This is a genomic window from Roseofilum reptotaenium CS-1145, from assembly GCF_028330985.1.
GTDB lineage: Bacteria > Cyanobacteriota > Cyanobacteriia > Cyanobacteriales > Desertifilaceae > Roseofilum > Roseofilum reptotaenium.
Genome location: NZ_JAQMUE010000082.1, coordinates 115343 through 156463 on the forward strand (window position 1 = coordinate 115343; position 41121 = coordinate 156463).

Annotated in this window: 39 protein-coding genes, 1 tRNA gene and 2 pseudogenes; 15 read left to right on the forward strand and 27 right to left on the reverse strand. The window is 44.2% G+C overall.

Annotated features, from left to right (window positions below):
* Nucleotides 1-40: 40 nt before the first annotated feature.
* The 4 genes from tsf to PN466_RS17700 form a co-directional block, all read right to left on the reverse strand.
* The gene (gene tsf, locus PN466_RS17685; RefSeq protein WP_271941732.1) at nucleotides 41-700 is read right to left on the reverse strand and encodes a translation elongation factor Ts; all 660 of its coding nucleotides are present in this window, start codon (nucleotides 698-700) and stop codon (nucleotides 41-43) included.
* Between the two features lie 516 nt (nucleotides 701-1216).
* Nucleotides 1217-2014, reverse strand: coding sequence for a 30S ribosomal protein S2 (gene rpsB / locus PN466_RS17690; protein ID WP_271941735.1), 798 nt, complete (start codon nucleotides 2012-2014; stop codon nucleotides 1217-1219).
* 116 nt (nucleotides 2015-2130) lie between these two features.
* A complete protein-coding gene (locus tag PN466_RS17695; protein WP_271941738.1) occupies nucleotides 2131-2730 on the reverse strand; it encodes an NUDIX hydrolase in 600 nt (199 codons plus the stop codon).
* A gap of 192 nt (nucleotides 2731-2922) precedes the next feature.
* Nucleotides 2923-3240 (reverse strand): P-II family nitrogen regulator, encoded by a 318-nt coding sequence (locus PN466_RS17700; RefSeq protein ID WP_271941739.1) that lies wholly within the window; start codon nucleotides 3238-3240, stop codon nucleotides 2923-2925.
* A 499-nt stretch (nucleotides 3241-3739) separates the two neighbouring features.
* Here PN466_RS17700 and PN466_RS17705 point away from each other — a divergent pair, with 499 nt between their 5' ends.
* From PN466_RS17705 to bicA, 3 genes are all read left to right on the forward strand, one after another.
* On the forward strand, nucleotides 3740-4864 hold the full coding sequence (locus PN466_RS17705; protein ID WP_271941742.1) for a sodium-dependent bicarbonate transport family permease: 1125 nt from the start codon (nucleotides 3740-3742) through the stop codon (nucleotides 4862-4864).
* A 115-nt stretch (nucleotides 4865-4979) separates the two neighbouring features.
* Complete coding sequence (locus PN466_RS17710; protein WP_278003134.1) at nucleotides 4980-5519, forward strand: phosphate-starvation-inducible PsiE family protein; 540 nt, start codon at nucleotides 4980-4982, stop codon at nucleotides 5517-5519.
* Between the two features lie 360 nt (nucleotides 5520-5879).
* Entirely contained in the window at nucleotides 5880-7607 is a 1728-nt protein-coding gene (gene bicA, locus PN466_RS17715) for a bicarbonate transporter BicA (protein ID WP_271941747.1), read from the forward strand.
* 211 nt (nucleotides 7608-7818) lie between these two features.
* Here bicA and trxB read toward each other — a convergent pair whose 3' ends face one another.
* On the reverse strand, nucleotides 7819-9198 hold the full coding sequence (gene trxB, locus PN466_RS17720; RefSeq protein WP_271941749.1) for a thioredoxin-disulfide reductase: 1380 nt from the start codon (nucleotides 9196-9198) through the stop codon (nucleotides 7819-7821).
* A gap of 98 nt (nucleotides 9199-9296) precedes the next feature.
* On the opposite strand from trxB, the gene PN466_RS17725 reads away from it, so the two are divergent.
* The 3 genes from PN466_RS17725 to PN466_RS17735 all read left to right on the forward strand — a co-directional run bounded on the left by PN466_RS17725 (nucleotide 9297) and on the right by PN466_RS17735 (nucleotide 13766).
* Nucleotides 9297-10640: a class I SAM-dependent methyltransferase gene (locus PN466_RS17725; protein WP_271941752.1), complete on the forward strand. Its 1344-nt coding sequence runs from the start codon at nucleotides 9297-9299 to the stop codon at nucleotides 10638-10640.
* Between the two features lie 113 nt (nucleotides 10641-10753).
* Entirely contained in the window at nucleotides 10754-11338 is a 585-nt protein-coding gene (locus PN466_RS17730) for a type IV pilin-like G/H family protein (RefSeq protein ID WP_271941754.1), read from the forward strand.
* Between the two features lie 202 nt (nucleotides 11339-11540).
* Nucleotides 11541-13766 (forward strand): O-linked N-acetylglucosamine transferase, SPINDLY family protein, encoded by a 2226-nt coding sequence (locus tag PN466_RS17735; RefSeq protein WP_271941756.1) that lies wholly within the window; start codon nucleotides 11541-11543, stop codon nucleotides 13764-13766.
* A 7-nt stretch (nucleotides 13767-13773) separates the two neighbouring features.
* On the opposite strand, the gene PN466_RS17740 is transcribed toward PN466_RS17735, so the two are convergent.
* From PN466_RS17740 to PN466_RS17785, 10 genes are all read right to left on the reverse strand, one after another.
* Entirely contained in the window at nucleotides 13774-15321 is a 1548-nt protein-coding gene (locus PN466_RS17740) for a glycosyltransferase (protein ID WP_271941758.1), read from the reverse strand.
* Nucleotides 15322-15408: 87 nt separating this feature from the next.
* On the reverse strand, nucleotides 15409-15825 hold the full coding sequence (locus tag PN466_RS17745; protein ID WP_271941760.1) for a tetratricopeptide repeat protein: 417 nt from the start codon (nucleotides 15823-15825) through the stop codon (nucleotides 15409-15411).
* A gap of 56 nt (nucleotides 15826-15881) precedes the next feature.
* On the reverse strand, nucleotides 15882-16682 hold the full coding sequence (locus tag PN466_RS17750) for a hypothetical protein (RefSeq protein ID WP_271941762.1): 801 nt from the start codon (nucleotides 16680-16682) through the stop codon (nucleotides 15882-15884).
* Nucleotides 16663-18093 (reverse strand): FkbM family methyltransferase, encoded by a 1431-nt coding sequence (locus PN466_RS17755; RefSeq protein WP_271941764.1) that lies wholly within the window; start codon nucleotides 18091-18093, stop codon nucleotides 16663-16665. The genes PN466_RS17750 and PN466_RS17755 overlap by 20 nt, the downstream gene beginning before the upstream one ends.
* 35 nt (nucleotides 18094-18128) lie before the next feature.
* The gene (locus PN466_RS17760) at nucleotides 18129-21911 is read right to left on the reverse strand and encodes an FkbM family methyltransferase (RefSeq protein ID WP_271941767.1); all 3783 of its coding nucleotides are present in this window, start codon (nucleotides 21909-21911) and stop codon (nucleotides 18129-18131) included.
* A 125-nt stretch (nucleotides 21912-22036) separates the two neighbouring features.
* The gene (locus PN466_RS17765) at nucleotides 22037-22606 is read right to left on the reverse strand and encodes a Uma2 family endonuclease (RefSeq protein WP_271941768.1); all 570 of its coding nucleotides are present in this window, start codon (nucleotides 22604-22606) and stop codon (nucleotides 22037-22039) included.
* Between the two features lie 25 nt (nucleotides 22607-22631).
* A complete protein-coding gene (locus PN466_RS17770) occupies nucleotides 22632-23102 on the reverse strand; it encodes a tetratricopeptide repeat protein (protein ID WP_271941848.1) in 471 nt (156 codons plus the stop codon).
* A gap of 85 nt (nucleotides 23103-23187) precedes the next feature.
* Nucleotides 23188-24372, reverse strand: coding sequence for a hypothetical protein (locus PN466_RS17775; RefSeq protein ID WP_271941770.1), 1185 nt, complete (start codon nucleotides 24370-24372; stop codon nucleotides 23188-23190).
* Nucleotides 24373-24514: 142 nt separating this feature from the next.
* A complete protein-coding gene (locus PN466_RS17780) occupies nucleotides 24515-24823 on the reverse strand; it encodes a hypothetical protein (protein WP_271941772.1) in 309 nt (102 codons plus the stop codon).
* Between the two features lie 31 nt (nucleotides 24824-24854).
* Nucleotides 24855-25694 (reverse strand): aldo/keto reductase, encoded by an 840-nt coding sequence (locus PN466_RS17785; RefSeq protein WP_271941775.1) that lies wholly within the window; start codon nucleotides 25692-25694, stop codon nucleotides 24855-24857.
* A gap of 266 nt (nucleotides 25695-25960) precedes the next feature.
* Between PN466_RS17785 and PN466_RS17790 the strand changes: the two genes are divergently transcribed.
* Both PN466_RS17790 and PN466_RS26420 read left to right on the forward strand, forming a co-directional pair.
* Nucleotides 25961-26572 (forward strand): 4Fe-4S single cluster domain-containing protein, encoded by a 612-nt coding sequence (locus PN466_RS17790; protein ID WP_271941777.1) that lies wholly within the window; start codon nucleotides 25961-25963, stop codon nucleotides 26570-26572.
* A 94-nt stretch (nucleotides 26573-26666) separates the two neighbouring features.
* A pseudogene (locus PN466_RS26420) lies at nucleotides 26667-26846 on the forward strand (hypothetical protein); the annotation flags it as partial.
* 310 nt (nucleotides 26847-27156) lie between these two features.
* Here the strand turns inward: PN466_RS26420 and tnpA are convergent.
* Entirely contained in the window at nucleotides 27157-27567 is a 411-nt protein-coding gene (tnpA, locus tag PN466_RS17795) for an IS200/IS605 family transposase (protein WP_271941778.1), read from the reverse strand.
* Nucleotides 27568-27596: 29 nt separating this feature from the next.
* Here tnpA and PN466_RS26425 point away from each other — a divergent pair.
* The 3 genes and pseudogenes from PN466_RS26425 to PN466_RS17810 form a co-directional block, all read left to right on the forward strand.
* Nucleotides 27597-27674 (forward strand): annotated as a pseudogene (locus PN466_RS26425) (RNA-guided endonuclease InsQ/TnpB family protein); the annotation flags it as partial.
* 386 nt (nucleotides 27675-28060) lie between these two features.
* Nucleotides 28061-28303 (forward strand): zinc ribbon domain-containing protein, encoded by a 243-nt coding sequence (locus PN466_RS26430; protein WP_271941781.1) that lies wholly within the window; start codon nucleotides 28061-28063, stop codon nucleotides 28301-28303.
* A 108-nt stretch (nucleotides 28304-28411) separates the two neighbouring features.
* On the forward strand, nucleotides 28412-29407 hold the full coding sequence (locus tag PN466_RS17810) for a methyltransferase domain-containing protein (protein ID WP_271941852.1): 996 nt from the start codon (nucleotides 28412-28414) through the stop codon (nucleotides 29405-29407).
* Nucleotides 29408-29556: 149 nt separating this feature from the next.
* Here the strand turns inward: PN466_RS17810 and PN466_RS17815 are convergent, their stop codons facing one another.
* A complete protein-coding gene (locus PN466_RS17815) occupies nucleotides 29557-30675 on the reverse strand; it encodes a geranylgeranyl reductase family protein (RefSeq protein WP_271941783.1) in 1119 nt (372 codons plus the stop codon).
* Nucleotides 30676-30947: 272 nt separating this feature from the next.
* On the opposite strand from PN466_RS17815, the gene PN466_RS17820 reads away from it, so the two are divergent.
* On the forward strand, nucleotides 30948-31136 hold the full coding sequence (locus tag PN466_RS17820) for a family 2 glycosyl transferase (protein ID WP_271941786.1): 189 nt from the start codon (nucleotides 30948-30950) through the stop codon (nucleotides 31134-31136).
* Nucleotides 31137-31171: 35 nt separating this feature from the next.
* On the opposite strand, the gene frr is transcribed toward PN466_RS17820, so the two are convergent.
* The 4 genes from frr to PN466_RS17840 form a co-directional block, all read right to left on the reverse strand.
* Nucleotides 31172-31693, reverse strand: a complete 522-nt coding sequence (gene frr, locus PN466_RS17825; RefSeq protein WP_278003136.1) for a ribosome recycling factor — start codon at nucleotides 31691-31693, stop codon at nucleotides 31172-31174.
* Between the two features lie 13 nt (nucleotides 31694-31706).
* Nucleotides 31707-32435 (reverse strand): UMP kinase, encoded by a 729-nt coding sequence (gene pyrH / locus PN466_RS17830; RefSeq protein ID WP_271941792.1) that lies wholly within the window; start codon nucleotides 32433-32435, stop codon nucleotides 31707-31709.
* A 110-nt stretch (nucleotides 32436-32545) separates the two neighbouring features.
* Entirely contained in the window at nucleotides 32546-33100 is a 555-nt protein-coding gene (locus PN466_RS17835) for a redoxin domain-containing protein (RefSeq protein WP_271941794.1), read from the reverse strand.
* Nucleotides 33101-33372: 272 nt separating this feature from the next.
* Nucleotides 33373-34452, reverse strand: a complete 1080-nt coding sequence (locus PN466_RS17840; RefSeq protein ID WP_271941796.1) for an alginate O-acetyltransferase AlgX-related protein — start codon at nucleotides 34450-34452, stop codon at nucleotides 33373-33375.
* 362 nt (nucleotides 34453-34814) lie between these two features.
* On the opposite strand from PN466_RS17840, the gene PN466_RS17845 reads away from it, so the two are divergent.
* Together PN466_RS17845 and ispF are read left to right on the forward strand one after the other, a co-directional pair.
* The gene (locus PN466_RS17845) at nucleotides 34815-35018 is read left to right on the forward strand and encodes a hypothetical protein (protein WP_271941799.1); all 204 of its coding nucleotides are present in this window, start codon (nucleotides 34815-34817) and stop codon (nucleotides 35016-35018) included.
* A gap of 63 nt (nucleotides 35019-35081) precedes the next feature.
* Nucleotides 35082-35561 carry a 2-C-methyl-D-erythritol 2,4-cyclodiphosphate synthase gene (gene ispF / locus PN466_RS17850; RefSeq protein ID WP_271941802.1) on the forward strand — a complete coding sequence of 160 codons (480 nt, stop codon included), beginning with the start codon at nucleotides 35082-35084 and terminating at the stop codon, nucleotides 35559-35561.
* Nucleotides 35562-35572: 11 nt separating this feature from the next.
* On the opposite strand, the gene PN466_RS17855 is transcribed toward ispF, so the two are convergent.
* The 6 genes from PN466_RS17855 to lipA form a co-directional block, all read right to left on the reverse strand.
* Nucleotides 35573-36415, reverse strand: coding sequence for a PEP-CTERM sorting domain-containing protein (locus tag PN466_RS17855; RefSeq protein WP_271941805.1), 843 nt, complete (start codon nucleotides 36413-36415; stop codon nucleotides 35573-35575).
* Between the two features lie 132 nt (nucleotides 36416-36547).
* A complete protein-coding gene (locus tag PN466_RS17860; RefSeq protein WP_313898642.1) occupies nucleotides 36548-36808 on the reverse strand; it encodes a hypothetical protein in 261 nt (86 codons plus the stop codon).
* 183 nt (nucleotides 36809-36991) lie between these two features.
* The gene (locus PN466_RS17865) at nucleotides 36992-37792 is read right to left on the reverse strand and encodes an ABC transporter permease (protein ID WP_271941808.1); all 801 of its coding nucleotides are present in this window, start codon (nucleotides 37790-37792) and stop codon (nucleotides 36992-36994) included.
* Nucleotides 37793-37795: 3 nt separating this feature from the next.
* A complete protein-coding gene (locus tag PN466_RS17870) occupies nucleotides 37796-38557 on the reverse strand; it encodes an ABC transporter ATP-binding protein (RefSeq protein WP_271941810.1) in 762 nt (253 codons plus the stop codon).
* A gap of 14 nt (nucleotides 38558-38571) precedes the next feature.
* The gene (locus tag PN466_RS17875) at nucleotides 38572-39609 is read right to left on the reverse strand and encodes an ABC transporter substrate-binding protein (RefSeq protein WP_271941812.1); all 1038 of its coding nucleotides are present in this window, start codon (nucleotides 39607-39609) and stop codon (nucleotides 38572-38574) included.
* A gap of 243 nt (nucleotides 39610-39852) precedes the next feature.
* The gene (gene lipA / locus PN466_RS17880; RefSeq protein ID WP_271941816.1) at nucleotides 39853-40722 is read right to left on the reverse strand and encodes a lipoyl synthase; all 870 of its coding nucleotides are present in this window, start codon (nucleotides 40720-40722) and stop codon (nucleotides 39853-39855) included.
* A gap of 112 nt (nucleotides 40723-40834) precedes the next feature.
* On the opposite strand from lipA, the gene PN466_RS17885 reads away from it, so the two are divergent.
* Nucleotides 40835-40908: transfer RNA gene (locus PN466_RS17885), tRNA-Pro, on the forward strand.
* The last annotated feature ends 213 nt before the right edge of the window (nucleotides 40909-41121 follow it).

Consider the following 41121-nt stretch of genomic DNA (forward strand, 5'->3'; position numbering starts at 1 on the left):
GCTCACGGGGTAGGGAGGCCGTTTGCCCCCCTAGCATCCCTTATTTACCACTGGCTTGAGCAGCTACTTCTTCAGCAAAGTTGCTCTCTTCCTTCTCAATGCCTTCACCCAAAACAAAGCGAGCGAAGCGACGCACCTGAATATTTTCACCTAACTGGGCGATCGTCTCAGTCACCAATTCACCAACCGTCTTGGCTTGGTCTTTAACATAAGCTTGATCCAGTAAGGTTAACTCTTTCAGGCGTTTTTCAATCCGTCCAGCAACGATTTTTTCCTTGATGTTATCGGGTTTCTTGGCTAAATCATCCCGTTCCATCTCAATCGCTTTTTCTTTCTCGACGATCTGCGCCGGAATTTGGTCTATGCTGACATACTCAACATTCGGACACGCGGCGATTTGCATCGCAATATTTCGCACCAGGGTTTGGAAAGCTTCCCCACGAGCCACAAAATCGGTTTCGCAGTTGACTTCTACCAAAACTCCAATTCGACCACCCGTATGGATGTAGCTATCCACTAAACCCTCTGCTGCAACACGAGAGGACTTTTTCCCAGCCGAAGCAATCCCTTTTTTCCGCAGCCATTCTGAGGCTTTTTCCAGGTCGCCATCGTTTTCTGTGAGCGCTTTTTTGCAATCCATCATGCCAGCGCCCGTTTTTTCCCGTAGCTCTTTAACCAGTTTTGCTGAAATTTCTGCCATGTTAATTCAGATTTTTGATTACACCAAAGTGCTTACGCACGGCTGCTTACTCTTTCTTGACATCCTCACCGGGTTGAAGACCCGGTGATTCCTTCTTTATGTCTGCGAAGCGGAAACCTCACCTGAGTGAGAACTACCCTCCGCAGGAGGCTTTAGGTTTCTGCGAAGAGTGCAACTGCCTCCACCCACTGACGAGTTTATGGTCTTACAGAAAGCTCCACAGACTATCCCCGCAAGTTTTGCGGTTTTTATGGGTCATTCTTCAACAAAAAAACTTTGTTGTTAGTTGATTCAAGGGTTGGATTGCCCATTACCCCATCCTCTTTTCCCGATTTACCGCAGCTCTGTGCGCCACTGGTTAAAACCAGATGTCGTCACGTAAAGGCTGTCTGTTACGTCTGCATCGCGGGTGGGTCATTGACCACTTCATATTATATTGTAAAGCCGTGCTAGAAGGACGGGCTTTCCCACCCAAACTTTTGAAGATTCGGCCATGATAGGCTATCAAGGCGATCTCTAGCTTTCGTTACTCTCCTCCTCCTCTTCTTCTCCATCCTCATCAAAGTCTTCATCATCGAAGTCTTCTTCAGCATCTGGATAATCCGTATCCTCTTGGTCATCTACATAAACTTCGCCATGATGACCTTCATAAATGGCATCTGCCAGTTTACCCACAATTAGCTTAATCGAGCGAATCGCATCATCGTTGGCGGGAATCGGATAATCAACTGGATCGGGATTGCAGTTCGTATCTAGAAGGGCTACAATCGGGATATTGAGTTTAATGCACTCCTGAACAGCGTTATACTCGCGCCGTTGGTCAATCACTACTACGATATCGGGCACTTTACGCATCGTTTTAATGCCGCCGAGATATTTTTGTAGTTTACCCATTTCCCGACGTAATACGGACGCTTCTTTTTTCGGGCGCAAATCCAACGCACCACTATTTTCGAGGCGTTCGAGTTCTTTTAAGCGTTCTACCCGGTTTTTAATGGTTGCCCAGTTGGTGAGCATTCCACCTAACCAGCGCTGATTAATATAGTATGCACCACAGCGAGAGGCTTCTTGGGCAATAATTCCGGCTGCTTGCCGTTTGGTTCCCACAAACAAAACTTTTCTGCCTTGTTCAGACATGGTACGCATGTACCGATAGGCTTCTTCGATTTTCTGGGCGGTTTGTACCAGATCGATGATGTGTACCCCGTTGCGCGAAGTGTAGATGTACTGGGACATCTTGGGATTCCAGCGACGGGTTTGGTGTCCGAAATGAACTCCAGATTCTAATAACTGAGCGAGTGAAACAACGGGCATAGGGTTTAATTCTCCTTTCGGGTTTATCCTCCATCTAGGTGGATTGATTTCCATATAGGAAACACCCGAACCTCCTAGATGTGCGTGTTTAGACAACCTTACTATTAAACCACAGTTTAGGGGAATTCGCCACCCATTTCCGAAGTCGGACGGTTGCCTTTCGAGCTACTGCTGCTATATTGCCATTCCTGAAGTACCGCGCGACATTGAAGACAGGTCAAATCTTGGTAAAGCTGATGGAGACCTTCGGAAGTATGGGGATAGACAGCGCCGAGGCGATCGCGCTCTACTGTAATCTTGGGATCGATCTGAGCCACACATCCATACAATTTCTGATTAGAAAAGGAACTATTAATCAGCCATCCTTGTTCATTGAGTAACTGAATCTGCAAAATATCCCCTTCTCCAATCCCCAATTCACGATCGAGAATATGGGGAACAACCTCCAAGGGCTTTCCTTCGTTTGGCACCCGTCCCCCAGGAAAATCCAACGTGATGCCCTGCACGCCGGGACGATACTGGGGCACAGGCAAGATGACGCGATCGCCTTGAATTGTCACAATCACCACGGAATCAGCTTTTTCGACTCGCCAATAGTCCAACACTTGACCCTGATGATCCTCAAGCTGCTCTCCAATCAAGGTCATCCACTGAGAAGAAATTCTGACTAATGGTTTAAGGAGTTTCCAGGTTTGATCCGATTGAAGTTGCTGCATCAAGTCTATTAGATTTAATGATTCATCGATATAACTTAGAGCCAAGATATAACTTAGAACAAAATGAGCTTAGTGGTGCAGAAAACTCCTGAAAAACCAATATGCTCAACTGGAATTCTCCAAGGTACATTTCCACGGTCAAACCATTGACCGTGGACAACACCGTTCTCTGCACTCCTAAGGGGTTTTGAATCAGAACTTGTGTGCGTGCAGTACCTCCATCACATCACAGAGGTAGGCAATGCCCGAATAATCGTCGAAAAACTTTGCTGCGACCTCATCGGAAATCTTCACAGCCATATCCCGATTAGGAGTGAGTACCTCAAACTTGATATTCGTGAAGTCGTCGCCAACGCTAGGTTTTCCCGGCGAGCGCACACCGCGACTGCCTTTACCGCCAGCTTCCACTACTGTATAACCGGTAGCTCCGGCTTCATCAATGATCTTGGCGATCTTTTTGAGCAGCAATTTTTCCGTGACGATGACGAGCTTACTAGCTTGCTGAGTCATATTTATTACCTCTTGATATATGTGGTCAATTAAATACAGAGAAACTCAGGAAAACGGAAGCACAACAAGCTATTGCACTGATTAGAGCCAACAAAAAGAATGTCATTGGGTTCCTATCAGATTGCGTAATAGTGCGCTTGCCATAGTAAGCACGGTAACATTATGCTAATCGATCAGTCAAGAGGAAGCGCACCCCAGAAAAACTTATGATTTGAATTAGACATTGCGTTTCAAATTCATGGTGGAGAATGCACAAATTTGTACAGTTTTAGGATAGACTAATAATACATAAAATTCAAATCTTGATAGATTAGAATCTATGGAAGCAGGTGGAAAATCGCTATCATCTTCCAATCGTGTTCAGAGAGGATCCTTCTCTGAATACCCCGTCAACAGGTTCTTCTATAACACCTGTGCTGTAGGGGTGAAGCTCCCCTACTTTATTAAGCTCACTTATCATAATTATCACCTCTCGTAGAGGAGGTGGAAGGAGGTATTCATGGATTTCTTATCCAATTTCTTTACGCTCTTCCTGGGGAAATTGCAGTCCCCGACACTCGGCTTTCTGATTGGTGGTATGGTCGTTGCGGCCGTCAATAGCCGATTGCAAATTCCAGATGCAATCTATAAGTTCATTGTATTTATGCTGCTCATCAAAGTGGGTCTGAGTGGCGGTATTGCTATCCGTAATGCCAATCTGTTGGAGATGCTGTTACCCGCATTTTTCGCCGTGATCCTAGGGATTCTTATCGTGTTTATCGGGCGCTATACCTTGGCCAACCTGCCAAACGTCAAAGTTGTGGATGGTATTGCGACTGCGGGCCTGTTCGGTGCGGTAAGTGGCTCTACCCTCGCAGCCGGCCTGACAATCATGGAATCGGAAGGCATGACATACGAACCCTGGGCCGCTGCTCTCTATCCTTTTATGGACATCCCAGCGCTCGTAACGGCGATTGTCTTGGCGAGCATTTATGTTAGTAAGCAAAAGCAGCGTCGTGAAGCACAGGAGCAGCTCAGTAAGCAGCCGGTTGCCGCAGGGGAGTATTCCAGTAGCGAAGGCGGATATACCAGTGACCAAGGCATTATTGCAAGTGGATATCCTAAACAGGATGCCGGAAGCGATCGCGTCAAGATCTGGCCCATTGTTCAGGAAAGTCTTCAGGGTTCTGCCCTATCCGCACTGCTGCTTGGCCTCGCTCTAGGTTTGTTCACCCGGCCGGAAAGGGTCTATGAGAGCTTCTTCGATCCCGGCTTTCGCGGCCTGCTTTCGATACTAATGCTGGTCATGGGGATGGAAGCCACGGCAAGGATCGGTGAACTACGCAAGGTGGGCCAATGGTACGCCCTATATGCCTTTATCGCACCGCTCCTCCATGGATTTATCGCCTTCGGTCTCGGCATGATTGCCCATGCCATCACAGGATTCAGCCTTGGCGGCGTTGTTCTACTGGCTGTCATTGCTGCCTCTAGTTCAGATATCTCAGGGCCGCCCACGTTACGAGCTGGTATCCCGTCAGCTAATCCCTCCGCCTACATCGGTTCCTCCACAGCCGTTGGTACGCCAGTTGCCCTTGCTTTGGGAATACCGCTCTTCATCGGGCTAGCTCAAGCGCTGGGTGGCTGAATCCCAGACGGGTCGGGTCTGCCGGCGCTCCTGTCCGGCGACCAACATGCTGGCTATGGCGATGATTCGGAATCTAGACCGCTTCCCCGCCCTTTACCCTTTACCTTTGAGTACTATGGAACCCTTATCATCAAACCCTTCTCCTCGCTGGTGCAGTTGGTTTAATGGAGACCGCATCGTTCGTTTTCTAGAACTCGTGCAGGACTTAATTGTGATTTCGGTGTGCATTGGTTTGTTTAGCTTCATGGTGATGCAGTTACGAGAGATGTTTCTGTCGCTGTTGCCACCTTTGAACTTTCCTCGGGTTACTGCCGATATTTTGTTCTTGCTCATTCTGGTGGAATTGTTTCGATTGCTGATTATTTATTTAAAGGAGCATCGAATTTCGATTGGAGTCGCAGTGGAGGTCTCGATTGTATCGGTACTGCGGGAAATCATTGTTCGAGGCATTTTGGAAACTCCGTGGGTGCAGGTTATGGCGGCCTGTTCTTTTCTCATCGTGCTGGGAGGTTTATTAGTGGTCCGTGCTTGGATTCCACCTACTTTTGATGGCATTGACCCAGAGCAGAATGTGTCCCGCCGTCACCGGATACGCTTTGGTCAAACATTGACAGAAAGAGACAGCAAAATAGATGCTCAATCGTTTCAACCCTAAAATAGGGCAGTCCTGATGCTACTTGCATCTATCCTGTGGTACTGCCATCAAGAGTTAAGAGTTCGTTCTTACTTGATTCACCTCATCGATCGCAAACTACAACCATTATGTCCGGGTCAATGACTTCTTCGCTGGTGTCAATGTCCCTCTGGCACAAAATACGGCTACCTAAAAAGCCGGGGTAATACCCCGGCTTTTTAGTTCGATCTATTGGATTTTTTAGGGTACTATGTACAAAGTCTTAATAAATTATTATTAAATACATAGATTCCAATAATATGTATTGTGATAGATAAGTTTAAGACTTTTTAGCTGTATATTGATATACAGTTTTTACCCCTAATCAAAACTCGTTCAACAATGAAAGTCTTTAACAGGATCAATTTTAATAACCTACAGGGGGATATCTTTGGGGGGCTAACCGCCACGGTCATTGCCCTCCCGATGGCTCTCGCCTTCGGGGTCGCCTCTGGTGCAGGGGCCCAAGCTGGACTCTATGGTGCAGTTTTGGTCGGCTTGTTTGCGGCCATATTTGGGGGAACGCCTACCCTCATTTCTGAACCCACCGGGCCGATGACGGTAATTATGACCGCTGTGATTGCCAGCTTGGTTGGTGAATATGGTCCAGAACAAGGTCTGGGCATGGCCTTTACTGTGGTGATGATGGCTGGGGTATTTCAGATTCTCTTTGGAGTCCTGAAGTTGGGTAAGTATGTGACTCTGATGCCTTACACGGTAATTTCTGGGTTCATGTCTGGGATTGGTTTAATCATGATCATCCTGCAACTGGGGCCCTTCTTAGGTCAGGCAAGTCCCAAAGGCGGTGTGGTTGGAACCATAACCTCCCTACCTGATTTATTAGCTAATATTCAACCCACAGAATTAGGTTTAGCTGCACTCACTGTAGCGATTCTCTTCTTAACACCTTCAAAAATTAAGCGCAAAGTCCCCCCCCAATTGATTGCTTTAGTTGTGGGAACGATTGTCTCGGTTACTCTCTTCGGAGGCACAGACTTAAGGCGGATTGGTGAAATTCCGAGCGGTTTACCTAGCTTGCAATTCCCTGTTGTCACGTTTGAAGCTCTGAGAACGATGGTGGTTGATGCTCTGGTTTTAGGGATGCTCGGATGTATTGATGCCCTGTTAACTTCTGTGGTGGCTGATAGTTTAACCCGTACCCAACATGATTCTAATAAGGAATTAATTGGTCAAGGTTTGGGGAATATCATGTCCGGTTTATTCGGAGGAATTGCCGGTGCTGGGGCAACCATGGGAACGGTGATCAATATTCAAACTGGAGGACGTACTGCTCTCTCTGGCATAGTTCGTGCAGTTGCTTTACTCTGTGTTGTTCTGTTTGCTGGCGGATTAACCCAAAATATTCCCTTGGCAGTGTTGGCAGGGATTGCCTTGAAAGTGGGGATTGATATTATTGACTGGGGCTTCCTGAAACAAGCTCATAAGGTTTCGATGAAAGCAGCCCTGATTATGTATGGGGTGATCGGATTAACGGTATTTGTAGATTTGATTACAGCCGTTGGTGTTGGGGTCTTTATTGCTAATATCTTGACGATTGACCGGTTAAGCGAACTTCAATCGAATGATGTGAAGACGATTACGGATGCTGATGATGCCATTTTGCTCAATGATGAAGAGAAAGAATTGCTCGATCGCGGAAACAACCGGGTACTGCTGTTCCATTTAAGTGGGCCCATGATTTTCGGGGTGGCTAAGGCGATTTCCCGCGAGCATACGGCGATGGAAGACCATGATATCCTGATTGTTGATTTGACGGATGTGCCGGTAATGGGAGTTACATCTTCTTTGGCGATTCAAAATGCGATTCAAGATGCTCTGGATGAAGGCCGTCAAGTGATGATTGTTGGTGCTTCGGGTAAGGTGAAACGGCGGTTAGAAAAGTTGGGTGTATTAGCTGCATTGCCTCCCAATCACTTGTTTGTAGACCGTACAGAAGCTTTACGTCAGGCGATCGCCCTGCTGGAGTATCAACAATATGAGCCTGAAAGCAATGGTGCTGCTAGTGTTCCCTCTTCTACTGATTTATCTCACTCTTCAATGAATAATTGAATTCAATTTCTCTGTTGGTCGATTAACCTGGCATTTACTTCGGTAATGCCAGGTTTTTCTATGGGCGATCGAGCTTCACGGCGGTTGAAGGAAAGGGAAAACTGGTTTTCCCTATTGCCTATTGCCGTATTTATAGCGCTATGTTTTATGGTTAGGACATTTCTAAATCCTATAAGTCTTTCACAGTCTACTGTTGCCTGCTGCCTGTTGCCTAGCGCGTAGCGCTATAAAGGCTACTTTCAATGACCTGGCGATATTGGCTTTTTTGTTTCACTCCTTTGAGTTCTTGTAATAACTCCTTATCCTTAAACACTTGTACGGTGGGAGTCCCAGTAATACCAGCATTTTCAGCAATGTCTTGATCGGCTTCAATGTCAATTTGCACATAATGAATTTTGGAGTCAAATTCATCTATAACTTTGCTGAGAATCGGTTTTAGGGTATGGCAGGGGCCGCAGGTGGGAGAGGTGTACATTACCAGTAAGGGGCGATCGCTTTCATGGAATAATTTCCGTAGGGCATAGCCTCCCTTATGGCGTGTTTCTTCCAACTTAAATGTCTCTTGTGTATCAGTTTGGGTCGTCGCAGTCGCAGCAGTTTCCGATAACGTCTCTCCTTCTTCCTGCTTAAATTCCTGACCCAACCCTTTCGCTGATAACCACCGTTCGGCTAACATCGCTCCCATACAGCCCGTTCCAGCAGCCGTGATTGCTTGCCGGAATTCATGGTCTTGTACATCTCCAACCGCGTAAACCCCCTCCACGCTGGTTTGTACCTCATGTTCAGTGACCACATAGCCCACATCATCTAACTCTAATTGCCCTTGGAACAGTTGAGTATTGGGAGTATGGCCAATGGCATAGAATAACCCACCCGCAGGCAAATCTTTCTCCTCTCCCGTTTGCTTATTCTTAACTTTCACACCCCCAAATTTTGCCCCTTCTCCATAGACATCCACCGCTTCCGTATGCCAATGCACCGTAATTTTAGGGTGATCTAGTACCCGGTCTTGCATCGCCTTAGAAGCCCGCATTTCACCCCGTCGTACCAGTAGATGAACATGAGACCCATATTTGGTCAAATAGACGGCTTCCTCGGCTGCGGTATCTCCACCACCAATCACCACCAGTTCCACCCCCTTAAAAATTGGAGTCGCACCATCGCAAATAGCGCAAGCGGAAATGCCGTTACTCCAAAACTCCTGTTCGTGGGGAAGACTCAGCCGTTTTGCGGTTGCACCCGTAGCAATAACGATAGTATGAGTTTTGAACTCCCGTTCGTCAGAGCGTACCGTAAACGGCCGTTGACTTAAATCAACAGAAACTACATCTTCTGTATATAGTTCCGCTCCCCATCTAACTGCTTGTGCTTTCATTCGATCCATTAGTTGCGGCCCCGTAATACCATCAGGAAAACCAGGGAAATTCTCCACTTCTGTCGTGGTCATCAATTGTCCCCCAGGAATTCCCCCCATCTGATACCCTTCAAAAACCACGGGCTTGAGGTTCGCCCGACCCGCATAAATGGCAGCCGTAAACCCGGCTGGCCCGGAACCAATAATCACCAGATTCTCTACTGTAGAGTTGCTCATATTTATCTAAACTCATAACGACTACGCTTAGTATAGCGCATGAATAGGTTAAAAAGAACTAAAAATGTGAGTTGCAGTGGATAAACAGGTTAAACTTAATGAGAAAGACTCAGCAAGAAGAGATTAATATTATGAGTAATATTGATGAAATCCGGAATCAATTCAACTCTACACCTTATTATAATTGTCCTTTGGAAGATTCCCCTAAGAACAATAGGATTCAGCTCTACTGTCATAATATGGTGAATGCATTCTATCTTAGAGATCAACAAGTGATTAGCTCAGAAGGGAAAATTATTTTGGATGCAGGGTGCGGTAGTGGCTATAAATCGCTAATATTAGCCGAAGCCAATCCAGGGGCAAAAATTGTCGGCATTGATATGTCAGAGAAATCTGTAGAAATCGCACGAGAGCGTCTAAAACACCATGGATTTTATAATTCGGAATTTCATTGTATGCCCATAGAAAAAATCCCTAGTTTAGGGATTGAATTTGACTATGTCAATTGTGATGATGTCCTATATTTGGTTCCTGGTGTGACCCCTGTTCTAAAGGCGTTTAAGTCCGTTTTAAAGCTCGATGGTATTATTCGGGCCAATTTACATAGCTCTCTTCAGCGACAGGCATTTTTTAGGGGACAAAGAATTTGGGGGAAACTGGGTTTGATGGACGATGCTCCAGTAGAAGAAGATAATGAAATAGTTCGCTCAGTCATGCGGAATCTCAAGGATATTGTAGACCTAAAAAAAACCACCTGGCATGAGCCGCAGTCAGAGTCGATTGAGTGGCTTGGAGCAAATTATTTATTGCTTGGAGATACTGGATTTGAAATCCCTGACTTATTTGCGTTTCTTAGAGAAAGCAATTTAGAATTCATTAGTATGCTCAACTGGCCTTACTGGGATCTGTTGAAATTGTTTAAGAATTGGGATGAGCTGCCTATGAATCTAATGTTTCAATTGTCCGAGTTGTCCATAGAAGAGCAACTCCACCTTCATGAGTTATTCCACCCCAAACAACGGCTGCTCGATTTTTTCTGTGGCCATCCTCAAGGCGATTGCACCATCGTCCCTGTTGAGAAATGGACAGATGAGGATTGGCAGCAAGCGCAAGTCCACTTACATCCGCAACTGAGAACCGAAGATCTCAAAGAAGAAGCCATGACGGCAATCGCCGAAACCAGAAGTCTCAACTTCAATGATTACTTGTGCATCGATCCACTTTCCCCTTCCACAATCGAGAGTACGGCTCTAGGCACTCTGCTGCCTCTGTTCGATGCTCCTTGTTCGTTTCTACAACTTCTCCAGCGCTGGCAAACCCTCTACCCCATCAATCCAGTAACCTGGGAAGCAAATACCGAAACTGAAGCAACCCAACAGCTACAAGGTGTCCTCATCCCCCTCTATGAGTCGGGTCATTTGCTTCTAGAGTCCCAGGAATAACACCATTTCAGAAAAAAAATTCACGGGTGATATCAAACGAGTGTAAGGTGGGTAACCTACGAATATGGAGCTAGAAGCCAATACTTTGCACGCCCAAGGAGACCTAAAAAGTAATGAAAACTGAATTTCGGACTAAATTCCTGAGCCACCTGATCTCTAAAAAAGAAGATGAAGGATTTACCCTGATTGAGCTACTGGTTGTTATCATCATCATCGGTATTCTCTCAGCTATTGCTCTGCCTTCCTTCCTCAACCAAGCCAACAAAGCCAAACAATCAGAAGCTAAACAATACACCGGTTCCATGAACCGTCAGCAACAAGCCTACTTCTTGGAGAAAGATATCTTCACCACAACACTGACTAGCCTAGGTTTAGGGATTCAATCTGAAACTGAGAACTATCGATATGCAATCAGTGGTCCCACGTCTGGTCAGCCGATTAATCAAGATCCAGCGAAAGGTACGGGAGTAAATAACTACGGGTGGTCAGACAGTAATACTCTTAAGTCCTACCTGGGTTCAGTCCAAACGGGTGAAGGTGGTACCGCTGGTAACCTAGAAGCTACAACATTAGCAAAACTGTTTGAAAGTGACAGCGCTGGTGTTGCAGAAAACACATTGCCCTCTGCTAAGTGGAGTCAATCTACTGGTGTTAATGCAACTGGTCCTTATGCCCCTACCGATTGGACTGCATTTTAATCTGAAGCCGTTTTTTCGAGTAATACTATTTCTCTTTCAGCTTGCCATGGATCGACTATTGAGAGATAACTTCCTCTCAATTCTTGATTAAGCTCAACTGTATACAGAAGCAAATCTAGTATTACGATAGACTTAATATAGGGTGAGCTAGAATTGGCTTACCCTATATTTCTTTGGATTTTTATTGATTTTCAAGTAAGCGATGACTGGCATTTCTACGACAGAGTTACAACAACAGGCCCTTGAATATTTCGTTACCCAAGACTATGCTCAAGCTGTCACGCTTTACCAAAACTGGCTTGATATGTACCCTGAGTGCAGAGAAGGGTATTGGTACTTGGGATTAGCCTTACTCCTTCAAGGACAGGAAATTGAAGCTCAAGTCACTTGGATGTTAGTTATTGGGGAAGCAACAGACGAGGAAATAGGGCTATGGACTCAAGAATTGGTCAGTGTTTTAGAAACTGAAGCCGAACGTCAAGTTAAGGCAAACCAGCCAAAATTAACATGGGTAATTCGGCAGCACATTCGGGAAATCGATCCAACCGATATTAATAATTTACTTAATCTCCTACAACTGGCTCTAGAACTAGAGAGATTAACAGAGGACGAACTGACTGAAATCGGAATTACTGACTTATTGAGTGCTAACTCAGAAGCAGTAGAGGTGAATCTACCTCTACTGTTAGAAACTTTAAATGTTTTCCTGGATAAAGCCCCCTTAGATCCCCTCCTACCGAAGTTTGTGGAAGTGTGTGTTCCTTTCATTTCTATCGAAGACTTATCCGCATTTCTGAAAATAATTTTATCCTCTTGTATCAAAATCAGTCGCACCCTATTTCATCCAGAAGTATCTATTACATTAGCTAAAATCGCCCTAAAAGCTGATCCAGAGCACCCAGAAATCTGGCGACAACTATCCAATTACTATCAACTTAATCGCGAATATGAGAAAGCCCTAGAAGCGGCAGAAATTGTTCATCAGTTAGCTCAAAATTCCATTGACAAGATTATTGCTAATTTCCTGAAAATTACGGCCTTAATGGATACGGGTGGACGTTGGCATGATGCCTTAGTGATTTCCGATCAACAAGCTGAGTTACTGCTCTCCCTCGATCCCAAGGAAGCCCAAAATTACCCTTTATTCAGTAGTAGTCGTTTGTATACCAGCAGCTATTTTTTCCCTTACTTTCGGGATGAAGCCAGAGCTAATCGAGAGATTCATAATCATTTAGCTCAGTTTTGTCAGTCTGGAATTGAGTTTCACGAGCAAGAGCGAGTGCAACGCTACAGAAAGGGTTGGAATGCTCCGGGTTCAAAATCCAAGCGTTTGAGAATTGGATATCTTTCCCATTGTTTTATGAGTCACTCCGTGGGATGGTTGGCTCGATGGTTATTCCAACATCATGACCAAGAGCAGTATGAAATTTATGCTTATGTTGTCAACTATAAGTCAGAGTCTCCCGACCCGCTACAACAATGGTATGTTGAGAATGTTACTCAAGCTCGTAAACTCGGACGTGAGGATCTTGAGGTTGCCGATCGCATTAGTGAAGATAATATCGATATTCTGGTTGATCTTGATAGTCTCACCCTAGATTTAGCTTGCACGGTTATGGCTCTCAAACCTGCTCCTATTCAAGTCAGTTGGTTAGGATGGGATGCTCCGGGTATTCCGACAATTGACTATATGATTGCCGATCCTTATGTCTTACCTGAAAATGCCCAGGATTACTACTGTGAAACAATTTGGCGATTGCCCCAGACCTATATTGCGGTGGATGGATTTGAGGTTGAAGTCCCTACTCTGCGCCGCGAAATGCTAGATATTCCTAATGATGCGGTTTTGTACTTTAGTTCCCAACGGGGCTTTAAGCGTCACCCAGACAATGCAAGAGCGCAACTGAAGATTATTAAAGAAGTGCCTAACAGTTATTTCCTGATTAAAGGATTGGGCGACCAAGATTTGATTAAGCAGTTTTTTCTGCAACTAGCAGAGGAAGAAGGAGTCTTAGAAGAGCAACTGAGGTTTATCCGTCCTGCACCCTCTGAAGCTATGCACCGTGCCAATATGAGTATTCTTGATGTGGTGTTAGATACTTTTCCTTACAATGGAGCGACGACTACCCTAGAAACGTTATGGATGGGTGTTCCAATCGTGACTCAAGTTGGCAAACAATTTGCGGCTCGCAATAGCTATACCATGATGATGAATGTGGGGGTTACTGAGGGTATAGCTTGGACAGATGAAGAATATATTAAATGGGGAATTCGTTTTGGTAAAGAACCCGAATTACGACAAAACGTGGCATGGAAGTTGAAAGAGTCTCGGAAAACTTCGCCCTTATGGAATAGCAAGCAGTTTGCTCGTGAGATGGAAAAGGCTTATGAGCAAATGTGGCAACGATATGTTGAGTCTGGAGATTGAGCCAGGATTAGAATAGAGGTAGATGTTGTAGTTTAGCATTGACCAGAGCATCTTGATTTTCGTTTTCTAGAGCAATACGAGCCTGAAGCTGATATTGTAAGACGTGCCATTGAGAGGTACTCAAAGACTCTAGGAAGATAATGTCGGGTGCGTTATCTTCTTCCATCTCTTCAATTTCCCCTAACATTAAGAGCTGAAAGGTGATTTGAGCTAAAATTTCATTGGCTTCTTCTGCTGTGGTCTTGTTAATATCTATTAACAGAGCAATACGGTGGCTATCTCCATAATTTAAGACTCGTTGGAGTAAATTTCCTAAGTCCTGCACAAGCTGTGCTTCTGGTTGTAACCAATCTGGAAAAGCAATCAGATTGAGTTCTCTTAATTCAAAGGGAAGTAATTCTTCTGTACTCTTAAATCCCAAAAGTTTTAAAAATCTTAGAGCTGTAGGAATGGGGGCATAATGTTCCAGAACCCATTGTCGTCCTGCTTGAGAAATTTTTTCGAGAACAGTGGGTTCGCTTCTGATCCGGTCTACGGTATCTTGCATATTTTCCATATCAATGCCAATATAGTGCGTCCAATTTTCTGGCATGACTGGGAGGCTTACAGCATATCGATCCAAGTCAACGTGAAAGGTGACACATCCAGCAGCTAGGGATTCCCAGAATCGCCAACTATCCCACCATTCAATATAAGGCGATCGCTTCTTCAGGGCAGGGATATACCAACCAGCAAAAGCAGCACAAGCGACCTGGGATTTAAGGCGCTGATAATATTGGGGATAATGACGACGGCCTGTTTGTTTCCATTGTAAGTAATGATAGGGGTCGGAAGGAGAGTTATGACGAGCATCAACCTTTTGATCTACCGGTAAAATCTTCTCAATCAGAGGAATAAATTGCTGGTTTGTGACAATCCGTACCGGATAATCGGCTTGTACTTTAAACCTTTCTCCTTGGTGAGTATGAGTTGTGGCAAAGCCTTGTTCAACTGCATTTATTGGATAACTGGTAAACAGTTCTTTTTGATCGACTCGGAAGTTAAATAAGAGGGAATACTGACGCTGGTCAAAAGTGGGAATCGTTTGCACTTCTGTAACGATCCGATGGGATAGGCCAAAAGCCCAGGGAATAAAGTTACTGGGATATTGAGTCTGATGATGACAGTGTGTTCTCAAGATAACATCAAAATGAGCGATTGTTGGCGGCCATAGAGAGGCATCAGGCCCATCCATATCATCAAGATAAATGTTTATATGGTGGCGATATCGGTTACAGATCAATTCTGGAAAGGGACGTTGGGCAAAAACCCAGTTTTTATCGAGAATAACCAGTAAACAATCTTCAGGGTTAACCTGAGAGTCATGAATAAATAAATAATCTCCTGGTTCAGTAGAAAGGAGCCAATAGTTGCAATTTGCATAAACTGGGATATTTAAGGCTTTCAACCCTTCAGCTAACCCAATAGCTAGATGGGGAAACTGATCTTCTATCAGATAGAAATAAGCACTACAAGGCTGGATACGATCGCGTGATATTTGAGGAGAAGCTACCATAATGAATAGAATGTTTATGCTTCAGATAAAGGGATTAAATTACATTGTATGTAATTTGTTTGGTTTTATACAATAATTATGTCTAGGTTATTCCTGTGTTGGGGATGGCATAGAATTAGGAGCTGATGATTCTTCTTCCGGTTGGGGAGATTGAGTCGTGTTTAATTGTTCTTGAAGTTGAGTATAAAGCGTTTGGTAGGTTTGATCTTCTGGATTGATTTCAATCAGAGTTTCGAGAGGTTCTACAAGACCTTCAAGGTTGTTCATTTGTAGTCGAACCCTGACTAATCCTTCTAAAGCCACTTGGTTTTGCGGTTCTCGTTCTAGAACTTTGAGATATCCTCTTTCATAGCTCATGAGTTGTTCTTGCGGGTTCACTTCAGGGATTTCTGGAGAGGGATTTTGGTGCTGGGAATCTCGAAATAAACGAGTGGTCGCAAAGGCAGTAGAACTGAAGAATGCCAGTGCGCCAACAATGGATAGAAAACGTTGTGATTTTTTCATGTTCTTATTATAGAAGTTATCACTCAAACTAGATTTAGAGCGATCGCAATTTCAGCTCAATCAACCGGTTCTAAGGGAGGTGGAATTAAGGATTCTATGCGGCCCTCCGAGTCCAGGATAACACGGCCGCCGATCGCCTCCATGCTGGTAATAGCTCTCTGGCGTGTTTTTTCATCGGTTGCATTAATGAGTACACTGCCCCAAGCTTGAAACTGTGCCCGCTTGCTATTAGGGTTTTCCGCTAAAAACTCTGCTGTTGAGGCAGACAGAGCCATAATAGTTTCACTCTCTGGATCGTTATATTCACTTGCCCATTCAGCCGCTTTAGTAAATGAATCCCGCGCTGCTTCACCTTCCCCTAAAAACAGAAGTTGGTCAACCCCCATGTAGCGCCAGGCATAGTAACCACGAGGGGGGTCTTGAGAAGAGAGTTGTTCTAAGCCTTGTTGCATCATCGACACAGAAATATCCGGTTGTCCAGAATACAAAGAAACACTTGCAGAAAGTCCAAAATAAGCGGGGATAAATCGAGGATCTTCTGTGAGAGTAACCTTAAAATACTCAGTAGACAAATCATAGCCAGTTTGATCGCGGGCCGGATCGTCACCAAAATAGATCAGAAATTTAACAAAGCTCCAATTGGCAGTGAGATTATCAAAGCCAAAATTAGGTAAAACCTGGAGTAATTTCAGTTCCAGAGCTTCTTGAGCGACTTCTTGCTGCCGTTGTTGCGGCGATCGCTCAGTTGACTCTACTTTAAGCCGGTTCAGTTTAAGTAATTGTACTGAAAAAATTGCCAGAGAACATAGGAGAATTAACCCTCCTGCTGCCATTGTGTTAGCCCACTGTCGGTTCATGAACATGAAGATCTCCTAGCTCAATAAGAGGAATGGAATCTACCTGAGATAAGGTGATCGCATCTTGATTTTCATCCTCTAGCTTAATTCTCCCTTGTAATTGGGGCATTAAAACTGACCATTGAACCTCACTTAAGTCTCCGACTAAAATAATTTCTGGCCCTTCATCTACTTCCACACTCTCTTCCATCAGCCACTTCATCGCCATGCTCGATAGGAGTAGATCTGCATCTTCGGCTTCTATATTACTGCGATCAATCAATAAAGTCATTTTAGTGCGATCAGGATGACTGACTAGACCTTTAATAACCTCTTGCAATGCCAACTCAATCATTTCTTCAGGTTGTGACCAATCTGGAAAAGCGATCCAGTTAGTTTCTCTTAGTGCTATGTTTAAATCCAGATCGTTTGGCTTGTGCAGTGAAGATTCCTTAACATATTTACTATCCAGATAGTGTTGAATTCTTTGCATTTCTGGTAAGAGATTAATTCCAAATTCAACGGCTTTAGGGTATTCAGATATGACTTCAGCTAAGTTATTAGCAAAATTATACTTGGGTTGATCTCCATATTTCCAAGTGATGTACTCTAACGTTTCCATCGCTACGTCATAAAACTCTAGAATATCAGCAACACATGCTAACTTTAAGAGCTTTTCTGGATTTTTTTGGGATGCTTCTGACTCTTGAATCAAATCTTGAAAATAAAAAGCATCTGTCCATACTAACTGACCCAGATGCTGTTCAGAATGTAGAGGGCCTCTACGACGGTCATTCCGATATAATTTACCAAAATCAAGAAAGCTAAAGCCTTTATCTCTCAGATACAAGTCTATATCGCTAAAGAGAGGCACATTTTCATAGAGACGGGCGAATTCTACTTCTACTTTCAGAAACAGTAAATTTTTTAAAAGGCTCTCAGAACCTTGCAAAATTTTCAGCTCTGCTCCTTGGGTATCGATTTGTAAGAAATCGATACTACTAATTCCTTCTGCATGACAAAAATCATCTAGAGTTGTTGTCTCTATTGTTTCTTCTAATACCACTTGCATACTCAATTCCCCACCAACAAAACGAGACACAAATGACGGGTTTGGAGGATACAGAGAGCTACAAGCAGGGTATCTAGTAAGGTACAAAGTCTCAGTACTTACGCAGTTCCAAAGAGCTAAAGGAATATGTTTTTCTTTGTGCACGCTATTTGATAATTGCAGCTTTTGATTCATGGTTTCGCAAGCGTCACGATGGGCATCAAAACCATATATTGTTAGGTTTGAGCCAAGCCAACCCCAACCTTGATCGACATAGTCTTTGTCAAACCCTTCTAGTACCCTAGAACCGACAATAGCTATTGTAATACCAATATTATCGAGTTTTCCACTTTTCTTTAAGCTCTCAATGAACTTTGGCATTTTTTAGAAATCTCCTCTTGTGTTAATAGTGTTGCTCAATTTTTAAATAAATAACTCATGTCTATAGGGGTGATTTGATCGGCATGAACGGTGTACATTGCATCTTGATTTTCATCTTCTAACTGAATTCGCCCCTGTAACTGAGGGATTAATACTGACCATTGAGCCTCACTTAAGTTCCCCACTAAAACAATTTCTGGCCCTTCATCAACCTCCACACTCTCTTCCATCAGCAAATTCATCGCTACGCTCGATAATAGTAGATCGGCATCTTCGGCTTCTATATTACTATGATCGATCAATAAAGTCATTTTGGAGCGATCGCGATGGCTAACTAACCCTTTAATGACCTCTTGCAAGGCTAACCCAATCCTTTCTTCAGGTAGTGACCAGTCTGGAAATAGAATTAAGTTAATCTCTCGCAGATTTAAACGAGCCAAAGTTCCTCTCAGCACTGCTAACTTCATAGTGTTGGCCATTTTCTGCCAGGAGAACTGCTTCACTTGTGCTAAACCTTTGGCGATCAATGAGCGACGAACCTTTGTTTTTTGGACTTCACAGAGTTGCTCAGCTAAACCCTCAACATTATAGGGGTCAACATAGATCACTGCATCTCCCCCAACTTCTGGAAGAGACGCATTGGCACAGGTAATTACAGGACAACCACAAGCTAAGGCTTCTGCCACCGGCATTCCGAAACCCTCATACAGGGAGGGATACACCAAAGCCACAGCCCCAGAATAAGCGACTTTCAATTCTTTATCAGAGAGAATCAATGAATGTATCACACTGCCTGAAGCATATTGTCTATATTCATTGCCAAGGGGAACACCACTTCCCGTACAGATCATTTCAAAGCCTTGTTTGCTGTGTAGTGTTGAAAAAGCTTGGAAAAACAACATGGAATTTTTGTAATTTCCGCCCGCACCCACCAGCAGAAAATAAGGCTTAGTAATCCCATACTTGTACTTAAATTCGTTGATTTGAGTTGCTGTGGCTGCCGTAAAAGTGGGAGAAACACCGCAATGAGCTACGGTAATTTGATCGAGGGCGATCTCTGGGAAAAACTTCACCAGATCGCGGGCAGTGCTTTCAGAAATAGAAATGTAGGAATCTGCATGACTGATGGCATGGTGTTTTTCACGCCACATAGGTTCATTAACATTTGCACCTAAGACTTCCGGAATCATGTCATAGGCCATGAAGACAGAAGGGGTGGATAGGGGGGTAGTGTAGTAAGTGGAAATAAATAGATCTGCTCCTTCTATGTCGCAAACCTCCTGGAGCATTTGTTTATCAAGTTCTGTATTGTTGTAGTCATACCGAGGAATGGTTCTAGACTTAATTCCAGGAATTTGTGCCGTGTTATGTCGATCCAGCAATAGGATATGAGCAGCAAAGTCAGTTTTAGCCCATTCTGCCAACAGCGATCGCCACACGCGAGCAATCCCTGTATTATAAAGTTGGAAGAACACGCCATCAATGACAATGGTCGGCGATTTCCTCTGAGCTTTCTTCGATAATTTTGAGAACTGGGGCTGTAAAAACTTCCAATTCCCTTCTGTTACATCCTTTTGGACTAAGGGGGCTATACCCAATGACTCAGCGCGATCGACCATTGTGTTATCCCCTACCCATGAAAAATAATCGCGAAGATAAACTGGGAACTGGGCTTCTGACTGTAGTGCGCTCCACTCGATTACTGCATTTTGATAACCGTAATACTGTTCTTTAAATTTTAATTGTTCGGGAGTCACATAGGCAAAATGTTGAAAAACCAAACCTTCTTTTTCTGTTGCATCATGAGTCAAAGGATTAATAGCAGCTATATTTTTAAACTGTCCATCAGGTAAAGGTTCAACTAATATTGGCGGTTCATGGGCTGCCCAAACATATCCCGGCTTAAACCTCCAGGTACGCAACCAATCCTGTTGGGGATTTTGAGTGTAGCAATTGCGGGTACTAATGACCAAATTTTCTCCTACAAAGTACCAGCACCAGTAATACGCGGCTGTTTTTTCTCCCTGTTCAATAAACAATCTTCTAGCGTTGCAAATTTGCTCCACCGTCCAAATTTCATCTACATCTATCTGCCAAAGTAAGCATTCTTCTCTAATGTTGGCTAAAGGAGCATTCACCATTTCTCGTTTTCCATCCCAGAATTCACCTTCTGGTTTTCGATAGAGGGTTATATTTTCTGGATAGTCTGCTTTGAGTTGATCTAAGTATTCTGATGTATCATCTTTACTCAAACCTTGGTCATGAATCTCATCCGTTATCTTTCCACCAAGTTTCACGCTCCAACTCGTATCATGTTTGAGATCTGCCACTCCTTCAATAATATGCCAATGCCATTTGAAAGGAAGCTTTTTAAGGACTTTGATGTGATATTTAACAAAAGGCTCTCCATTCAAAACAATGGTAAAGAAATGAATGGGGACTTCAGGAAATGCAATATAATTCTCATAAAAGGCATGAGAATCTATGACTTGCCCTCCAATTCTACCATCCTTCTCAATTTGATGACATTCATAACCATTCTCGATTAAGATTTTGAATGTATCTCCCGCTTTTCTGTTTAATCCGTCGAGCATCTTTTGCGAGATCTCAAATTGAATAAATCTCACCTTCTTTTGTTTCAACAAGTTCCTTGCACCTAAAAGGGCATCAGACTCAGCTCCTTCTACATCAATTTTCAAATAATCTATTGTTTCAATATTTTTGGTCTCACAAAAAGCATCTAGAGTGATTCCTTCTACAATTTCGGTCTTAGCAATTGGAACATTTTCTTGCGGATTGTCTGGATTTGGCATCTGTGGCATACCAATACTGTTCCACACAGAATAGTCTTCTGGAAATTCATGGAACTCTATCTCTTTGTTTTCTGAAAAAACTGCTTTTTTAAATGCATTAACATTGTTTGAATCTTGACTGTTTAATCGATCTTCGAGTTTTTCAAAAACTGTTGACGTGGGTTCAAACGCATAAACTCTACCAGACTCACCGACTAATTGGCTCAACAGAATCGAATAGTCTCCTAGGTTCGCGCCTACATCAAACACAGTCATCCCTGATTTGACTAAGGTGTTGACTAGATTTTGTTCTTTGATTTCATTGTTAAAACGATACTTGATATAACTGACACTTCCAAAAATAGCGTAACCATTGCGCAGTCTTTTATTCTCTTGAAGTAAGGTATACTTTGGATCATTCAGCAATCGAGTGTAATTTTGATAATTCTTAAAGGTATTGATATCATCAAGAACAATTAGCTTGGCTCCATACACTTCTTCTAATTCTGCTGTCCCTGTAAATTCAGAACCATCAATGAGAACGAGATCAAAAACATCTATGTTATTTTCTGCTTTTATTTTTCTAATTCCATGGGTATCAACTCCTGATGTTTTCAAGTATTCAGTATCTGCTTTCCACCACTCTAATACTTGTTCAAGAGGATACAGGTTAAGATAGGTTTGTTGGGTTTGGTAAAATGCTCGAATTTCCTGCTCTGTGGGAAATTGTTCTAAGGCTACTGAGGAGACATGGTAGCAATGAACAAAAGGGTGATTTTCATATCGCTTCTGCAACGCATCAAATCTGCTTTGAGAGACTTCCATACAGTACAGATCGGGAGTTTGAGGATTACCCATTAAGCCTGTAACAAAGGCTTCGGTGCTGCCAGAACCGGAAGAGGAGCCAATTTCCAGAACGGTTTTTAGATCTGCTTTTCTAGAAAGGATTTGAATGGCTTGATATAACTCATCATTCTTAATTTCTGGGGGAATAAGTCTTTCTAGAGTTGATGGGGATTCTGGCATCGCTTTATCTCCCAAAGAAGAAGTTTATCAAAAATCAGTAATTAATACTACCCTAGTATAGGACAATCAATACACTTACTGATATTTCTAAGTCTTCCCAATTTTCCCATAAAAGCGATCGCCCCCTACCAAATCGCAGTCAAATCCAAGGCAAAACCTGGCAAAACCTCTTCTCCGGATACACTGGTGGGAGCGTCTAACACTTCTGGGGGTTGTCCGGGACGGTAAATTTCGACTTGGCGCTGTTTGCGGTTAATCAACCAACCGAGACGACAAACATTATCCAGATATTCCTGCATTTTCGCTTGAGTTTTGGCTAGGCGATCGCTCGGAGACAGAATTTCCACAGCAAAGTCGGGACAGAGGGGGAGAAATTTTTCTCGCTGTTCTGGGGTAAGATTATGCCAGCGCTCTTTAGTAATCCAAGCTGCATCTGGGGAGCGATCGCTGCCATTGGGTAAATGAAACCCAGTGGAAGAGTCGAACACTTCACCGAGTTGGCTTTGTTCATTCCACACAGCCAGTTGTAGAATAAATTGAGTATTGACACGGCCGGTTTCACCACCTGTAGGGGGCATAAGATCCAGTTCTCCCGTTGCGCTGCGTTCGAGTTTAAGCTCTGGGTTTTGTTGGCAGAGTTGATAAAATTGCTCAGGGGTGAGTTGAATAATCGGATCGAGCGTTAAAGTCACCATACTTCTTGACCACAGATATCGACATTCAATTTAAGCGGGCGGTACATTCGAGGATCAGGCGCTGATTCTCGATCGCGTGGGGAACAAGTTCCGAAGCTTGACGAAAGGCTGCGATCGCCTCCCGATATTCAGCCAGAGCCGCATGACATAATCCTAACCCATGCAGTGCCCCAAAGTGAATTGGATTTAAGCGCACGACTTCTTCACAATCAGCGATCGCCTTCTGATACTCCCGGCGCATATAATGTAGCACAGCTCTCCGGTTCCAAGCTTCCGCAAAATCTGGCCAATCGTGAATCACTTCTGTTAACAGCTCTTCAGCTCTATCGAAATGACCAGCATCCAATACTCTCTGGGCTTGTTGCAGTCGCTTCACCCCCATCATTCCTTTTTGGTTAAACCAGCGCCGCCATAGTTCCTGAATGGCTTGTTCGCGCACCGGTTCGGAATCACTCTGGAGATCGGATAGTAAACCATCTAATTCTGGATCGCGCATGGTTTTCCACAAGAGCAGTTCTTTCTAGTTTAACCCTGCTCATGGGTTATTGGTTATTGCTCATTGGTCTTGTGCCAAAACTTCATCATTCCTGCTGCTCTCTAGAATCCAGAAACCTCACTGCTTCAATTTGATGGGCGATCGCCACCCGTTGCCGTTCCCCTTGAGCCGATAACAGATAAATCCCACTACCATTGCTGTAAGCCACCGTACCATCGGCTGTCAAATCATAAGCCAAAACACTCGTGGCTAACACCTCCGGCACTCCCTGGTTTCCTTGACGCACCAACTCCCAACTGGGGGGAACCAAGGGAGGAGCATCCTGATCTTCGGCATGTTGATTCGGGAGATTATCCAACGTTAACCAATCTCCCCAGATCCGCATCCGTTTGGGTTCCACCTTTTGTTGCGTTCCCGCAGCGATCAAAGGCTTGCCTGTAAAACTCTGGCTAAAGAAATTAAAAAACTGGAAAATAGCATAGGCCAAACGAACCGGAATCAGAAGAATATCCTTCAAAAATTGCCAGATATTAAACGAACGGTGGAATGAACGATAGGGACGGCGAATATAATACAGTAGACCATCAGAACCGACTTGGGGCCCCAAAAAATCAGACTTGGGATCTTCAGCTAACGTGGTTAAATCCTGTTGATAAAAATCTAACTTTTCAATTGAAAAAGGAGCGCGATTCACCACAAAGCCCTCACCATTGCGACTGACTCCAGCCGATTGATACACTAAAGCCTTTTGATTCGGTATCCAGCGGGGCGCTAAATCGATAGAATCCCCTTCTGTCATGTCATTTGGACGCACACTATTGGGTGAGAGCGTAGCAATATTGGTAATCCCTGTGGGGTAAGCTTTGGTGCAGGCAATCAAATCATCCTCAGCACTATAATCTAAATGACTAATTTGAAAATCTGCATTATGAAATAGCCGATCTTCGCGATCGCCATTGGGATCGAACCGAAATAAAGCCCCCATCTCCCCAGCTTCTAGGGCATAAAAAAACTTACCCTCTCCGGAATTACACAGACTACTAATGGCTACTGGAACTATCGCTTCCGCCTGCTGTTCCAACTGAGCCATCGCTTGGGGAGACATCATCATCGAACGAATTCCCCTATCTTTCCAAGCATTCCGGCGTTGAGCCTGCAAGCGTTGGCGTTGAATCGATTGGCCAAATTCACTCTTGATTTCCCGAAATTGATTCTGAGCCTCTTGGAGATAAAGTTTACCTTGGGCAAGATAGGCAATAGGTCGAGACATGATAAGCGATCCAGAAAATATTGCGATCGATCTAACCTAATTTTATAGCGCTTTGTACAATAATGCCGGCTATTGCTAGTGCAATAAAACTCCATTTCGCGACAGCGATCGCGATTTCTCCGATATACTCCCATCCTACTGGCTACCTAGGCTGTGGATTAAGACCCGGCCGATCAAGGAAGAAAATCGTTAACTCCTCATAAAACTCACTACTTGAATTTACAGCACGATGGAGATGAGCGCTCGGTTTGTCCCAATCAATTTGTACCGGTTTATAGGTTACATTCTTCGTTGGCATCCGATCATCATATTCAATGGCTAAAGTATGGCCTTGAAGAACTACTGTAATTCGATGGCATAAGTCATAATGCCATGGCGTTGCTTCGCCAGGCAACAGAGACATCTGACGAATCCAAATGAAGCCAAAACGAAACAGACATCTCTCAGACATAATCAATATATCCTTTCTTTGACAAGAGATCTTATTCGACTGACGAGATTAAAGGCACATCGGAAATCGTTTGCTGCTCTGGAAAAAGAGACCGCAGTTTTTCGATATCTTCAGCCTCCATTTCCCAACCCAGTGCCCCTAAATTTTCTTCAAGATGCTCTAAAGTTCGCATTGTTGAAAGCGTAACAACATTCGGCTGTGAAATCAACCAATTAATAGCAATTTGAGCAGGGGATTTTGCATATTTTTCACACATTTCATCCAAAATAGGAATCCCACCAGTCGAGAGCAATCCTTTCTGAATCGGTCGCCAAGCAATTAACATCATGTTGGTAGCCTGACAGTACTCTAATAATCCAAGAATTTCAGGTTCGCGAAACTTGAGATTATAATGCACTTGGTTAGCCACAATAGGCGCATCAATGAGTTTTTGTGCCGCTTTAACTCGCTCCGTGCTGAAATTGCTGACCCCAATATTCAAAATATAACCGTTATCTTTAAGATAAGCCATGGCATTCATCGTTTCTTCCATGGGAATATTAGGATTGGGTTCATGAATCAGATAAAGATCGAGATAATCGGTTTTCAATCGAGCTAGACTTTGCTTTGCTGATTCTATTAAGTCGTTGTATCGCAGATGGGCAGATGAAACTTTTGACACTAGGAATAGCGTTGATCGATCGTAGCCTGATATAGCTTTAGCGATCGCTTCCTCTGCATATCCCCCAGCATAAATTTCCGCAGTATCGATATGGGTTAATCCCGCATCAATCGCTCGCACAATAGAGTCCGTATCAGATCGCTCGCATCGGTCTGGACTCGGTTCTAGTTTCCCTCCTAACATCCATGTTCCCATGCCAAAAACTGGCATAGAAAAGTTGATTTCTGGGATTATCTTTTCAAGAATCATTGTTTTATCCGAAGAACGCTCAGGTTTTTATATCCAATCCCAAAAATCACGCTACACATCAATCCCCGTGTCCGGAGTATCAATCATCTGTAGCAAACATCTAAGGATTTGATATTACTCTCCCATCGCGGATTCTATCACCACCCAACAAATTTTTAGATTCGCTTTATAACCATATAGGAGTCTTGCGTCTAGAATAGAAACCAACCCTCATCTCTCTAGCGATCATGAGTTACCCTAAATCTCCACCTATTCCCGCCAACCATCTCAACATCATGGGATATGTAGACGAGTCGGAAGTTAATGGCCCAGGATGTCGCGCTGTGGTCTGGGTTCAAGGCTGTACTCGCGCTTGTTCTGGCTGTTTTAATCCCGCTTCTTGGTCGTTTGAGATTAATCAACTGATCTCCATTGATACCCTAGCAGAAAAAATTGCCAGTAATCCCCGCAATCAAGGGGTGACCTTTTCTGGAGGAGAACCTTTTTGGCAGGCTCCAGGACTGGCTAACTTGGCTCGTCAGCTTAAAGCGAAGGGATTCAATATTATGTCATTTACGGGTTTTACCGTAGAGCAGTTAAGGGCCAAAGGTGCGCCGGAAGGGGCACAAGAGTTACTCGATCAACTGGATATTCTGATTGATGGTCCTTATATAGAATCTTTAGCAATTCATTCCCCCACTTCTCCCGTTTCTTCGAGTAATCAGCGGGTTCATATCCTGAATCCAGAATTTGAAAATGCGATTAGTTGGGCGAGCGATCAAATGGAAATCCATATTCTCAAAGATGGCACTCGCTTAGTCACGGGGTATCGCGGCCAGATGACTTTGGCTGAATTGTAGGGTTTCTTGAGTTGATCGCAATATTAGAAATTGTAGATCATGACCAAACTCCCAATTTTGCAACCTAGACAGTCCTATGCGTTCAGGCAATATAGGGTTCACTCAACTGGTTGTTGAACTGATTGCCCTTGACCAATGGAGCGATAGTTCCCAGTCTAGTCTCGTGGGGTCTGTTTCTACTGGTGATATAAAGATACGCCACTTTCTGCACTCTATCATCTCAATTTATGGGAAATTGCGATCGCCGCATATATTCTTATCCAAGGGAGTCTGATGCTATTTGACCAGTGGATAGACACTTTTGGAGAGATCGACCCTAACTGGCTTGCGAGAAATCTATTATGAGTCTTTGGCTGATCGGTAATTCACTGCGCGATCGTCTGGTTATTGGTGCAAACGATTCCTCAATACTCGCCTCCTTTTTTTCCACCTCGCGGCCAATTTGACGATCTCCCTTGGGGGTGTGGACGAAAATTTTAGTAGGGGTTTGGAGACCAAAAACCCCTACCAAGCTCCATCGCAGTGCTCCACCCAAGCCTTCGGCTATGGGTGGGGGTGAAGCGACGGGCGACCAGAGGGAGCAATTACTCAATCTCTGCTTGCTGTTGAATGTACTGTTTTAGGACTGAGATAGGTGCTCCACCACAGGAAATAATGCAGTACGAACGACTCCAGAACATAGGCTTGCGGTAAACCTTACCTAGATGATCTGCAAATTCTTTGCGAATTAGGCGACTGGAAACAGTCTTCAGGTTGTTGACCAACTTGGACGGCTGAACCTTGGGGTTTACAGACATTAGCAAGTGGATATGATCCGCTTCACCATTAAACTCAATCAGCTCTGCCTCCCACTTCTGCAGAGTTTCTGAGAATATCTCTTTGAGTCTGTTCAGCATTGGTCGGGTAATGCACTTGCGGCGATATTTGGTGCAGGCGACCAAGTGAAAGTGAATGCTGTAAGAACAGTGATAGAGAGTGTTTAATTGTTGTGGCATAGCAAGCGACTAAAGGCTATAATAATCCGATGATAACCGTAACGTATGAGTACAAGCTAAAACCGACTAAGCAGCAGATTAAACAAATCAACCAGGATTTAGAGGTGTGCCGCAAGGTGTGGAACTATGCGCTTAAAGAGCGCAAAGATTGGATAGCTTCTCGCAAGTGCCCGGTCAATGTCTGTTCTCTACGAAGTGAGTACATCATCCCAGCAGACGAACCCTATCCGAGTTTTAAGATTCAATGCCAGCGACTAACGGAATCCAAAAAGCTAATTTCTGAATTGGCATCTGTCAACGCACAAGCGCTGCAACAAGTTCTTCGTCGTCTAGATCGAGCATTTGAGCGGCGCAAAAAGCTTGGGGCAGGGTTCCCACGGTTTAAGAAAGCAGTCCGGATGCGCTCATACGTCTTTCCCCAACTGGGCAAAAATCCTATGGACAATTTCTTAATTGTGTGTTGCCGTGGGTCGCATTTAAGCGCGGCAAGGCAGTGGCCAAAGAGGATGCAAGGGGCAGTAGTCAGGAGTGTCCGGATTGTGGAGCTAAGGTCGCCAAGTCCCTCTCAGACCGATGGCATCAATGTTCCTGTGGCTGTTCTATGCCTCGTGATGTGGCCAGCGGCTTGGTCTACTCCATAGATTTCAAAAGCGCTGTGGGGCGCACAGTGCTGAAAATGCCCCTGGAGACGGTCTGGCGGGGGTGTCCTTTGGGGCATCTAGTCAAGTGTCTGTGAACGGGGAATCTCCAGCTATACGCTCCGCGTTAGCTCGATGAGCGTCAAGATTTAGATACCGGGCTATCTGCTAAAAAACGTATTATCAGAGGAGACTCTTTCATGCCAATGTACTTATTCTACTCTCTGGGATTGTTGCTTTTACTCCTAGGAGGAGGGATTACGCTCTATCTCGCAACCCCTCGCCGTTATCAATCTTCCGAGACGGTGGCTCATTCTTATGACGAATGGACTGAAGACGGAATTTTAGAATTTTACTGGGGCGAACATATTCACCTGGGTCATTATGGGTCGCCACCGACACGGAAAGATTTTCTCACCGCTAAATCGGACTTTGTGCATGAAATGGTTAAGTGGGGAGAATTGGATAAATTCCCCCGTGGGACAACAGTATTAGATGTGGGTTGTGGCATTGGGGGTAGCAGCCGCATTCTCGCCAAAGATTACGGTTTTTCGGTTACGGGGGTGACAATTAGCCCGCAACAAGTGCAGCGCGCCCAGGAATTAACCCCTGAAGGAGTCGATGCCAAATTTATGGTTAATGATGCCCTGGCATTATCTTTCCCCGATGCCAGTTTTGACGTGGTTTGGTCCATTGAAGCCGGTCCCCATATGCCGGATAAAGCCCAATATGCGCGAGAAATGATGCGGGTGTTAAAACCCGGTGGTCGGCTAGTTGTGGCGGACTGGAACCAAAGAGACGATCGCCAACAGCCCCTAAATTTCTGGGAAAAACCAGTCATGCGCCAACTGCTCGATCAGTGGTCTCATCCCGCTTTTTCTAGTATTGAAGGCTTTGCCGAACTGATAGAAGAAACGGGACTGGTTTCTGGGGAAGTGACAACCGCCGATTGGACTACAGAAACTCTGCCTTCATGGCTCGATTCTATCTGGCAAGGAATTGCTCGACCTAAAGGATTATGGCTGTTTGGGGTCTCGGGATTTATCAAATCTTTGCGAGAAGTGCCCACGATGCTGTTAATGCGTCTGGCATTTGGTGCTCGGTTGTGCCGGTTTGGGATGTTCCGCGCTGTGCGAGGGAGTGCAACCCCTCAGTCCGTAGAGAAGTCTCAAGCGAAAGAGGTTCAGTTGTTGAACAGTTAGGGGAAAAATTAATCGGGACTTACGCACCACAGGTAATTATCAGGTAATTATGCAGTTAATATAGGGGTTTGCCCTAGGCTCTAGACACTTTAGTCAATAGAGTGCCTAGAGCCTTAACTGATAACGATTACCATTACCCGCACGAAGGGCTACTTGAATAGTCCGCTACCGAGTTGTTTAATGGCGGCTCCCGCTACTTCTGCATAGCTGAGTTGCCCACAGAGGATTTTACTCATGATTCTACTAGCGGCTGGTTGTTTAACGCCTACCCGATAACTGACTTTGGGGAACTTATAAAATACACCACTAATACGAGCCGCCCATTTCATATCTGCTCCCCATTGTTCGGAAAGGGTTTGGGTGTAGGTTTCTAGGGCATTACCATTGCCACCGATCGCCTGATCGATCGCCTCTGCTGCTTTGACTCCGGTAAAAATGGAGGGACGGATGCCTTCTCCAGAGAGAGGATCGACAATTTGGGCGGCTTCCCCAGCAACAAGAGCATTTTGAGTGTGCAAGGGGCGATCTCCATCCCACAAGCGCACAGAATGCTCATGATATTGAACCGTTCCCCCTTGGGCAATGCCACTCGATTGGGTATAGCTCTCTAGAGTCTCTTGGAGCTTTTTAGCATCTCCTCCCTGAAACGCAGTGGCGCTAATTGCATAGCCATCGCTTTGGGGGAAGTTCCAAATAAATCCATTTTTGAGGCTGCCAAAATCAAAGTGTAGGGGAGGAGTTTCCTCAAGGGTTAGCCCAGAGATGTGTAACATGCCTGCTCGTTTTTCCTTACCCTGTTTGACTTTAAGCCATTTAGCCATTGGTCCTTTGGCTCCATCAGCAGCGATCAGATAGCGGCCTTCGATCGCTCCTTTAGCAGTTTTCAGCTCCCAGCGATCACTTTTCCACTCAATTCCCGTTACTGGGGTGTCATCCTTAAGAACTGCTCCTTGATTTTGAGCCTGTTTGACCAGAAACTCATCGAAGCTATCCCGGCGCACGATGAACATCTGTTTTTCTTGTAGCTTGACGTTTACCGGATCGTCGAGTTGCCAGGTGTAGCGCAGTTGGTTCACCTTCAAGCTAATTATAGGGTCGAGATCAAAATCAAAATATTCGGCGATCGCTGGAGACACTCCCCCACCACAGGGTTTAAACCGAGGAAGAGCCGCTTGTTCTACGATCGCCACAGAACGGCCTCGTTTGGCTAAATGATAAGCCGCTGTTGCCCCAGCCGGCCCTGCTCCAACAATCATGCAATCAAACATAGGATAATTTTCTTCCAGATTTTGACAACTGTACAATAACACTCATTAACCAGTTTTTCGGCTTGTCTTCCGGCAAGTTCTGCTGGAGTTTTTTCGCCCTTTTCTCAACATTTTCCTTGATTTTTCAGATTTTTTTATTTCCTTGAATAAATAAGTAGTATCACTGAACTCAAAATCAACAATCACAGATTAATATAAAGACAAACGACGACTTCATCAAAATTTCACAAAGGCTATCGTAGTCTTACGGAATATCAAAGGATAAGAGGATTATGACTTGGGATGTTTGTCTTGAATATGCCAATGGAAATCAAACCATACTCAAAACCTATTGCCATCGGGAAACTGCACTCAAGCTTATTGATTTGATCTATTCGACCTATGGCTATCCCATGCATGTTGCTTATATTGTGCGTCCAAGCCAAGCCAGGTCAGCGTTGAACTTAGTTGTTCCCGCTTAACCGGGTAGGCAAGCGGGAGAAAAGAGAGTGCAATCTTAGACTTTGGTAATATCTTTCTCTTTGTCAGCTAACAGATCATCAATTTTCTTAATATATTTGTCTGTTAGCTTTTGAATCTCATCTTGCAAATTTCGAGATTCATCCTCGGTAATATCGCCATTTTTCTCTTTTTTCCGTGTATCTTCAATTCCTTGGCGGCGGTTACTACGCACGGAAACGCGCCCATCTTCTGCTAACTTTGCCGCTTGTTTGACAAACTCTTTACGACGCTCTTCCGTTAAGGGAGGAATATTCAAGCGAACCACCTGACCATCATTATTGGGAGTTAATCCCACATCCGATAGAGAAATCGCCTTTTCAATCAGACTTAAGGTGGATTTATCGTAGGGTTGAATCATCAGGGTACTCGAATCCGGGGTACTAATATTCGCCAGGGATTTTAGAGGAGTCGGCGTACCATAATATTCGACCATCACTCGGTCTAGAAGCGAACTATTAGCCCGTCCAGTCCGAATGGTATTAAAAGAATGGCGAGTAGACTCAACCGCCTTCTGCATTAACTCTTCCACATCACTTAATTGCACAGGAACCTCCTACAACTGTTCCAACTGACTCTCCCATGACGGCGCGACGAATATTGCCTTTCACCGACAGGTCAAAGACCAAAATGGGAATATCATTATCTTTACACAAAGCGATCGCCGTACTATCCATCACTTGCAATTCGTGAGCCAAAACATGCTGATAGGTTAAGCTTTCATAGCGTTTGGCTTCTGGATTAGTTTTGGGGTCGCTATCATAGACACCATCGACCTTAGTCGCCTTAAAAATTACCTCCGCATTAATTTCGGCTGCCCTTAAAGCAGCCGTAGTATCAGTGGTAAAGAACGGATTGCCCGAACCCGCGCCAAAAATGACCACCCGTCCCTTTTCTAAGTGACGCATGGCTCGGCGACGGATATAGGGTTCTGCCACTTCCTGCATGGCGATCGCCGTTTGGACCCGAGTCGGGACATCCATTTGTTCTAGGGCATCTTGTAAAGTCATGGCATTCATCACCGTGGCAATCATACCAATATAGTCGGCTGTTGCCCGCTCCATCCCAGCGGCTGCCCCTTTCACACCCCGGAAAATATTTCCTCCACCAACGACAATGGCGATTTGTATGCCACTCGATACAACTTCTGCCACTTGTTCGGCAATATTATGCACGATCGCGGGATCAATGCCATAGGCCAGGCTTCCCATTAAGGCCTCACCACTAAGTTTGAGTAATATGCGCTGATAACCTGTCCCCATGCCTAGACTCTGTAATCTCCAGATCGATGATTGAATACAAATGGCTCTCACCTAAGATAGCAGATGTTGACAATCTTCCCGAAGAGTTTTTTCAGGGTCTAGAATTTGGCTCAGGAGCGCCATTGAATGGGAGTACCAACTAAGGATTCGGGAATGGGATAGGTTACCGGTTCTCCTTGCAACATTTGGGCGATCGCCCCACGGATATCTTCAATCCACTGCTTTACTGCGCTCTGCTCTTTAGTCATCCCCCGGCGATAGCATAATCTCCCCTCATGATTGAGTAGAAATAGCTCTGGAGTCTGAGTTGCCCCAAAACTTTTTGCCACATCTTGAGTTACATCCCGCAGATAGGGAAAATTAAGCTGATGGTCTTGAGCAAAGACCTTCATTTGCTCAAAATTCTCCCCTGAATTCTTGGAACCCTGATTGGCATTCATCCCCACCAAGGTCATCCCTTGAGGTTCTCTTTCTTGCTGAAGTTGCTTTAAATCCTCAAGAAGCTCAATAACATACGGGCATTGGTTACCCATAAATAGCACACCAATCACCTGATATTTTTCCATATAGCGAGCCAGATGATGCACCTGATCATCCACACCTGGTACTTCAAAATCTGGCGCATAGCTACCGATGGGAGTTCCCATGTCTTCCATGACCACCATGCTTAAAACCTGTATAAATAACTATTCAAACAAGTTAACAAAAACCGTATCCCCTGTAAACCAGATAGTCTTGAGAAACATCAATTCTAGTAGAACAGGCGCGATCGCCTCTCGGAAAGCTTCTCTGTTCTATCCTATCGCAATCCATCCTTTCATATTTTTACAGTTGCATTAGTAATGGCTCATCATCAGGGTCTCCTAGGAAAAGTTACGAACTATAGCTGTTATCAACCTGTTGCACAGAAATTATCAGGTTCTCAGAAACATGTCCTTTAACGTTCCATATCTGCCCTAGATTGAGCTAACTTTGGCAAAACAACCTTATAAATTTCTGTCGCAGCCAATCGATTTCCAGCAATATTCCAATGGCTATCATTGGGGCGATATAGGCGAGTTGTTTCGGATACCTGTTGGAAAGGTTCTAACAAGTCTAGAGAATTAATATTTAGGGATGATAGTCTTTCGGTAAGCAACCGATTTGGCAAGGAGAAATCAAGTTGTTCCGGCTGCATATTCATCCCCACAACAACTTGATTTTGCAACTCCATATTCACTTGAACTTCATCCGGAATTATGACCACTAAAAGTTCTATATTTCGCTGTTTAGCTATCTCATTAATTTGCTCAATAAATTCCATCGCATAGTCAAACGTTTGACTGAATTCAGGGTTGTCTTTGATAAAAATTTGACTGCGTCGCATCTCCATTCCGAGATAATTCTCATCACTGAAAACTTTCATATTATCGTCATAAACTATATTTTCCGGGAGTTCCCACTCTCCTTCATAACTTTTTTGGATTTCCCAGAGGAATTTGAAAAATGAGAGGACATAAGAATACGTGTAGAGGGGTTGAGATAGATTTTGATCTTGGCTATCCAAGAAATCATTACCCATGAAAAAGGAAACAATAATCATGTCAGGACTATAATTCAACCCCTCATTGACCAAGACCGCTAGATAATCTTTAGGATTGAGGTTAGGGATGCCAAAATTATAAAGTTCTATCGATTGATTTTGTGCTTGCAATTGCTCTTCAACCAGCGTGTAATAATTTTCCTCATAGGGGACAACACCAAAGGCAAAAGAGTCTCCTATCCCGACAATTCTGTATATCCCTTCTGCTTTTTGCTCCTCAAATTCCAAATCTTTATAACCCTGGGAATTCAAGGTGAAATCATAATGTTTAGAAAAAGGTTTCCCGCGAAAACGACCATAAGATTTGTCATAAAAGATAAAACTAGGATTGATATAATTATAAACTCGAAATCCAATCTCAGTAAAGATAAAAGAAATGACCGTGATAATCAAGAATTGTTTCAAAAACTGCTGAAAGGTCTTGAGGTGGGGCATAGTAGTATAAAAGAACCTAAAATTACATAAAACTAAGACTTAGTTTACCCTATTGTCTTCTGAGTATGGTGTTGGGGTGCTTCATCAATAATTCCCAGACCTTTATCTAGGATTTAAAATGGGTTTCATATCACATTTTGTATTTTTTGTCAAGCAAAATTCTGTGGAGAAGAGTTTCTCTGCGTGATACATATCACAATAACTCTGGAGTCCTCTCACAGAAGCTAGTTTTTTTTTCGATTACTTTGGTTTTATATATTCGGATCTGGCGAGAAAGTCAAACAATTTAAGGTTTACAAGTCTGAATCGCCAGTGGCCAAGATTCTAGCTCTTTTGATTAAAATCTCAGTTTTAATACGATCATGTTTCAACCAACTACCCTATCTTCTGGTTTCAATATCGCCGAACTGGTGTTTCAAGTTTGCCATACAGGGGAATTAACCTCTGACAACCGCAAACAACTGCAATCCGTATTGCTTCAACACTCGATTAGTGAAGAGGAACGCTCGGCAATCGATCGCTTAATCTATGCTACTCGTCGTGGATGGCTGAGGATTGCGAACTAGAGCCGTCTGAATTTGGGGTATGATCCAAGCAAATAACTGGCGCTCATCACATTCCCCACTGCCATGAACATTCGGATCGGTAATGGTTACGATATCCATCAACTTGGCCCAAACCGCCCCTTGATTTTAGGAGGGGTAAACATTCCTCATGAACTTGGGTTAGTCGGCCATAGTGATGCCGATGTACTGACTCATGCCATTATGGATGCCATGCTCGGAGCTTTAAGCTTAGGAGACATCGGCCATTATTTTCCCCCCAGCGACCCCCAATGGAAAGGGGCGGATAGCCTAATATTACTGGGTCAGGTTAATGGCTTACTACTTGACCGAGGTTGGCAGGTGGTGAATATTGATTCTGTAGTGGTGGCCGAGCGCCCGAAATTGAAGGCTCATTTATCGGAAATGAGCGATCGCCTCTCAAACATCTTAACCCTACAACCCGATCAAATTAGCATTAAAGCCACCACCAACGAAAAACTCGGCCCAGTCGGTCGTGAAGAGGGGATAGCCGCCTATGCAGTTACCCTTCTAGAAAAGACGTAACCCTCAGCGAACTAACGCTGACGCGCTCTTAAGCGAGTTCCTAAACCCAATAATCCTACCCCCACTAAACCTAGAATGGCAGAAGGTTCGGGAACATCCGAAGGTTGCTCAGATGGTGGGAGTGGAGTAAAAACATCATTGAGACCAGCTACATAAGTAATGTCAGCATCAAGTTTAGTATTGATATCGAAACCACTGCCTCCAGCATGGGTAAAAGCGGTATAGCTACCTCCAAGAAATCCTTGACCATCACTCCCACTCACTAAATCACTGGGAGCAAGATTACGAATACGAATGGCATCAATCGCATCTCCTGCACCTAACCCAAAGGAACTTAAATCAAATACGGTGGCGAAGACTTGATACGTTGCAGAGAAGTGGTCACTAAACTGGTAGAGATATTCGCTAAAATCTGTTTCTCCAGCTTTACGAACAGAAACCGCAAAGGCTTCTGGCGCTCCAATACCACCATTTTCATATACGACTAGGTCGTTACCATCTTCATTGGCTAGGAGATTTCCCCCCCAATCCAACTCAATAGTGCCAACATTTCCGTTGTGTCCTAAATCGACAAAAGTTCCAGGTTCTTTTCCGAGAATTTCCCCCACCGTTTGACTGCTGCCTAAAAGTCCATTCAAGCTTGCGCCAAAAGAGTTCAGACTTCCAGATACTATTGACCCTCCAGTGACCGCATTACTTTCATTCCAGGTCAAACTGGTCGATGAACCATCCCATTTCTGGCCACTTAAGGTGGCAGCATGGGCGGATTCAGAACCGATGGCGGTCAATGCTGTGAGCATTAGACCCAAACTCAGGGAAGATCCTAACCCAATGGACAGATGACGTTGATTCATAATGATTCCGTGAAACTTCTGGCTAAGGAACATAAATTTATAGAAATCTAGAGGTATCTACCCTATGATTCCGTACTTTTCCTGATATGAGTAACCCTATTATGATGTGTTCGTGAATTTTCTGTCGATCCCTTAACCCATTAAGCAAGCTTGTCTCATCTCACGGGATTCCTGTTTTACAGCGCCTTCCATGGTTGCCCGTTGTAATCTCCAGAAGGCATGAATGTCTTCTAGTCCATAGGGTTTTACCATTAGTGCCCGTAGACGTTCCTCATCGGCCAAGCTCAGATATCCGGTAGAGAGGGCTTGTTGAACTACTTCATGAATCATATTTGGATCTCCCAAAAGATGAACTGCACCATTGCTCTTGTCGTGGTTTGTGATTCTATACATTTCCCCATCTCCAAGCCCCTCAAGCACCCATGTGATGGAAGATATTTTGGAAAAATGATAGATCTTAAGTCTTTATTCTTATGTCTTAGTAACACTACATTCTGGCAGTTTTCCGGATCGAGATCCAGTATTTTCCCGGATTTTTTATTTTTTCTTAAGAGTTTTTCTGGATAAATACTGAGTTTAGGGGTCTAAGGAGGTTGAACTGTCATGCCACTTGCCTAAAATCTGGCTTGATAAACGATTTAAGAAGATAAAAATTAGAATTCCCAAGATCCCAATGAGTAATAATGCGGCAAACATACGAGGAATTTGTAGGTTATAACTGGCTAAGAGGATTTGATAGGCTAATCCTGAATTCATGCCACCTGTACCGGCAACGATTTCAGCAACTACAGCGCCAATTAAGGCTAATCCACCACTAATGCGTAATCCAGCAAAAAAATAGGGTAACGCACTGGGTAGTCTGAGGTACAGTAGGGTTTGCCATCGGGATGCTTGATAAAGTTTGAAGAGGTCTTTAAGGTTAGGATCGAGGCTATTGAGGCCAAAGGTGGTGTTAGAGACGATGGGGAAAAAGGCGATAATCCAAGCGCAGATGACTAGGGCGGCAAAGGTATTATTACGCATCCAAATGACGATCAGGGGAGCGATCGCCGCCATGGGAATCGTTTGCAGTATAATTGCGTAGGGATACAAACTTTTTTCAATCCACTTACTCTGTGCCATAATCATTGCCAGGAATAATCCAGAAACCATAGCCACGAGAAAAGCAACGATCGTAATTTTTAAGGTAACGAGCATCGCGGGCAAGAGGATTGATCGATCTTGAATTAAGGTGTTCAGAATCAGAATTGGCCCCGGTAGAATGTAGCTCGGGGTATGGGTTAGGGATACAGAGATTTCCCAAACCGAGAGTACCAGTATTCCGAGAACAAGAGGAGCTAGGGTTTCTAGGGAAAACAAACGGCGCAATTCTGGCATAATCTAGTGAGGCGTGATGGCTTCAGATAGGGCGGTAGCGACTTGTTGGTAATACTCAGTATAGGCGATCGCTCCCCGAAAACTCGAATTGCGGGGATAGGGTTCGTGAATCGGAATTTCGGCAACAATGCGTCCGGGAGCTGTTCCCATCACGATCACTCGATGGGATAAATAAACTGCTTCATAGATATTATGAGTGACAAACACAATTGTCCAGCGTTTTTGGCTCCACAAATTTAATAGTTCATCATTTAATTGAGTGCGGGTAATATCATCTAAGGCTCCAAACGGTTCATCCATTAATAATACTTGGGGATTATTCACCAGCGCTCTAGCTATAGAAACGCGCATTTTCATCCCTCCAGACAGTTGCCGGGGATACGATTGAGAAACTTGATTTAACTGCACCAATTCCAGAGCTTCTTGAATCTTCTCCTGGGCTTTTTTCTGGGGCACACCGCCCAATTTTAGGGGTAAGAAGACATTCTGCCACACGGTTGCCCAAGGCATTAATGCTGCGTCTTGAAACACAAACGCGAGTTGGTTACTCTGTCCAGAATTGTGCCAGTGCAGAGTACCGGAACTGAGGGATGTTAAGCCCGCAATGATTCGCAGTAGGGTACTTTTGCCGCATCCTGACGGACCGACGATGCTGAGAATCTCTGAGGGATAGAGGTTTAGGTTGAGATCGGCGATCGCCCAACTTTGGCTATCAAAACGTTTGCTAACCTTCTCTAGAGTCGCGATCGGTTTTTGAGTCTCCATAAAGCTATCATTATTTAGAGCGAGTTTCGATAATAGTCAACTCCTTTATTCACAAACTTTAGGGTATAAGCCTGATGATAATCCAGCCCTGAATCCACCATACCCAAATTAACTGTAGATTGGAAAAAAGCTTTCCACCGTTCATCACTCATCGCGCCAATGCCCAAAGTTTCCGCATCTCCAGAAGTAATAATATCATACTCTTTGAGCTTCCTAAAGCTATAATCGAGTAAATTATCCGTCATTTCTGGATTATCTCGTTTAATCAACCGATTGCCCGGTTGCGGATCGTCCAAATAACCATACCAGCCCCGAATCGACGCATCAACAAATCGGTGAACCAAATCCGGATTATCATTGACTAAATTGCGAGTCGTCGTAATCGTAAAAGAATAGGGATTATAACCCGCATCCGCTAATAGATGCACAATCGGCTTAAACCCTCCTTTTTGTTCAATTGTGTAGGGTTCAGACGTTAAAACTCCTTGTTGTGCAGACGTTTCATCGACTAAAAACGGAGTCACATTAGAATTATAGGGACGAATTTGATTATCGGCAAATCCATAGTTTTGTTTCAGAACTGGCCAATAGGTAAACCGTGCCCCAGATGAAATAAAAATAGGTTTTCCTATTAAATCAGCCAGGGATTCATTGCCGACTCCTGGGTGGGTTAACAGCACTTGAATATTTTTCTGAAACATTGAGGCGACGGTAACTAAGGGAATGTTCTGTTCTATGGCTTTGAAAATATTGAGAGAACTTCCCATGTTGAACTCTAGCGCACCTCCGAGGAGTAACTGAGTGCTATTGGTTTGGGGATTAACGGGGCGGATGGTTAGATCTAAGCCATGCTTTTGATAAATTCCCGTCGCCAGCGCTTGATAAAATCCCCCATATTCAGCTTCAGCTTTCCAACTGAGGGCGAATTTTATTGAGTCTAAAGACTTGATTTTTTGGGTGCGAGGGGAGTTAACCGAGAGTAAACCACCGCCTAATCCAAAAGAACTGAGGTTTAGAAACTGGCGACGGGAGATAGGGGGGATTTGAGTCATATAGCAAACCTAAATGATTTGTGGAAATTTTTCTAGTTTTTATTCAGCCTCAATACTCACTCAAATTGCCAGAGCTATCTATGCTACGTTTTGTCATGCGGAAGGTGGGATTAAAAGCCGGATCGAAACTGGATCCGGCGGCTGTTTATGATCTGTTGATTTACAGTTTTCCGGGAAAACCACCCAGAAATTTAAGGGTTAGCACTGTTATGGGAGATCACGTCCATGACAGCCCAAGATATTCTATCTTGGCGCTTGCTTCATCAAGTCTTGTACTTGTTCAGCATGGTAGGAACTGCGGGTGAGGGGAGAAGAGACGACTTGCAGAAAGCCTAATGAGTCTCCAAAGACACGCCAAGCTTCAAATTCTTCGGGAGTTACAAAGCGGTTTAGAGGATAATGTTTGGGAGTTGGTTGCAGATATTGACCGATGGTGATGATATCACAATCTACCTCGCGTAATTCAGTCATTACTTGGCGGACTTCTTCATCAGTTTCTCCTAATCCCACCATGATCCCTGATTTCGTATAGATTGTAGGGGATAACTGTCGAGATCGCCTTAAGACCTCTAGAGAACGCTGATACTCTCCTTGGGGTCGCACGCGCCGATATAACCGGGGGACAGTTTCTGTATTATGGTTGAGAACTTCGGGTTGGCCGCTTAAAATTGTCTCTAGAGCCTGCCAATTGCCACAGAGATCCGGAATTAATACTTCAATTGTGGTTTGAGGCATCAAGGCGCGGACCGCCTCAATACAACGGACAAATTGACTGGCCCCTCCATCAGGTAAGTCATCCCGATTGACAGAAGTAATCACTACATGTTTAAGTCCCATCCGTTGCACCGCTTCCCCTAACCGTTGCGGTTCAGTAGGGTCAAGAGGTTGGGGCTTTTTCTCAAAATCAATATCACAATAGGGACAAGCTCTCGTACAAGCGGGCCCCATAATTAGAAAAGTCGCTGTACCCGCGTTGAAACATTCACCGATATTGGGACAAGAGGCTTCTTCACAAACTGTATTTAAGCCTAAATCACGGAGGGTAGTTTTCACGTCACCCACTCGCTGCCATTGGGGAGCTTTAACCCTGAGCCAATCTGGTTTAACCGTCACCGTACTCTGTTATCCTGTGTTGAGTTACTGTACTTTATCCTAACAAGATTTAGCAATTTTCATCTCAATAAGGCGATCGCATGTTATCATTCAGATAAGTTATATGGTTTACCGGGATGTAGCGCAGCTTGGTAGCGCACCTCGTTCGGGACGAGGGAGCCGCAGGTTCAAATCCTGTCATCCCGATTCATCAATATTCTTTGGTTTCTAGACTTTGAACCTGCAACACCCTAGTCCCAAGGGGAGCGCTCAACACACATTCAACACAAAACCACCATAGCACCTCCAAAAGTAAGGGGCAAGAAATAGGTTAAATGGGTTAGATAGTAATTAGAGTTTTCTATAGAATCCATAGAGAAATCCAAGGGGGTTCCCTCAGAGGAGACTGAGAGAAACCCA

Bases quoted from the DNA above. Each gene is read 5' to 3' on its own strand.
- tsf (WP_271941732.1), bottom strand. From the start codon at position 700: ATGGCAGAAATTTCAGCAAAACTGGTTAAAGAGCTACGGGAAAAAACG.
- rpsB (WP_271941735.1), bottom strand. From the start codon at position 2,014: ATGCCCGTTGTTTCACTCGCTCAGTTATTAGAATCTGGAGTTCATTTC.
- PN466_RS17695 (WP_271941738.1), bottom strand. From the start codon at position 2,730: ATGCAGCAACTTCAATCGGATCAAACCTGGAAACTCCTTAAACCATTA.
- PN466_RS17700 (WP_271941739.1), bottom strand. From the start codon at position 3,240: ATGACTCAGCAAGCTAGTAAGCTCGTCATCGTCACGGAAAAATTGCTG.
- PN466_RS17705 (WP_271941742.1), top strand. From the start codon at position 3,740: ATGGATTTCTTATCCAATTTCTTTACGCTCTTCCTGGGGAAATTGCAG.
- PN466_RS17710 (WP_278003134.1), top strand. From the start codon at position 4,980: ATGGAACCCTTATCATCAAACCCTTCTCCTCGCTGGTGCAGTTGGTTT.
- bicA (WP_271941747.1), top strand. From the start codon at position 5,880: ATGAAAGTCTTTAACAGGATCAATTTTAATAACCTACAGGGGGATATC.
- trxB (WP_271941749.1), bottom strand. From the start codon at position 9,198: ATGAGCAACTCTACAGTAGAGAATCTGGTGATTATTGGTTCCGGGCCA.
- PN466_RS17725 (WP_271941752.1), top strand. From the start codon at position 9,297: ATGAGAAAGACTCAGCAAGAAGAGATTAATATTATGAGTAATATTGAT.
- PN466_RS17730 (WP_271941754.1), top strand. From the start codon at position 10,754: ATGAAAACTGAATTTCGGACTAAATTCCTGAGCCACCTGATCTCTAAA.
- PN466_RS17735 (WP_271941756.1), top strand. From the start codon at position 11,541: ATGACTGGCATTTCTACGACAGAGTTACAACAACAGGCCCTTGAATAT.
- PN466_RS17740 (WP_271941758.1), bottom strand. From the start codon at position 15,321: ATGGTAGCTTCTCCTCAAATATCACGCGATCGTATCCAGCCTTGTAGT.
- PN466_RS17745 (WP_271941760.1), bottom strand. From the start codon at position 15,825: ATGAAAAAATCACAACGTTTTCTATCCATTGTTGGCGCACTGGCATTC.
- PN466_RS17750 (WP_271941762.1), bottom strand. From the start codon at position 16,682: ATGAACCGACAGTGGGCTAACACAATGGCAGCAGGAGGGTTAATTCTC.
- PN466_RS17755 (WP_271941764.1), bottom strand. From the start codon at position 18,093: ATGCCAAAGTTCATTGAGAGCTTAAAGAAAAGTGGAAAACTCGATAAT.
- PN466_RS17760 (WP_271941767.1), bottom strand. From the start codon at position 21,911: ATGCCAGAATCCCCATCAACTCTAGAAAGACTTATTCCCCCAGAAATT.
- PN466_RS17765 (WP_271941768.1), bottom strand. From the start codon at position 22,606: ATGGTGACTTTAACGCTCGATCCGATTATTCAACTCACCCCTGAGCAA.
- PN466_RS17770 (WP_271941848.1), bottom strand. From the start codon at position 23,102: ATGCGCGATCCAGAATTAGATGGTTTACTATCCGATCTCCAGAGTGAT.
- PN466_RS17775 (WP_271941770.1), bottom strand. From the start codon at position 24,372: ATGTCTCGACCTATTGCCTATCTTGCCCAAGGTAAACTTTATCTCCAA.
- PN466_RS17780 (WP_271941772.1), bottom strand. From the start codon at position 24,823: ATGTCTGAGAGATGTCTGTTTCGTTTTGGCTTCATTTGGATTCGTCAG.
- PN466_RS17785 (WP_271941775.1), bottom strand. From the start codon at position 25,694: ATGCCAGTTTTTGGCATGGGAACATGGATGTTAGGAGGGAAACTAGAA.
- PN466_RS17790 (WP_271941777.1), top strand. From the start codon at position 25,961: ATGAGTTACCCTAAATCTCCACCTATTCCCGCCAACCATCTCAACATC.
- tnpA (WP_271941778.1), bottom strand. From the start codon at position 27,567: ATGCCACAACAATTAAACACTCTCTATCACTGTTCTTACAGCATTCAC.
- PN466_RS17810 (WP_271941852.1), top strand. From the start codon at position 28,412: ATGTACTTATTCTACTCTCTGGGATTGTTGCTTTTACTCCTAGGAGGA.
- PN466_RS17815 (WP_271941783.1), bottom strand. From the start codon at position 30,675: ATGTTTGATTGCATGATTGTTGGAGCAGGGCCGGCTGGGGCAACAGCG.
- PN466_RS17820 (WP_271941786.1), top strand. From the start codon at position 30,948: ATGACTTGGGATGTTTGTCTTGAATATGCCAATGGAAATCAAACCATA.
- frr (WP_278003136.1), bottom strand. From the start codon at position 31,693: ATGCAGAAGGCGGTTGAGTCTACTCGCCATTCTTTTAATACCATTCGG.
- pyrH (WP_271941792.1), bottom strand. From the start codon at position 32,435: ATGGGGACAGGTTATCAGCGCATATTACTCAAACTTAGTGGTGAGGCC.
- PN466_RS17835 (WP_271941794.1), bottom strand. From the start codon at position 33,100: ATGGTGGTCATGGAAGACATGGGAACTCCCATCGGTAGCTATGCGCCA.
- PN466_RS17840 (WP_271941796.1), bottom strand. From the start codon at position 34,452: ATGCCCCACCTCAAGACCTTTCAGCAGTTTTTGAAACAATTCTTGATT.
- PN466_RS17845 (WP_271941799.1), top strand. From the start codon at position 34,815: ATGTTTCAACCAACTACCCTATCTTCTGGTTTCAATATCGCCGAACTG.
- ispF (WP_271941802.1), top strand. From the start codon at position 35,082: ATGAACATTCGGATCGGTAATGGTTACGATATCCATCAACTTGGCCCA.
- PN466_RS17855 (WP_271941805.1), bottom strand. From the start codon at position 36,415: ATGAATCAACGTCATCTGTCCATTGGGTTAGGATCTTCCCTGAGTTTG.
- PN466_RS17860 (WP_313898642.1), bottom strand. From the start codon at position 36,808: ATGTATAGAATCACAAACCACGACAAGAGCAATGGTGCAGTTCATCTT.
- PN466_RS17865 (WP_271941808.1), bottom strand. From the start codon at position 37,792: ATGCCAGAATTGCGCCGTTTGTTTTCCCTAGAAACCCTAGCTCCTCTT.
- PN466_RS17870 (WP_271941810.1), bottom strand. From the start codon at position 38,557: ATGGAGACTCAAAAACCGATCGCGACTCTAGAGAAGGTTAGCAAACGT.
- PN466_RS17875 (WP_271941812.1), bottom strand. From the start codon at position 39,609: ATGACTCAAATCCCCCCTATCTCCCGTCGCCAGTTTCTAAACCTCAGT.